Here is a 51,221-nt window from a genome sequence, read left to right as displayed (position 1 = left end):
ACAAATACGACGAACACTCAGACGATCACATTGACCGAGGCAGACACGTTCACCGCTCTTGCGGGCATCGAGAACTACGTTTTGTCTGGTGCTGGAGCGAGCACGATCACGGTTGGTGCACTTAACCAGAACGTGACCGAGGATGGTACTACAGAGCAGGCCAATACGATTGTATTTGGCTCTGGTATCTACACTGGTACATTCACAAACTTTGATGCTGCAGATACATATGAAGTTGTGAACGGCAGTAACCTTGCAGCTGTCGTTGGTTTGGATGCTGGTATTCTTGATTTCCAGGATGGCAACAACGTAGGTGTTACGCTTGATGCTGCCCAGAATGGAACTCTGACGGCGACAAATACGACGAACACTCAGACGATCACATTGACCGAGGCAGACACGTTCACCGCTCTTGCGGGCATCGAGAACTATGTTCTCGCAGCCGGTGCCAACAGCGTGACCACAGGTGCAGCAAACCAGACGATCAACGCAAATAACCTGCTCGACGGTGAGGTGCTAACGATGGCAGGAACCCACGACGTTTCAGTTTCATTGGTAGCTGGTGATCTCACGTCGACTTCCACTGGAAAAGTTATTGTTACTGCTACAACTGGTACTAACATTATCATTACTGGTGCTGGTGATGATACTATCACTGGTGGTGGGGGGATTGATACGCTTACAGGTGGTTCCGGCGCTGACTTATTCAGTCTAACGGGCATAAACTCGAGCGGCGACAGAGATGTAGTGACAGATTTTTCAGTATCGGATGATAAAGTGGGCCTCGATGTTGACTTTACCGGTGCTAACACAGCTGCAAATTCGAATGCTGCTTTCACCTCGCATGCCTATACTCTGAAGACTGGTGGCAATATAAATACACAAGACTACAGAATGGAACTTTCGCAGTCTGCTCAAGACATTATCGAGCTCACCGGGTTGAATGTTGACGATGGAGATCTGTCCTTGGCAAATGATGGTAGCGAGTTGTTGAAAATGTTCAGGACAATCGAAGGGAATACCGTTGGATCTGTGCTCGCTTTGGAATTCTCTGAAGCCAATCCCAATGACCCTGTAAATACCTATCTGGTCGCGTACGATAATGGGAAAGCCTACCAGTACCTGGCATCTTCGGGCGATAAGTGGGTCAATGCTAGCGAAATTTCGTTGGTAGCTACATTCGACTCGATCGCACCTGATACACTGAGCGGTAATAATTTCTTGATGGTTGTGTAAAGCTAATGATGGCGACTGGATTGCCGGAAACAAGTCCAACGGTTTTAAAGTCACAGCTACACGTCGGCTGCGGACCGAAGCGCAAGGGTCAGACGCTTCCCGCCTTTCAGTCAACTGATTGGCGGGAGGTGCGCTTTGACATTGATGAAAGTGTCTCACCGGACATCGTTGGTACCATGACAGACATGTCTGCGGTTGAGTCTGCTTCAATGGATGCGCTGTTTTCGTCTCATAATGTGGAGCACTTATACCCTCATGAAGTTCCGGTAGCTTTTAACGAGTTTAACCGGGTGCTCAAAGATGATGGTTTTGCAATCATCACCTGCCCTGATCTTCAGTCTGTTGCGGCCTTGATCGCGCAGGACAAGTTTCTCGATACAGCCTATGTTTCGCCTGCTGGTCCGATAACGCCTCTGGATATCTTGTTCGGTCATCGTCCATCTATGGCGCGCGGTAATCTTTACATGGCTCATCATGTCGGCTTCACACAGAAGGTGCTTGCCGGAACATTGAAACCTGCCGGATTCGGGTCAGTTTTAACTGTTCGTAGGCCGGAGCAATTCGACCTGTGGGCATTTGCGATGAAACAAGCTGTTTCGGATGATGTTTTGCGCAATAACGCTTCAAGGTATCTGGGCTAATGTGTTCGGGCGGAGTTATTTGGTTTCGCGGATCTAAGCTCGCCGACTGTGTAGAATTCAGCTGATCATGAATATTCTTTTCGTCCATCAAAATTTCCCTGGTCAGTTTAAACATCTTGCACCTGCACTTGCTCAGCTTGGACATCGCGTTATCGCCTTAACCATGCAGAAGTCCGAGCAGACGCGCTGGGAAGGAGTTGAGCTTTTTCCATATGCGGTAAGCCAGGGCTCGACGCCGGGTGTCCATCCTTGGGTTACCGATTTTGAAACCAAGATTATACGCGCTGAGGGCGCTTTCCGTGCATGTGTTCAGCTCAAGGATCAAGGCTTTGCTCCGGACGTAATTGTTGCCCATCCGGGTTGGGGGGAAAGCCTCTTCCTAAAAGAGGTTTGGCCCAGAGCCAAGCTTGGGATCTTTTGTGAATTTTACTACGTGTCCGAGGGCGCAGATACCGGTTTTGATCCCGAATTCCCGGTCGAGGATGTTTCCGGCAACAACTGCCGCCTCAGGCTCAAGAACCTCAACAACCACATGCATTTCGATTTCGCGGACGCTGCCATCGCCCCGACATCCTGGCAGGCAAGCTCGTTTCCTGATTCGTTTCGATCCAAGATTACAGTGGTGCATGACGGGATTGACACCGATGTCATCCGACCCAACCAGAATGTTCAGTTGAACCTTCGCCGAAGTGGCGCTGCAGCTCCCCTGACGTTTACGAGGAATGATGAAGTTATCACCTTCGTCAACCGCAATCTCGAGCCCATGCGTGGCTTTCACATCTTCATGCGAGCTTTGCCCAAAATCCTGACAGAGCGCCGCAATGCACGCGTAATCATCGTTGGTGGTGATGGCGTGAGCTATGGTGCTAAGCCCTCCATCGAAAAGAACGGTGCGGACTCTTGGAAAGAGGTCTTTATTAACGAAGTCCGTGGCCGGATTTCGGATGAAGATTGGGCGCGGGTGCATTTCGTGGGGCAGGTGCCATATGTTAATTTCGTATCGCTCCTGCAGCTTTCGACCGTGCATGTCTATTGGACCTATCCCTTCGTGCTGAGCTGGAGCCTGATCGAAGCGATGAGCGCGGGTACGGCCATTGTGGCCAGTGACACGGCGCCTTTGCGCGAAGTGATCACACATGGCGAAAATGGCCTGCTTGTCGACTTCTTTTCCATTGATAGCCTTGTTCAGGCAGTCTGCTGTCTGCTAGATGATCCTCAAGAACGTCAGCGTCTGGGTACGGCTGCGCGCCATACAGCGGTCGCTGCGTATGACTTGAACACCGTCTGTCTGCCAAAGCAATTGGCATGGGTTGAGGCCCTGGCACAGAGAAACCAAGACAAAGGATGACGACATGGCTAAGGCGAATAAGTCTGAACAAGACATCGAGATGACCGCGATCGTCACTGATGCGGTCACAGATGCCGTTTCAGCAAGCCCGGCGATCTCCGAAGCGTCCAAGACCCCGAAAATTGTCATCGATGGCGTTGAATATGATGCCAAAAACCTGAGCGCACCAGCCAAGGGCGCGATTGCCAGCCTGCAATTTGCAGAGGCCAAACTGATGGCGCTGCACAATGAGCTGGCGATCTGTCAGACCGCGCATTTTGCTTATGTGAAGGGCCTGAAGGCCGAGTTGGAAGGCAAGGCGGACTGATGGCAGATGCAGCTCAAATCCTGCGCCTGGACGGAGAGGAGTATGACCTTTCCAAGGCCTCGGAGGGGGCGAAGACGCTTGTCGCGCGGCTGCAGCACCTCGACCGACTGTTTGAGGAAAAGCGCAACCTGATGGCGCTGCTGACCAAGGCGAAGAACGCCTATATTTCGGACCTCAAGGCGGAAATCATCAAGAATAAAACCGGCGTTGATTTATCAACGCTGTTTGACGCGGAGTAAAAAGACATGCCCAAGTTCACTGTGGATGGCATCGAATACAACACTGAAGATCTGAGTGATAACGGGAAGGCTCAGCTGGCCAGTCTGCAGTTTCTGGAATTCCAGATGCGCAAGATCAAGGATGAAATTGCGATCTATAACACCGCCAAGGCCAGCTATATCGCCGGTTTGAAGTCTGAACTTGAAAAGGCAAAGGCCGCGCCGGCTGACGCCAGCGCGAAGGAGTAAAGCGGATGCGGCGAACGCGACTTCTGGCAGCTTGCGGACTGGTCGTTCTCGCTGGCTGCGCGGCGCAGAGGGATTCCGTCGGAGATATGGACGCCGCAATGGGTGAGAGGCTCGCCCAGGGGCTCGAGGGCGCTGGATCGGGCCGCGCGGAAGCAGGGACTGCAGTGACGATTGCTGCCGGATTTCCGGACGCGCTGCGCAGCGCGGTTTTGGCGAGCGAGGGCTATCAGACGGCGCAGGCCTTTGAAGCTGAGGCATTTGCGGGGATCGGCGTCGCGACCAGCGCGCGACGCGCTCAACTCAGTGCAAATGCCACGCTAGGCGCGCTGCGTGAGGGCGATCCGGTGTCGGAGACGACGACCGGTGCGGCGGGTGATGTTACATTGTCACAACTCCTCTATGACGGTGGTGCCTCAGGGGGCGCGATCAATCGGGCCACGGCCGCGGCGCTTGCGGCTCAGGCAGACAGACTGGATCGCGGCAACATGATCGCGCTTGAGGCCGCGCGCGCCTGGGCAGATTATTGGATGGCTTCGGAGCGATTGGCGCTGCTGCAGCGCAAGACCGGTGATCTCGGTGACCTGATGGATCAGATGGACCGGATGGCTGCCAATGGCATGCTGGATCGTGCAGCTGTAGAAAATGCGCGGCGGCAGTATTTGGATATTCAACTAGAACGGACCGGCCTTGAGGCCGCGCGCGCCGAAGCTGCAGTGCGATTTGAGCAGTATTACAAACAGGCGCCGGGCAAGGTTGGACGTCCCTCTGAGTTGGTCAGTGTGCAAATGGCCCGCGCGCGGGCGGCTGAGTGGAAGAGCGCTCCGGCACTCAAGCGAACGGTCGCCGAGCTTTTTGCCGCGCAGGGGGCTGCGGAGGAGGCGCGCTCGGCTTTCCGTCCGAAGGTGAGCCTGCAAGCAGGTGTGATGTCGCCGATGGATCAGGATGACACCACCGATGTTACGGCCGGGTTGCGGCTGCAGTATGTTTTTGGCGATGGTGGCCGACGGAAGGCGCAGCTTGAGGCGGCCGAAAAGCGTGTAGAGGCGCTTGAGGCGCAGTTGACGGATGCGCAGCGGATCGCCAAGGCGGAAATGGATGGCGCGATCGTGCGCCTGGATGCGCTGGAGCGGTCAATGCCGCTCGTTGCGCAGAAGATCAAGCTGACCAAGTCCGAGGCGGAAACCGCCCGGTCGCAGATTGCGACAGGACAGGCCAACCTGCAGCAGTTGATCTCTGCGGAGATCGAGAATTACCGGGCGTGTGACCAGCAGATCCAGATGCAGGCGGAGAAGCTCACGCTGCTGCTCACGGTTGCAGGGCGAACGGGTTATCTGACCGAGGTGATCGGCCTGACGCCATAATGCGAACAGGCGCTCGCGGCCTCTGCGCCGCATAGGAAACATAAAATATGACGACATCCCTGCCTGAGGGCAAATCTTCGATCGTTCTTGGCGCTTTGGACCTGAACGCAACCTCTCACGTGGAGGATCAAGCTTCGCGCGCTGATGACAAGGGGGCGCATATCGGGCCCGAAGCGGGAGAACACGGCCACGACATGGCCGGGTTCCTTGCCAGAGAGCAGAGCCTGATCCTGGCGGTCCAGCATGTTCTTGCCCTGAATGGCACAGCGTTCTCGGAAGGCGCGATCCGTGATCTGCCAGAGTTGATCCGCGAAGTCTTTGATCCGCAGGCGGCGGTTTCGGCGCTGCGCCATGTGGGGTTTGAGGCGAGCCTTGGCGAGTTCCCAGCGAGCGCGTTGGTTCCCGCGCATTGCCCGCTGATCGCTTTCGCGAAAGAGGGCGAAGCGATTGTCATCGAGAAAATTGAGGAGAACGGGGACGCAGTGATCCGTGGCTTTGCTGAGGCTGATCAGCACACGATCCTGTCCCGATCAGATCTGGATGACGCCTTGCTGCCCTATGTCATCCTGGCGCGCAAGGTGCATGAAGCTGCTCAGCCCAAGGGCAAAAATGATTGGTTCTGGGGCTCGTTTGCACAAAGCAAATGGCTTTACGGGCAAGTGGTTGCGGCCGCCACGATGACCAACTTCCTAGGGCTCGCGACTTCGCTCTTCATCATGGTTGTCTATGACCGCGTAGTGCCGAACGAGGCCATCGAATCTCTGATTGCGCTCACCATCGGGGTGCTGATCGCGCTTGGGTTTGACTTTGCCATCAAGACGCTGCGGGCGCAGTTTGTGGACCGGGCAGGCAAGCGCGCAGACCTTCGCATGTCGCGGCTCATCTTCGACAAGATCCTCAACATGCGCCTCGACAAGCGCAGCCGCAAGGCCGGGGCGATGGCCAGCATTGTGCGTGAGTTCGACACATTGCGGGATTTCTTCACCTCTGCCACCTTGATTGCGGTGGTGGATTTGCCCTTCATCTTCTTTTTCATCTGGGTCATCTATCTGATCTCCGGTCCGCTCGCGCTGGTGCCGCTGATCGCTGTACCGCTGGTGATCGCCACGGGCCTTGTGATCCAGCCCTTCTTGGCGCGCATCGCGGAAGGCTCGATGCAGAGCAACATGTCCAAACAGGCGGTTCTCGTTGAAACCCTGAATGGGCTTGAGACGGTGCAAGCGACGGGGTCAGGTCGGCTGATGCGTCGCCGGTTCGAGGAGGCTTCGGATGCGCAGTCTGAGCTGGGGCTCAAGAACCGCATGTTGTCGCAGTTCGCGATCAACTCCGCCGCGTCGATCCAGCAATTGGCGCAGATTGCGACGATCTTCTACGGCGTGTTCCTGATCCAGGATGGTGTCATCACCATGGGGGCGATGATCGCGGCCGTGATCCTGGGCGGCCGCACGCTTGCCCCACTCTCGCAGCTTGCCTCTGCCATGTCGCGGGCAAACGGGGCTTTGCAGGCCTATCGCTCGCTCTCTTCGGTCATGACGGACGACAGCGACCAAGCTGACGCTTCGCGTCCGCGTCTGAGCCGCCCGCACCTGAAGGGCAGCATCGAGCTCAAGAACCTGAGCTACACCTTCCCCGGTGCCAATGCGCCAATCATCCGCAATTTGTCGCTGAAGATCCCGGCGGGCCAGAAAGTTGCGATCGTCGGCCGGATGGGATCGGGCAAATCGACCCTGTCCCGGCTGATGGCGGGGCTGATTGAGCCCAGCGAAGGGGCCGTGATGATCGATGGTGTCGATATCCGTCAGATCGACAAGTCGGACCTGCGCCGCAATGTGGGGGTGATGCTGCAAGAAACCTGGCTCTTCTCCGGAACGGTCAAAGAAAATCTGCAGATGGGCTTTTACGAATATGACGATGCGCATCTGCTGAACATCGCCAAGATCTCAGGTGTTGATGATTTTGTGGCGAACCACCCGCAGGGCTATGACATGTTGCTCAAGGAGCGGGGCGAAGGGCTCTCGGGCGGCCAGCGTCAATCGATCAACCTTGCGCGAGCGCTGCTGCATGACCCGAACCTGCTGATCCTCGATGAACCGACAAGCTCGATGGATACCGCAACGGAGAAAGCAGTCTTGGAGCGGATCAAGGCCTGGGCTGGGAACCGGACGATGATCATGATCACCCATCGCAACACGCTTCTTGATCTGGCGGATCGGGTGCTGGTGATCGATCAGGGAACGGTTCTGGCGGATACCACGCCCGACAAACTCAGAGCGCAGGGGCGGTGAGGAACAGACATGGCTGAGATGGAATTCAAGCGCCTGGCGCGTGAGATGGCTGGCCGCGAAGGTCTGGCTGGCTCGACCGTTCTCTTCACGATCATCGCGCTGGTCGTGGCACTTCTTGTTTGGGCCAATTATGCCGAACTGGACAATGTCACGCGGGGCGAAGGCCGCATCATCTCCTCGGTGCAAAACCAGATGGTGCAGGCGGCCGAGGGCGGGGTGATTCTGCGCCGCTATGTCTCGGAGAATACGACGGTCCAAGAAGGTGAAGTCCTCTTTGAGATCGACCCGGTGGATGCCAGCAGCGAGCTCAATCGCCTGAGCCAGCGCCTCGCCGCCCTGGACATCAAGGAATTACGGCTGCGCGCTGAAATCGAAGGGGGCGACTTTGTCATTCCCGCAGAGCTGAATGCGCGCTCTCCCATGGTCGCGCTGACGGAGCAGAGCCTGTTTGCGGCGCGTAGGGCAGAGCTTGCGGGTACGCTTGCGGTGCTCGAACAGCGCCTGCAGCAGCGCCAGCAGGATTTGCGGGGCGCAGAGGCCGTCGTAGGCACATCCGAGCGCACTGCAGCGCTGCTTGAGGAAGAGATTGCGGTGGTGGCGCCGCTAGTCAAAGACAATATCGCGCCCGCGACGCGCCTCTTGGAGCTGCAACGTGAGCTGGAGCGCACAAAGGGTGAGGGGGACCGTGCTGCGGTATCTATCGAACAAGCGCGCTCCGGCATCCGCGAGCTTGAAACAGAAATCGCGAATGCAAAGGCCAACTACAGCTTGAAATCGAAAGACGAGATCAACACGGTGGTGGCCGAGCAGAGCGAACTGCGCGAAGCGCTGCCGCAGCTGGAAGAGCGCGTCAGCCGGACGGTTATTCGTGCTCCGATGCAGGGTATCGTCAACAGGCTGAACTTCCGTACGCCCGGTGGTTTTGTGAATACCGGTGATGTTGTTCTGGAACTTGTGCCCACAGGCGAGGCGCTGGTGATTGAGGCGAAGATCGCGCCTCAGGATATCTCGAACATTCTGCCCGATGACGCCGTGCGTATCCGCCTGTCGGCTTATGACTCTGCGAAATACGGAACGGTTGACGGCCGCGTTTTGCGCATTAGCCCTGATGCGGTGGTCGATGAGCAAAACGGCGGGGCCAGCTATTACACAATTGATGTGGCGATCGAAGGTGAGCTTCTGGTGGATGGGGAGCCGGTCACCTTTATTCCCGGCATGACTGCCACTGTTGACGTGCTCTCCGGTAAGCGCACCGTGCTTGAATATATCTGGCAACCCATGGCGAAGGTGCAGGAACTAGCTCTGAGGGACTGAGGGACTGAGGGACTGAGGGACTGAGGGACTGAGGGACTGAGGGACTGAGGGACTGAGGGATCAAAGTCGGGCGTGGGCACATGATGGATCAAAAGCTGCCAATACAGGAGACAGTCGGAGGGGCGGAGGCACCTTCCTCAACCTTTTTGATGCAGACCTTCACGGCGCGCTATGATGCGATCGAAGACCGGATTTGCCTCAACGCAGTTGACGCAAGCGGGGCCAAGCAGGCGATTTATCTCACGCGGCGGCTGATGGATCAGATCATCCCGGTGGTAGTCAAGCATCTTGAGGAAAAGACGCCAGAGGGCGTTCCTGCGGATCTCGTCCAGTCGATGACGCAGGAACGTGTACGGCTGGCGCGCAAATCCGAGCCACCGGCAGAACCAGTGCAGGCCGATTTTGAGACCCCGCGCTGGCTCTGCACCACGATCCAGATGCAAAAACAGCCCGCGGGTCTTGCGGTGACACTCACGGGTGACGCCACTTGCAAGGCGCAGATACCACTCGCCGACCCGCATCTGCGCACCGTCCTCGACATCTTCCGCAACAGCTATGCCAAGGCCGGCTGGGATCTGCGTGTGTTTCCAGATTGGCTCGGGTCAGAGCAGGCCGGCGCGGGGCAGGGGGCACAGAGCAGGCTGAATTAATCATGCGCCGATACTGTCGAAAGCTTCTTGCACTAAGTTCAACAAAAACAGGGGGACTCATCACCGTATGACTTGGGCTGGCAAAAATGTGTTCCAAGCCCCTTGGGGCGAGGCAACAGTCAAGGGAAAATTGCTTCGTCTATGACAAACCGCAATCTTCTCCAATCAGTCGAAGCGTGTAACAAGCCTGCTAAAGCGATGTTGGGCGCAAGCTCCTTTGAATATCCGTGCTTTGATACCAGGATGAGCGGCAGTCCTGTCCTCATTTGTCTTAGCATCATGAGAGCCGTGTGAAGCGTTAGCGGATCATTGAACGCATCAAAATCGAATAGGGCAAGTGCGGCATCTGGTTCAAGGCCTAGAGCCAACATGTCAACTACATCCGAACTCGCGGGAAGCCAGCGGAGTTCAGCTCCTAGGGAGTGTAAACCAGCGGCCGCCTGTTCCAAGCCGCCGCAGGGCGTTCCAACTAGGAGACATTTTAGGTCCAAGGTGGAGCTAGGTGCCGTTTGGAAATCTGATCCAGGATTTATTGCGCTCGATCTAAGTAAAATGTTGCTGAGGTCGATATACCGTTTGCTTAGCTTTCGTGCCATCAACTTCGTTCCAAGAAGCCGAGTGCAGCTGCTTTTTCGCCAAGAAAATTCGAAAAACGGAAACTTTTGCATACATTATTGCTTAATCCAAGGTTCAAGAATAAGCTAAATAGCTTTGGTCTGCGCTTTGTCTCTTTGGATATATTGTCCTAATCTATCTGAGGTATGCAATCGGGTGGGTGTGAGCACGAGAGAGGGTTCGCTACCAGACCCATCCCCTCCGCCACTTGCACATCGCAAACTCGAGATGAGGTCCCGGACGGAGCCTTTTTTCTTTTTTTTCAAAGGGGTTTAGCGAGGCCATCCGACTTTCGGAGACTGGCGTTTCGGCCAGAATTGGTCTCTGAACGCCCTTCGTCTCTTTCCATCCGCCCTTCACCAAAATCGAGACGGTTTAAAAAAGTGATTTTCTTTCAGTGTGTTGACGAAATCGAACTGCGCCGCAGTTGAGGCGGGTTCGTCTGCTCCCGGTGCGAACAGAGGCACCCGAAGGCGGCGTAGTTGAGCGGGGCGGAGCGCATGTCAGCGGCAGTTCGGGCACAGGGGTTCCGCAGGTCTCAACTGAGCGGGAAGCTACGTTCGCTTCGGCAAGCACGAACAACTGTCATGTTGCCTCGGCTCAGATGAGCCTCAGGCGATCAGCGCCAGTCCCACACCGCCGACCGCCGCAACAATGACAACCACCCAAGGCGGGGCCTTCCACGCCATCAGCAGGACGAAGCATGCGAGCGCCAGCGCGAAGTCTCGCATGTCCCCGATGGCGCTGGTGAACACAGGCGAATAGAGGGCCGCACCGAGGATCCCCACAACCGCTGCATTCGCGCCCTGCATCAGCGATTGGGCCGGTGCCATCGCGCGGAACCGATCCCAGAACGGCAACACGCCGATCAAGATCAGAAAACCAGGCAAGAATACAGCCAGCAGGGCCAAGGTCGCACCAAGGATGCCGTTCGGCTCTGGCCCCAGCACTGCGCCAAGATAGGCGGCGAAGGTGAAGAGCGGCCCGGGCACCGCCTGCGCGGCGCCGTAGCCGGCGAGAAACTGGTCCGGTGTGACCCAGCCGGGTGCTACGACTTCAGCTTGCAAGAGCGGCAGGACAACGTGACCGCCACCGAAGACCAGCGCACCGGCGCGGTAAAAGCTGTCGATCACCGCCAGCGACTGGCTCTGGCCAGCAGTCAGCGGAAGCAGGAAAAGCAGCGCGAAGAAAACGATCATCGCTGCGGCCGCGATCCCACGCGACACCGGCATGGTGACATGCCCGCCGACCGGCGTTCCCGAGCCGCGTCCTAAAGCCAGACCTGCGAGCGCGCCGAGCAGGATCGCACCGACCATCCCGAATGCGCCGGGCAAGAACGCCAGCATGATCACGGCACCGACAGCGATTGCGGCGCGCTCCCGGTCTGGGCAGAGGTTCTTCGCCATGCCCCAGACAGCCTGTGCGACAATCGCCACCGCGACAATCTTGAGGCCGTTCAGGGCCCCCGTTCCGACAGGGCCCGAGATTGACGCCGCCGTCATCGCAAAGACTAGCAGCAGCAGCGCCGAGGGCAACGTGAAGGCAGTGAAGGCTGCAAGCGCCCCGAGCCAGCCCGCGCGCATCATGCCAAGCGCAAAACCGACCTGGCTTGAGGCCGGACCGGGCAGGAACTGGCACAGCGCCACCAGATCAGCGTAGGCGTGATCGCTTAGCCACTTCCGCCGAGTGACCAATTCCTCGCGGAAGTAACCCAAGTGCGCAATCGGCCCACCGAAGGATGTCAGGCCAAGTTTGAAAAAGGTGGAGAAGACTTCGCCTGGTGTTCCCTGCGCAGGTTGCGTCTCATGTGCTTGCTTCTGTTCTGTCATTCTTTTCCCGCCTCGCCCTTCAGTTCCCGCAAACGAACCTGCGCCACCGCCAGCCCGTCGCGTCCTTTTTCCGTGATCGTGTAAAACTTTCGCGACGTACGTCCTTCGCGCTCCGTGTTGCTGGTCAGGTAGCCATCCCGCTCCATTTTCGAGAGCATTGGATACAGTGTGCCCGGCGACAGTCGGTAGCCGTGCCGCGCCAACTCGTCGATCATCCACTGGCCATAGACCGGGTGGTGCGCTGCATGGTGCAGGATGTGCAACCGCACCAGTCCTGACAGCAGATCATGATGCTCCATGCGCTCGAGCAAGTCAGTCACCTTTCGCTTTCGTTATCGACATTCGATAAACCATCCCCTATCCTTTCCGTCAATCCCCGCATCCCCGGAGCGCACGGCTTCATGGACATCCTGTTCGTCGCACTTGTCGCTTTCCTCGCCTCGGGGTTGACGCTCTTCTCTGGTTTTGGGCTTGGCACTATCCTGATGCCGGCCTTTGCCCTTATGATGCCGGTCGAGGTGGCAATTGGCGCCACCGCACTGGTTCATCTGGCCAACAACCTGTTCAAACTGGCGCTTGTCGGACGACAGGCAGATGCGCGGGTGCTGTTTCGCTTTGCTGTCCCTGCTGCACTTGCCGCCATGCTTGGTGCGTCACTTCTGGTCCGGTTGTCTGATTTGCCGACGATCACAGCCTGGGCGGCTTTCGGTAACGAATACCGGATCGAAGCGCTGCCGCTGGCCATCGGCACGTTAATCGTGATCTTTGCGCTGCTGGAACTGTCCCCCGCCTTTTCTCGACTGAAATTCCCGGCGCGGTTACTCCCGCTGGGCGGGCTGATCTCCGGGTTCTTCGGTGGCCTGTCGGGCAACCAGGGCGCATTCCGGACCGCCTTCCTGATCAAGGCTGGGTTGACGAAGGAAGCCTTCATCGCCACCGGTGTTGTTGCAGCCGTGATCGTCGACGCTACACGGCTGAGCGTCTATGGCTTGTCGCATCTCACCAGCAATTTTGCGGCCCTGACGCCGGATGTCTGGACGGTGGTTGGCGTCGCCACGCTCTGCGCCTTTCTTGGGGCCTTCATCGGGTCGCGCATCCTTAACAAGGTCACGCTGCGCGGAGTTAAGATCATCGTTGCACTCACGATGATCGCTCTCGGTCTTGGTCTGGCCATGGGGCTGATCTGACAGCACCGATATTCTTCAACCCAACAATCTGGAGAAAGCATGCACATCAACCCACTCGTCAACGACGCCGACCTTGCCGCGCTCGGACCTCTCCGGCTGATCTATGTGCCCGCTGCCGATGAGCGCCCTCAAGGGATGCTCAACGTTCCGATTGAAGAGTGGGTCGAGACCGCGAAACGCAGCCCGTCGGGCCTCGACGATCTCGCGTACTGGCAGCGCGAATTTGAAGCGCTTGGAGTGGCAAAGGATACCGTGAGCGTCGTTCTGGATGACGGCCGAATGACCGAAGCGGCGCGGGTCTGGTTCATGCTGCAATATTTCGGCCTGCCTACGACTGTGTTGAACGGCGGGATTGCGGCGCTGTCCACCTTGCCGCCGCAGGCGGGCCGCGCCACTGTTTCCTTGCAACTATCGCCCGGCAGCGGTGTGGTGGGGCTGGCGGAGCGTACCGGCCTGAAGGCCGATCTGCCCGACGTGCAGGTCTTCGACGCCCGCACGATACAGGAACATGCAGGCGTCGATCTGAAAGGCAATGCGCGCGGTGGCCACCTGCCGGGCGCTGCATTGCTGGCCCATGGTGACCTCCTGGACGGCCGACACCTGAAACCCGCCGGCGAGATTGCGCAAATGATGGACCAAGCCGGCATCGACGGGAGCAAACCCGTCGTCACCCATTGCAACGGCGGCGGCCGGGCCGCTTTGGCAGCTCTTGCGGCGGTTGTCGCAGGACGGGGCGATGTGCGGGTTTATTATCTCAGCTTTGCCGATTGGGCGGCGGACGAAAGCTGCCCGATTCACCTGCCAGATTGAATTCCGTCAGTCCGCGGTATCGCTGCCTGTCCGTGACTAATCGCGGCAGCCCCGTCCAACGTCGGGCAAGTTCCCGATAAAGCGGTTACGGTGCGGTCGATGTTTCACGTTCTCGAGGGCTCGATCCGACGATCTGGCGTCAGCAAGTTGGTTGCAGCAACTGAAACTACGTCCTCGGGGAACTGAAGAACTGGGCATGTCCAGCATTCGGGGATGTCTTGCCAAGGAACCGTTTTGGGCCGTTCATGTCGTTCTGGGCGGTGCCTCCCCGACCGCCCGTCCCACCTGTTCCCCCCAAGCCTCACTCGCCAAGAAGCACAGATCATAGAGGCTGACCGCCGTCGCCTCGCGCCCGCAGGTCAACCGCTTCAGCACTTCGGGCGCCAGATAGGCCAGCCGCAGCTGGCGGCTGACATGGCGTTCCGCCAGTCCCACGGCCTCGGCAAGTTCCTGAATGGTGGCGAACTCACCGGCATCCATGCGCCGCCGCCACCCCCATGCCCGGCCGATGGCCCGCAGGATGTGCGGATCCTGCGCCTGGTCCTCGCTGGGACGGTAGTCGGCGGGCGGCATGATCTTCGGCCGCCCATTCTTCTTGCGCACGTTGAGTGGGATCAGCACTCGGATCGTATCGTCTGGCTTGGTCATTCTGCAGCCTCCATCCTGCGCGGCGCGACCATCTCGCGGACGACCCCCGCGATGCCTTCTCGCCGAATGTCAACCTCGAGCCCGGCCATGGTCACTGTGACACGCCGCACCAGCAACTGGATGATGCGGGCCTGTTCGACCGGGAAGAGTTGCGACCATAGGGCATTGAACTCGTAAAGGGCTGCGATGGCATCCGCCTCAGATGCGCCGCCGCCGTCGCGTTTCAGTGCAGCCAACACTTGCGTGACCACCTCCGGCGTTTGCAGGATGCGCCGAACTTCGGTCACGACCGCGTCCTCGACCATTCCGGCGGCAAGCCGCATCGGCGCGGTCTCCTCGCCGGTCTCGCGGTTCCGGATCACATCCATGGAAACGTAGTAGCGGTAAAGCTTGGTCCCCTTTTTCGTGCTGGTCGGCGTCATGGCGGCGCCATTTTCGCTGAAGATCAGCCCCTTTAGCAGTGCTGGCGTCTGCGCGCGGCTGTTGTTGGCCCGCTTTCGGGGGCTTTCCTGCAGGATGGCATGGACCTGATCCCAAAGGTCCACATCGATGATGGCGTCATGCTCGCCGGGATAGGATTTGCCCTTGTGGAGCGCCTCGCCCCGATACACGCGGTTGTTCAGCAGCCGGTAAAGATAGCCCTTGTCGATCAGCGTGCCCTGCTTGTTACGGAAGCCCTCCCTGCGCAGTTCCCGCGCCAGCACGGTCGCGGACCCCAGATCAATGAACCGCTGGAAGATCCGCCGCAAGTTGGCGGCTTCGGCCTCGTTCACCACCAACTTGCGGTCCTGCACATCGTAGCCAAGCGGCACATAGCCCCCCATCCAGATGCCGCGCTTGCGCGAGGCTGCCACCTTGTCGCGGATGCGTTCGCCGATGACCTCGCGCTCGAACTGGGCGAAGGACAGCAGGATGTTCAGTGTCAACCGCCCCATGGATGTTGTCGTGTTGAAGGACTGCGTCACTGAGACGAAAGTCACGCCGTTGCGGTCGAACACCTCGACCAGCTTAGAAAAATCCATCAACGAGCGCGACAGGCGGTCGATCTTGTAGACCACCACGACGTCGATCAGCCCATCGTCGATGTCGGTCAGTAACTGCTTCAGGCCGGGCCGGTCCAGATTACCCCCCGAGAACCCGCCATCGTCATAGCGTTCGCGCGTGGCGACCCAGCCCTCGGACTTCTGGCTGGCGATGTATGCCTCGCAAGCCTCCCGCTGGGCGTCGAGGCTGTTGAATTCCATGTCGAGGCCTTCCTCGCTCGACTTGCGGGTGTAGATGGCGCAGCGCAGGCGGCGGTTCGGCTTGGTATCCATCTGCATCATGCCTCCTCCCGCTTCCGCTCGCGCAGGCCAAAGAAGCGGTAGCCGTTCCAGCGGGTGCCGGTGATTTCGCGGGCGACGGCGGACAGCGACTTGAACTTGCGACCCTGCCAGTCGAAGCCGTCCTTCAGGACCGTGATCGTGTGCTCTACGCCATCCCACTCGCGAATAAGCCGAGTGCCGATCACCGGATTGCGGGGATCCATGATCTGTTGTTTGCGCCTGCTATGTCCCTCCACCTCGTCGGCTAGGAGGTCCAGCATCCGCCGTGTTTTGCGGTCGGGGCCGCCATAGGCCAATTCTTGGATCCGGTATGCGATCCGGAATTCGAGGAAGGCCCGGCTGTTGTTCGGAGAGGATGTCCCGATGAGTTTTTCCCATTCGGCCTTCAGGTCCTTGACCGACATGGCTTTTAGGGCAGCAAGGCTCGAGAGCACTGTTTGACCTCTTGCCTTGTCAGGGTCAGACTTGCCACTGGTTATCTTATTGGTTCTGCGCATGAATTCCTCCGATGCGGATGCGTTTTGCACGACGACCACCGCTCTTTCGGGGCGAGAAGTCCACGAAACTGTCTCCATCGGCGGCAGATAAAGAACTGGACTTCGCCGCATTCAGGCGAACGACGCCAGCAGCAAGGATGCGGCCGAGTTCTTCAAACCTTGTGCGTGCGGACATCTTGTCGGGACATAGAGGATTGGGCCCCGAAATCGGGGTGGACAGCATGTCAAGCATTGGGGCACCTTTCGAGTTGGTGGCCCATGTGGGCTCCAAGAAGCGCTGATATTCAAGTTAAAACAGAGGCTTGAAGGGGTGCTGCGGGGTGCTGCGTAGATGGTCGTGCTTGCCTGTGGTCCGGGTCAGATTTCCCGCGCAAACCAGCGAATCCGCCCGATGATGTTAATCTCTTCGGCGGTCCGTTCATACTCGGGGTAGTGCTTGTTGTCGGATATGACCCGCACGGCGGGCGGGTCGCTGTTCGGCACATGCTGCAGGCGTTTGGCGACCAGCCCCATGCCGTCGTCGAGTACGAAGATGCCCGGCGGATTGGGCGCGCGCTTCGTCATGTCGACGAGGACCGTATCGCCATTGAGCAGGGTTGGTTCCATGCTGTCGCCTTCGACAGTCATGATCCGCAACTGCGACGGCGACGCCTGGAGGCGGTGTTTGATCCAGGATCGGCGAAAGTGATAGGCGCGACCCGAGGGTTCCTGCTCGTCCAGGACGACGGCGCCGCCGCCCATCGAAGGGCGGACGCCGGCATGTGTGATCGCGACGAAGCTGTCGTCAGGGTTTTCGATGAAGGGCGAGTCCCCTTCGACCCCGCCAATTCCGTGGATCAGCCAATCCAGATCGACCTTCAGGACGCGTGCGACCTCGGCCAGGCGGTCGAGCCCCGGCCGCGTCGAGCGACCGCGCAGGATGTCATAGACAAAGGACCGGTTCACGCCGGCCATTTCGGCGACATGCGCGGGGCTGAGCCCGAGCTGGTTGGCGCGGGCCTGCAGGCGGTCTGCAAGCGTGTGGTGTTCAGTCATCTTATCCCCAGACGAATGTGGATATTATAGGATAGGATTGGATTGATCCGAGAAGGTCAAGGGGCTAGAACGAAGTCAGAACATTTTCGCGGGGGGAATCGGACGAAAATGCAGATCGAGAAGGCATATTTCACGATCCCGGAGATCCTCAGCAGGTGGCACATTACCGAGGATGATCTGGTTTACCTTGCGGAGAATGATGAGCTGCGGCTTTCGATTCGCGTGTTCGGCCTTCCGCTGGAGTTCGGCGATTACGAAGAGGACGGGCAGGGGCGGCCGTTCCGGATCCCGTTCGATCGGCAGTATTTCAGCGGGGTGATCGATCTGCATGCCTGTGATGTCTTTCATCTGTTTCGGTCCGGCGAGGCTCGTCTGAGCGACTTCCGCGCGCCCGATGCGGGATATGTGACGCTCTGGGGCGAGGTGGAGCCGCACTATGTGGTGATCGGGGATCTTCTGATGCGGCGTGCCGAGCGCGACCGCTATGAAATCAAGTCAGGTTTCTCTGCGGGCAGGCAGATCGAAGACCGGACCTTCATCGCTTCGCGCGACTATTCGGAGGTCCGCTGCAACGGCCATCGGTTTCAACTGGGCCCGATCCAGGCCGCGGTCGTGCAGGCTCTGCATCGTGGTGCGCAGGCGGGCCAGCCCTGGCAGAACGGGAAATCCATCCTGTCGGAGGCGCGTTCGAAAAGCCTGCGGATGTCGGATGTGTTCAAGTCCAAGAACAACTGGCGCGATTTGATCCGGTCCGATCGGCGCGGGAACTATCGGCTCAACATCGACTGACCATGCGGCGCCCCCTGTGGAAGGGGACGACAGGGGGATCGGCTGGGGGATGGAGGGGGATGACGATCCCCCTCTTTGCATTTTTCGATATGTTTTCCGCGTGATGTTGATCCCCTCCCGCATCCCCCGGTGATCCTGACGACATCCCACAGTCGAGTTTCGCATTTTGTCTTCAGGCACCGACCTGGAGACGACGATGCAAGAGAAGATCTGCTTCACCCAAAAGGAGCTGGCACGGCGCTGGACCTTGTCCCATCGCACACTGGAGCGCTGGCGGTGGTCAGGCCAAGGCCCGGCCTACATGAAAATCGGCGGCCGGATCGTCTATCGGCTCGATGACGTCCTGGCCTTCGAGAAAGAGCGGCTGCAGCCGGCCGGTGACCACGGCCATGCGACGAGGGTTGCGTGATGGCCGTTGTTGTTTCCGAAATCACGCTGATGGCTTGGGTTGATGTCGCCGAGCCCGGCGCGCGGCTGGCCTATCACACGGGATTTCTGGTTGTCGATACGACAGCCAATGTCTCGAAACTCGCTCGAACCGAACTTGAGGGGCTGCGGGCCACCGCTGACGCGGCTTACCGGCTTTTCGAACTGGGCCGTATCCATCTCGTCCAGGAACGGCTGGGCCCTGATCGGTTCGCCTATCTCGCCATCGCCCGCCCGCAAGAGGGCGCTGCCCGATGCGCCGCCGTGAAGCAACTCGCTGCGGCTGCCTGATCCATTCAACGAAAAAAGGGAAATCCCATGACTTACCCCGACAATGCCCCGCGCGTGGAGGACATGATCAACATGCCCACCGGAGAGATGGCGCAATTGCCCGTGGAGCTGCTGGCCTGCCTGCAGGCTGAACTCGACCACGCGGGCAAGCAGCTAAAGGCTGCGACGGCACGCCTCAATGCCGCCCTTGAGGTGCGCTACGCAACCCGCGCGGCCGAGGCGCGCCGGGCCTGTTGCAAGGACACCGGCACCGTCCGGCTGGTTGATGGCGATTACACGGTGGTGGCAGATTTGCCGAAACGCGTCGACTGGGACCAGGAGAAACTGGCGCAGATCGCCGCCAATATCGCCGCTAGCGGTGAGGATCCGGCCGAGTTCATCGACAGCAGGTTGTCTGTTTCCGAGCGAAAATACGGCTCGCTGCCCGAGGCCTGGCGCAAGGGGTTCGAGCCCGCGCGCACGGTAAGGACGGGCACGCTAAAGGTCACGCTCGAGCCGAACGAGGCCGCGTGATGACAGAGCTTGTATCCATTCCGGCCGGAGCGGCGGACCTGCCAAGCCTGATCGACCGTGCCGCCAGCATGCTTGCCGGTGCAAAGACGGCCGCCGAGGTTCTCGAGGCGCGCGAATTCGCTGGGCTGGCCTATGATGCCGCCAAGCGTGCGTCGCGCTTGCAGCGTGCCAAGTCCGCCCATGACGATCTGATCGCGGCAGCACACCGGGCGCAGGCCGATGCGCTGGAAATCGAAGCCACCGCCAAGCGCCGTCTGGCGGATGAATACGACGCGGCGCAAGCACGGGGCGAAGTCGCCCGACTTGGGTCCAACCAGACAGAATTGGGTGTTCCCAACGGAAACACCCGGCCGGCCACGGCCAGTGAACTGGGCATGTCGCGCAAGTTCATCCACGACGCCCGCCTGATCCGCGACGCGGAGGTGGCGGATCCTGGCATCGTGCGCCGCACCCTTCCTCCCAGCGCCAGCGATCCGATCGCCGATCTCGATCTGCTTGAAGACGCGCGGTGCTACATGGGGCGCAAGGCAATGGAAAGCCTCGCCGAGGCTGACCGGCTCGATGCGCTCTGCGCGGAAGTGACCGCCACACCGGCAAACCGCCCGCAGCCAGATTTCGACGCAAATCCTCACGGAGACCCACACTGATGGCCATTTCTCTCGCATCCCTGCGCATGACCTCGGCGCTGACGCCGCCGCGCATCCTGATCCACGGTGTTGCCGGGGTCGGCAAATCCACCTTCGCGGCCGATGCAGACCGGCCAGTGTTCATCATGACTGAGGACGGGCTCGGCAAGCTGCAGGTCCCGCATTTTCCGCTGGCGACGAGCTACGCGGAAGTGGCCGGGGCACTCGATGCGCTCCTGACCGAGGACCACGACTTCGGCACGGTGGTCATCGACAGCATCGACTGGCTGGAGCCGCTGATCTGGGCCGAGGCCTGCCAGCGCAATGGCTGGCCCTCCATCGAAACCCCCGGCTTCGGGAAGGGCTATGCCGAGGCGCTGAATATCTGGCGCGAATACCTCGACAAGCTGAATGCGCTGCGTGACCAGAAGGGCATGGCGGTCATCCAGATTGCCCATACCGACATCAAGCGCTTCGATAGCCCGGAACACGAGCCCTACGACCGCTACATGATCAAGCTGCAGGCCCGGGCCTCGGCGCTGCTGCAGGAGCATTCCGATGTGGTCCTCTTCGCCAACTATCAGATTTCGGTCGCTAAATCCGATGTCGGCTTCAACAAGAAGGTGACCCGGGCGCTCGGGTCCGGTGCGCGCGTCATGCACACCGAGGAGCGCCCCGCCTTCCTCGCCAAGAACCGTTACGGCCTGCCGGAAACGCTGCCCCTCAGCTGGGCCGAGTTCATGGCGGCCATGCCCCAATCCGAATGATCGCCCCGAAAGGACAAGACCATGGCACGTTTTGATACGTCCTTTGACGCCACCAGCGTCGAGCCCACCACCGCCTACGAGCTGCTGCCTGCCGGAAAATACCGCGCCCAGATCGTCGAGAGCGAGATGCGCGTGACCCGCAACGGCATGGGCCAGTTTCTCTGGTTGATGCTCGATATCCTCGAGGGCGAGCACAAGGGGCGGAAGATCTTCGATCAGCTGAACCTCGTGAACCCGAACCCGACCACCGTGGAGATCGCGCAGCGCACGCTTTCGGCAATCTGTCACGCGACGGGCAAGATGCATGTCAGCGACAGCGAGGAACTGCACCTGATCCCCATGACGATCCAGGTGAAGATCAAGCCGCCGAAGAACGGCTACGGCGAGAGCAATGCCATCGCCTACCTGCCGCCCGAACGCGCCGCAACGGCCCGTGCTGCCAAACCGACGCCCGCTGCGCCCGCGACACCGGCAGCCCCGCCCAAGATGACGTCTGCTCCCTGGAACAAGAAGAGCTGAGACCCCGCGCCGCCCTGATCTGGTGACAGCCGGGGCGGTGCCTCCCGCAATCTGAGGACATTCCCATGACTGACATGAACAACGCGGCCGCCGAGGGAAACCTTGGGGCCGCGATCAGCTCCGGCTTGCCTGATGATCAGCGCCGGTTGATCGAACTCGACGACGCCATCGCCAAGATCCGCACGCAGATCGCGACGGCTGATCTGGCCCGGCAGCGTGGCCACAAACCCATCGACCCGGACTGGTTTCATCGGGCCCGTACGGCACTCCGGCATCTGAGCCGCGAACGGTCAGAACTGCTGGCCCGGGGAGCAGGCCGCCGTCGCCGTGAAAAGCTGAAGGACGCCCTGATCGGCGTGCTGCGCGAGCGCCATGACCCGGAGACGTGGGATGGCATCCTGGCTGAGGCTCAGGCCCGCAGCGAACGGGAGGGGCTGTGATGGCTGAGCTTCCCGAAGCCCCCACGCCGACGCTGACGGCGATCTATGCCGACTACGAGGCCCGTCAGGGCGATGGTTTTCGTGACCACCTTGGTGCCTCGATCATCGGCAAATCCTGCGCCCGGGCGCTCTGGTACGATTTCCGCTGGGTCACGCCCGCACGCCATTCTGGCCGCCTGCTGCGCCTCTTCGAGACCGGACAGTTGGAAGAGGACCGCCTCGTGCGCAACCTGCGCGCCACCGGCGCGACCGTGCTCGAGGTCGATCCCGAAACCGGTCGTCAGTTCCGTGTCGAGACCCATGGTGGCCATTTCGGCGGATCGCTGGATGGCGTGGCCATCGGCATCCTCGAGGCCCCGAAGACCTGGCATGTGCTCGAGTTCAAGACCCACGGGGTCAAGAGCTTCAATGAGTTGACAGCCAAGGGCGTGGTGCTGGCCAAGCCCCAGCACGCCGCCCAGATGCAGATCTACATGCACCTGACTGGCATCACCCGCGCTCTTTATGTGGCGGTCTGCAAGGACACCGACGCGCTGCATATCGAGCGCATCGAGTCCGACAGCGCCATGGCAGAACGTCTGCTGGACAAGGCAGGCCGGATCATCTTCGCCCAGCATCCGCCCGCACGGATCAGCGAGGACCCGGCCTGGTTCGAATGCCGGTTCTGCGACCACCATGCTGCCTGCCACGAGGGCGGTGCGGCGGCTGTGACTTGCCGGTCCTGCCTGCATTCGACGCCGGTGGATGGCGGTTGGCACTGCGCCCGCCACGACCGGGTGCTGGCCCCCGCGGAGCAGCGTGCGGCCTGCAACCGCCATCTCTTCATCCCCGATCTCGTCCCGGGTGAGGTCATCGATGCGGGTGACGATGTCGTCACCTACCGCATGGCCGATGGCTCGACCTGGGCAAACGACGCCCGAACGACGGAGGCCGCGCCATGCTGACCCTGCGCCCCTATCAAGAGGCCGCGATCGCTTCGATCTATGGCTATTTTCAATCCCACAAAGGCAATCCGCTGGTGGTGATCCCGACCGCCGGAGGCAAGTCGCTCGTCATGGCCGCCTTCATCGAGGGCGTGCTGAAGGCCTGGCCTGACCAGCGCATCCTGATCGTGACGCATGTGCGAGAGCTGATTGCCCAGAACCATGCCGAGATGATCGGGCTCTGGCCCGAGGCTCCGGCAGGCATCTACTCGGCGGGCTTGGGCAAGCGCGAGGCACAGGCCCGTATCCTCTTCGCGGGCATCCAGTCGATCCACCGCCGCGCCCAGGAGGTAGGCCACACCGACCTGGTGCTGATCGATGAAGCGCACCTCATTCCCGGCGACACCAGCACCATGTATCGCCGGTTTCTCGATGGGCTGGCGCGGATCAACCCCGCGCTCAAGGTGATCGGGCTGACTGCCACGCCGTTCCGCTTGGACAGCGGCATGCTGCATGAGGGCAAGAACGCGCTCTTCACCGACATCGCCTATGAGGCCCCAGTCCGCGATCTGATCGACGCCGGCTATCTGAGCCCGCTGGTGTCGAAACAGCCCGCCACGCGGCTGGATGTCTCGAAGGTCGGCACCCGCGCAGGCGATTTCATCCAGCGCGATCTGGCAGCGGCGGTCGACAAGGAGGCCATCACCCGGGCAGCGGTCAGCGAGATCATCGAGCACGGCCGCGACCGGAAGTCCTGGCTGGCTTTCTGTTCGGGCGTCGAGCATGCGCGCCATGTGGCTGAGGAGTTCGCCCGCCAGGGCATCACCTGCCGCACGATCTTCGGCGACACGCCGAAGGGGGAGCGCGATGCCATCGTCGCCGCTTTCAAGCGTGGTGAAATCCGCGCGCTGGCCTCGATGGGGGTGCTGACCACCGGCTTCAACGCCCCCGCCGTCGATCTGATCGCACTGCTGCGCCCCACCAAGTCAGCCGGCCTCTATGTGCAGATGGTCGGCCGTGGCACGCGCCTCGCGCCGGGCAAGGAAAACTGCCTGGTGCTCGACTTCGCCGGCAATGTCCGCCGCCATGGGCCGATCGATCTGGTGCGGCCCCGACGGCCCGGCGAGGCCGGTGGCGGCGAGGCCCCGACCAAGGTCTGCCCGATGTGCGAGAGCATCATTGCGCTCTCGGCGACGGAATGCCCGGATTGCGGCCATGTCTTCCCGGCACGTGAGGTGAAGATCGCCCCCACGGCAGCCACGCTGCCCGTCCTTTCACCGAAAGTGCAGTGGTTGACGGTTCACGGCGTGTCCTACAGCCGCCACGACAAGCTCGGCGGGCGGCCCTCGCTCAAGGTGACCTATAGCTGCGGGCTCAAGTCCTACAGCGAATGGGTCTGCATCGAACATCAGGACTATGCGCGCCAGAAGGCCGCCGAATGGTGGCGCAAGCGCGCCCCGGGCTCCCCGGTGCCGCTCACCGTCGATGAGGCAATCGCTCAGGCCAAGCATCTCGCAAGCCCCAGTGCAATCTCGGTCCGCCCCTCGGGCCGCTACGTCGAAGTCTCCGGCCACAGGTTCGACCCATGCCCCAATCCCACCCCGGCCTCTGCGCCGTCTGCCACCGGCAACCTCGTGGGTTTGGCTGGTTCGACCGGGATTTCCGCCTCTTCGACCCGCGCCGCGATGCCAGCCGCAGGCACCTCTGCAGCCGGGCCTGTCAGGACATCTGCCATGGGAGGAAGGGCATGATCGATCCGACCCCGAACGAGGCCGTGGCGATGACCGTCGGCGGCCAGATGGGCGGCGAGTATCTGGAAAGCATCGGGAAATCCGATCTTGCCACCCTGACCGAGACCGAGTGGGACCGCTTCATCGATGCGGTGGTAACCGGATATTGCGACCACCTGCGTGAGCTTGCGGCCAAGGACCGCAAACGCCTCGACGCCATGACCCCCGAGGTGCCCTTCTGATGGCTGACACATCCTTCATGGCGCGCTTCGGCGCGCGGCTCGTCACCAATGGCTATGCCATCCTGCCGATCGGGCCGGGCACCAAGAAGCCTGGCCGCTTCCAGCGCGGGGCATGGGCGGATTACCCGGAATGGAACCGTCATGCCGAGCGCGGCACCACCGAGGTCGAGGTGGCTACTTGGTCGTCTTGGCCGGATTGTGGCGTTGGCATTGTCGGCGGCGCTGTCGCAGCCGTCGATATCGACATTGCCGATAGCGCGGAACTGGCGCTGCAGATCGAGCGCCTAGCCAGAGAGCGTCTCGGTGACACGCCTGCCTTGCGGATCGGCCGGGCCCCGAAGCGGATGTTGGTCTATCGGACCGCCGAGCCCTTCCGAGGCATCAAGCGCCATCCATTGGAGGTGCTCTGCCTCGGACAGCAGTTTCTGGCCTATGCGATCCACCCCGACACGGGTGCTCCCTATGCCTGGCCCGAGGAGGGGCTGGCGGATATCGACATCACTGACTTGCCGGAAATCTCGTCTGAGGCTGCGACCGCTTTCCTCGACGAGGCCTATGCACTTCTGCCGGAAACGCTGCGCCAGCGGGGGCTGGCGGCCATGTCGCCACCACCGGAAATCTCACGCGGTCACAGTCAGATAGGTACCTTGCCGGCCATCGAGGCGGCGCTCGCATGGCTCCCGAATGCGGAACTGGACTACGACAGCTGGATGCGGATCGGCATGGCCCTGAAGGGGGCGCTCGGCGAGGCTGGGGCGGACATCTTCGCCGACTGGTCCGCGCAGGCGGCAAAGGATGTTCCAGCCACCACCATGAAGGCTTGGGCCAGTTTCAAGCCCGACCGGATTGGCGCAGGCACGATCTATCATCTCGCGATGGAGCGCGGCTGGCAGCCCGACCCTGACCTTCGTCTGGATGGAAGCATGCCCGAGGCAGGTAATCATCCGGCGGCCGGGCTGCTGGCCAGGCTGGATGTGGCGGCAGGCGAACCATTCGCGGCCCTGGCTCAGCCGGCGTTCTCGCTGGCAATCCCCGATGGGCTGGTCGGTGATCTGACGGATTACATGCTGACAACCGCCCGGCGCCCACAGCCGCTGCTGTCGCTCGGGGCCAGCCTTTGCGCCATCGGTGCGCTTATGGGGCGGAATTACCGGACGGAGAGCAACCTGCGCTCGAACCTGTATGTTGTGGGCATCGCGGACAGCGGCTCGGGCAAGAACCACGCCCGAGAAATCATCAACGAGACCTTCTTCGAGGCGGGGCTCGCCCATCACCTTGGGGGCAACAAGATCGCCTCGGGTGCTGGGCTTCTGACCGCGCTGCACCGCCAGCCTGCGATCCTGTTCCAGATCGACGAGTTCGGCATGTTCCTGTCGGCGGCAGCGGACCGCAAGCGCAGCCCGCGCCACATCACGGAAATCCTCGACAACATGACCGAGCTTTACACGGCAGCGGGCGGGATCTTCCTCGGCGCGGAATACGCCAACCGGGACGGCACGAACGAAAGGCGCGACATCAACCAGCCCTGCCTTTGCGTCTATGGCACCACGACGCCGCTGCATTTCTGGGGCGCGCTGCAGGGGGCGAACGTGGTGGATGGATCACTGGCCCGTTTCCTGATCCTGCCCAGCGACGAGGACTACCCCGACGAAAACATCGCCGTCGGTATCCGGCAGGCCCCGCCCGCGCTGATCCAGGGGTTGCAGCTGATTGCGGCGGGTGGGGGCGGCGCAAAGGGAAACTTGACCGGCAAGACGGCGGGTCAGAACACGGCCGTAAACCCGATGATCGTGCCGATGACGGAAGAGGCCCGCGCCCGGTTCCACCAACTCAGCGTCGAGCTGACGGAGGAATTGCGGGCCGCGGCTGGCACGGCTTTCACGGCGATCCTCGCTCGCATTGGGGAAAATGCCCTCAAGCTCGCGCTCATAGTGGCAGTAGGGCGCAATCCGGCCCGGCCGGAGATCGAGATCACAGCGGCAGACTGGGCCATCAGCTTTGTGCGGCACTATGCACAGCGGACCATGGAAGCCGTCGAGCGGCACGTCGCGGACACCGAGACCGAGGCCCACCTGAAGCGGCTGAAGGAGATCATCCGTGCGTCCGGAGCAAAGGGGATCACCAAGTCCGAGATCACCCGGGCCTCACAGTGGCTGAAATCGCGTGATCGGGACGAGATCCTGCTCACCCTGATCGAAAGCGGGGATATCACCACCGGCATGCGGGATACCGGCGGTCGGAGGGCCATGGTCTACCGGTTGCTGACGTGATTTGGGGGGCTTCCTTCAAACCCGGGTTTTTTTTCAATTGAAGGAAGTTCGGGAGCAACTGCCTGTAAAGGAACGGGATTTTGACTTCCTTCACTTCTTTCAATCTTTCAAGAGGATCCCTGTATGTGTGTATCCTCGCGCGCGCGGTTAAAATAAGGATGAGGTACCTCATGAAATAATTGAAATATTGAAAGAAGTTATATTATATATAGAGATCAACATCTTAGGGCCAAACTTCTTTCAAGATGGCCCGTTGAAAGAACTGAAGGAAGTGCCGGGCGGTCCACTCGCCCCGCGCCTGACATGACCAGACCACCCTTCGGGGCCTGGCGAGACCGCAGCCTTCACCGGCCAGCCCTCCCGCCATGCTCGTCCAAACGAAGAGGAGGTCGGCATGGCCGAACCCACACAAAACCCGCGCTGCATACTGGCGCTCGACCTCGGCACCACCACCGGCTGGGCCCTGCGCGGCTATAACGGTCTGATCACAACCGGCACGGTCAGCTTCAAGCCCGGCCGCTATGACGGCGGCGGCATGCGCTACCTGCGCTTCACCAACTGGCTGACCGAGATCGACCGGCTGTCGGGGCCCGTCGCCGCGATCTGGTTCGAGGAGGTCCGCCGTCACGCAGGTACGGACGCGGCGCACGTCTACGGCGGGCTCATGGCCACGCTGACCGCTTGGGCGGAGCTGCGCGGTGTGCCTTACGCCGGAACCCCGGTCGGCACCATCAAACGCCACGCCACCGGCAAAGGCAACGCGCCCAAGCAGGCGATGATCGCCGCCGTCCGGGCCCGCGGCTTCAGCCCGGCCGACGACAACGAAGCTGACGCCATCGCGCTCCTGCTCTGGGCGATCGAGACGAAAGGAGGGCTGGCGTGATGGGCATGCGCTTCACCCCCAGGGGCTATGGCGGCAAGCGCCGTGACCCCGAGCAGGTCAAACGGGACGGCTGGCATGAACAGGGCGTTCTGGCGGTCAACGTGGAGGACCAGCGGCTGACCTGGCCCGAGCGGGAACTGGTCGAGCAGTTGGGCGCGAAGCTCTACGGGCCACGAGGAAAGGGCAAGGAGGTGCGCCATGGTTGATCGCAACTGGACCACCGACGACGTGGCGGATCATTTCCAGGAAGCGTTCCGCACCCTGCGCAAGCTGCCTCCGGTAAAGGCACGCGGGTATTTCAGCGCTTGGCCGGCGGTCATGCGCACGCCCCGCGAGATCGCCGCCATGGAACCCGAGCCGATGCGGGTCTGGCCTTCGGCCGCCGCGATCACCCGGCTTGAGCAGACCTTCGATTGGGTGCTCTGGATCGGTGAGGACGAGCGCAAGCTGGTCTGGTCCCGCGCGGCCCGCGTGCCGTGGAAGCAGATCTGCGCGGAGCAGGGCTGCGATCGTACCACCGCATGGCGGCGCTGGCAGCTGGCTCTGACCAAGATCGCGGCAAGACTGAACGCTGGTTGACACGAACGGGCTTGGCGGTCTTGATGGCCGCCAAGCCGTTGTAAGCCGCAAAAAAAATTGTCAGAGACTTCTGGAAATCGGGAGGGGATCGAATGCTCAGAAGCGAATTGGCCACCAAGGTCGCAGCCGAAGCGCCGGGGTTGTCGCGCGCTGATGCGGAAAAGGTCATTGACCGCGTGTTCGATGCGATCACTGAAGCGCTTGCGAATGGCGGTCGGGTGGAGATTCGTGGGTTTGGCACCTTCTCGGTGCGCAAACGTGAGGCGCGCCTGGGACGCAACCCGCGCACGCAGGAAACCGTCCAGGTTGACGAGAAGTGCGTAGCCGCCTTCAGAGCCGGAAAGGCATTGCGGGATCGCCTGAACTCCAAGTGACTCCAAAGTGTTGCAACACTTTTCTTTTCGACATCTGCAACAGATCCGTGCTATGCAGAAGGCATGATGGGGAGAGTGCGTCGGAAGACGCCTCTCCCCGTTCTCATTGGGGTGGATGCCTCGGTGGATTCCGGGGTCCAACCGGGAATCCAGTCGGGGTCCAGCGGTGGGCCGGAACAGTTCGAACGGGTGGTTTTGCGGGGGTCAAATGCCCGCCGCTTGTCCTGCCGAAAACGCGCTCCGAAGGGTGAAAGAGGACGGTTTTTCGGGTGCATATGGTGACCGGATGACCGGAAAACCCTCTCCGTCTTCAGCTAAGGCATTGATTTTACGGTTCCTTTCTGTTCACTTCCTATGCTGGGGGGCGCAGCGCGCAACTTCGCTAGCGTCAGGCCCGTTTTTTTGGGAGTCCACCCCGGTCGGAAGCCACCCCTGAACGCCTGAAATCTTCATAAAATCAGTGGCCTAGCTGGACTCCACAGGTGGATACCTGCTGGACTCCGGAAGCCACTGGAACCCGTGCCGCTGGGATCCACCGCGCGCGACAGAAACCTATCGAACAGGATCATCCTCATGACCCTCGCCTTCGCCCCAGAGCGGATCGAGACTTGGCCGCTTGCGCGCCTGCAGCCCTATGCGAAGAACGCGAAGCAGCATGGGCCTGACCAAGTCGCCAGGATCGCCGCCAGCATGGCCGAGTTCGGCTGGACCGTGCCCTGCCTCGTGGCCGAGGATGGCGAGTTGATCGCGGGCCATGGGCGCGTGCTGGCCGCCACGCAGCTGGGGCTGACCGAGGCGCCGGTGATCGTGCTGGGTCACCTGACCGAGGCGCAGCGGCGGGCCTATCGTCTCGCGGACAACAAGCTGACCGAACTCGGCACCTGGGACGAGGCGCTGCTGTCGGCGGAACTGAACGATTTGCTGGCCGAGGATTTCGACCTGTCGCCGGTCGGCTTTTCCGACGGCGAGTTGGACAAGCTGCTGGCCTACGTCGCGGAAGACGACGGTGAAGAAGGTGGCGCCGGGGGCTCCGTGCCTCCGGTGACCATCCCCGAACCGCCGCGCAACCCGGCCTCGCACACAGGCGATCTGTGGATCCTCGGCGATCACCGGCTGCTCTGCGGCGACAGCACCAGCCATGACGACGTGCGCCGCCTGATGAACGGCGAGCGGGCGGTGCTGTTCGCGACCGACCCGCCGTATCTGGTGGATTACGACGGCTCGAACCACCCGACGCGGAACAAGGACTGGTCGCAGTCCTACGGCGTGACTTGGGACGACAGCAGCCAGGGGGCGGAGCTCTACGACGGCTTCATCGCTGCCGCCGTCGCCGAGGCGATTACCGAGGACGCGGCGTGGTACTGCTGGCACGCCTCGCGCCGTCAGGCGATGCTGGAAGCCTGCTGGGAAAAGGCCGGCGCATTCGTGCATCAGCAGATCATCTGGGTGAAGGACCGCGGGGTCCTGACCCGGTCGCACTACCTCTGGAAGCACGAGCCCTGCTTCATGGGCTGGCGCCGCCCGAACCGCCCGCCCAAGGTGGCCGAGCAGACGCTGCCCTCGACCTGGGAAATGCCGTCCTTCGCCAAGGACGAGCGCCCGGACCACCCGACGCCGAAACCACTCGACGCCTTCGGGATCCCGATGCGCCAGCATGTGGCCCGGGGCGGGCTCTGCTACGAGCCGTTCTCGGGCTCCGGTTCGCAGATCATGGCGGGCGAGGCCAATGGCCGCCGCGTCTTCGCAATGGAAATCAGCCCGGCCTATGTCGACGTCGCCGTCGAACGCTGGCAGGCCGAGACCGGTAAGGACGCGATCCTTGAGGGCGAGGGACGGACCTTCGCGGCGGTGAGGGCCGAGCGGCTTGGGGAGGCCGGATCAGTCGCGATGCAGGCTCAGTCGGCTGACGCCTCGGCGTAGAAACGGATATCTGCGATGGCGAGGTCGGCCTCGAATTCGCGGCCGATGGCGATCAAGCCGATGCGGCGCAGTCGGCTTGTCCGCAGCGGCCGTTCGGTGCGATGCGGAACGAAGCGGTCGAAGGGCAGGCGCAGAGTTTGCCAGGAGGGCTGCGCCTGAAAACTCTGACGATAGGATTCCCAAGGCCGCGACAGATCCGTCGTGCGCAGGTGCAAATTGTAGGACTGGTCATTGCCCAGAACGTCAAGTTGGATGCCGGTCCAGGCAGAGGCATCGACTGGAGCGCCCGCGTCGCCAAGATCGAGTGCGAGTTGCAGAAAGCCACCATTGTTGTCGAGACTGACACCGCCGCGCATGCGAATGGCGGGGCGCCCTGCGACGGTTTCGCGCGACATGCTGCCGGAAGACACGCCGCCCATCACCCGGTCCGAGATCAGGACCCAGCCGTTGCCAGTGATCGCCAACGGGGCGGGACGGCTCAGATCATCAATGATTTCGGTTGCATCGGTCATGCCCGCTTCCTCTTCTTCGCCAGACCTGGATCTAGGCTCGGATGTCCCGCGCACAAGAGCCGTTCTGGAACGGCAGAGCCGGATCATGTCGCTGGTCGAGGCCGCGGCCAATGTGACTGTGGGCTATGCTCTGGCGATCCTGACACAGATCGTCGTGTTTCCCTGGTTCGGGATCGACGTCGGTGCCGGAGTGCACATGACGATCGGGCTCGTCTTTCTCGGCGTGTCCTTGATCCGCAGTTACCTGCTGCGCCGGCTGTTCGAGGGGATTGCCGCGCGACATGGCGCGGCAGATAATGCCGCCCATGACGTCCGGACCAACAGATAATGATGACCTTTGGGCCGCCGCCGCGCGGGGGACGGCTGATGCGCAGCAATCGCCAACTCGGCGGCTGTTGCCACATGATCTCGATCTTGCGCTGACGCATATGACCGCGGGTGAATTGCGGCGCCTTTCGGAGGCGGTGGCTTTCGAGATGCGCCGCAGAAAGCTTGCCAACGTGCGGAATGCGCCAACCGCAGCCCCTGAAAAGGTGGCAGAGCCGGCGGACGACAAAAAGGCAAGATCCGCTGGCAAGACCCCGGAGGAGGGGCCGAAACTGACACTGGCCCAGATCAATCTGATCCGGACTTCGATCAAGGCAGGTGTGACTCCGGCGGTCTTGCAGCGCCAGTTCGGCATCAGCCGCAAGCAGATCACGGCGGTGCTGAAGAGCGATCCGGCGTGAGAAAAAAGGGCCAGCACATGGCTGGCCCAGTGTGACGAAGAGACAGCCGAACGGACAGGGCTGCTCCGGCAGACGTCGCGTCAGGGTGTGTCGCGACGCATCAGGACTGTGCCCATTACGCGACAGGCTTCAATGCCGCGAACCGGATCCGGTCGGTCCTGTCGCTATTTCGCAACAAGGCTGTCGCGCGCGATGTGGTAGACCCGCCCTCTGGCTTCGTCCTTCTCGGACGTTACCTCGAGCCCGAGGCGCTTCTTCAGGGCGCCGGCCATGGCGCCGCGCACGGTGTTCGCGTTCCATTCCGTCGCCGCGGTGAGTTCCTCGATGGTCGCGCCCTCGGGCCTGCGCAGCATGGCGATCAGGACGGCTTGCTTGGTGCCCTCGCGCGGCTTGCGTGCCTTCGGCGCTGTGCTGGCGTTGTTCGCTGCGTCTGCGGCCGGGATTGCGTCCTGGGGTTCGGTACGCTTGTTCATCGGATCGTCTCCTGTGATGGGGCCGCGCCCATCGCAGCCTCCTACGACCCTGAGCCCGCCATGCGGCGGGCTGCCCGGCCAGTGGGGACCGGGGATCACGCGGCGTGCTCGCCTTCCCCGAAAGCGGCGTCGGTGATCTCGCGCAGCCTGGCGCGGTAATGCTCCAGCGTGCCGACATGGCCCCAGGTGATCTCGTCGGGCTGGGCGTTGAAATGCTCGGCGCTAAGGGCGGTGAGGCGTGCCAGCATCGTGTCGATGTCGCGCTTTGCGGCGATGAAGGCGTCGAGGGCCTCTGCGGGTCGGGTGGCACGGCGGGTCATCGGGCGGGCTCCGGGGCTGAGTTGCATCGCTTCGTTGGGATGACGTTCGCTCCGTCGCGGAAACTTATCAACGCAATAAGCACATGATCTAGAACGATAATCGGAGCGCGTCATGCAGGGCCTGAGCGAGCGCCAGTATGCGGCCCGTGTGGGTCTGTCGCGCGGCGCGATCCAGAAGGCGAAGGAAGCGGGGCGGCTGGTGCTGTTTCCCGATGGCAGCATCGATGCCGCCGCTTCCGACCAGCGCCGCGCGGAGATGACGGACCCGGCGAAATCCCGGGCTCCGATCAAATCGGCTGCCCCGGCCGCGCCGAAGCTGAAACCCGTGCCGGAGGCTGCGGTCGCGGCCGTGGGCGACACCCTGCGCGAACAGGGGTTGGCGGCTCCGGCGGCAGGAGGCGGGATGACCTTCCTGCAGGCGCGGACGGCCAACGAGGTGCTGAAGGCGCAGGAACGGCGGATCCGGCTGCAAAAGCTGAAGGGGGATCTGGTCGACCGGGCCCGGGCCGAGACGCTGATGTTCCGGCTCGCGCGCGAGGAGCGCGATGCCTGGGTGACCTGGCCCGCACGGGTGGCCGCGCTCATGGCCTCGGAACTGACCGCGGGCTCGGGCGAGGGGGGCACCGTCGCCGCGGCGCAGATGCAGAAGGTTCTGGAAACCCATGTCCGTGCCCACCTCGACAGCCTTGCCGAGATCCGGGCCCGCGTTGAATGACGATGTCGCGGGCTTCGAGGGCGCCGAACGGTTGCTCCGGGCCTGGGGCGAGGGGCTGCGGCCCGATCCGGATCTGACGGTCTCGCAATGGGCCGATCGGCATCGCTGGCTGTCGTCCCGCGCCTCGGCCGAACCGGGGCGCTATCGCACCGCACGCACGCCCTACATGCGCGAGATCATGGACGCGCTCTCGCCCGCGAGCCCGGTGCAGCGGGTGGTCTTCATGAAAGCCGCGCAGGTGGGCGCGACGGAAGCGGGCAGCTGCTTCATCGGTTTCGTGATGCATCATGCGCCGGGGCCGATGCTGGCGGTGCAGCCGACGGTGGAGCTAGCCAAGCGCAATTCGCGGCAACGGATCGATCCGCTGATCGAGGAAAGCCCGGAGCTGCGGGACAAGGTCAAACCTGCGCGGTCGCGCGATGCCGGCAACACGATGCTCTCGAAGGAATTCGCGGGCGGCATCCTGATCCTGACCGGGGCCAACTCGGCTGTGGGGCTGCGCTCGACGCCGGCGCGTTACATCTTTCTCGATGAGGTCGATGCCTATCCGGCCTCGGCCGACGAGGAGGGCGATCCGGTCAGCCTGGCGGAGGCGCGATCGCTGACGTTCGCGCATCGGCGCAAGGTGTTCCTGGTCTCGACGCCGACGATCCGGGGGATCAGCCGGATCGAGCGCGAGTTCGAGGCCAGCGACCAGCGGCGCTTCTTCGTGCCGTGCCCGCAGTGCGGGGCGATGCAATGGCTGAAGTTCGAGCGGCTTCGCTGGGACAAGGGCAGGCCGGAGACGGCAAGCTATCAGTGTGAGAATTGTGACGCGTCCATCCCGGAGCACCACAAGACCACGATGCTGGAGCGCGGCGCATGGCGGGCGACGGCGGCGGCGTCGGATCCGCTGACGGTGGGCTATCACCTGTCCGCGCTCTATTCGCCGATCGGCTGGCTCAGCTGGGCGCGGATCGCGCGGGCCTGGGAGGCGGCGCAGGGCAATGACGAGGCGATGCGGGCATTTCGCAACACGATCCTCGGCGAGACCTGGTTCGAGACGGGCGAGGCGCCGGATTGGCAGCGGCTTCAGGGCCGGAAGGAAGACTGGACGCTCGGCACGGTCCCTGCGGGCGGGTTGTTCCTGACTGCCGGGGCCGATGTTCAGAAGGACCGGATCGAGGTCGATGTCTGGGCCTGGGGCCGGGGCTTGGAAAGCTGGCTTGTCGATCACGTGGTGATCGAGGGCGGCCCTGCGGATCCGGCCTGCTGGCTGAAGCTGTCGGATCTGCTGGGGCGGACGTGGCTGCATGCCAGCGGCACCGCGATGACCATCGCGCGGGTCGCGATCGACACTGGCTACGAGACGGCGGCGGTTTACGCCTGGGCGCGGCAAGCCGGTTTTGCGCAGGTGGCGCCGGTGAAGGGGCTCGAGGGGTTCAACCGGGCGAGCCCGGTGACGGGCCCGACCTATGTCGATGCTACGGTGGGGGGCAAGCGGCTGCGCCGGGGCGCGCGGCTCTGGTCGGTGGCGACCTCGACCTTCAAGGCCGAGACCTACCGCTTCCTGCGCCAGGACCGGCCCACGCCCGAGGAGATCACCACCGGTGCATCGTTCCTGGCGGGAACGGTGCATCTGCCAACCTGGACGGACAGCGAATGGCTGAAACAGCTGACCGCCGAGCAGCTGGTCACGGTGAAGACAAAACGCGGTTTCACCAAGCTCGAATGGCAAAAGCTGCGCGAGCGCAACGAGGCGCTGGATTGCCGGGTCTATTCCTCCCGCGCCACTACGGCATCAGCGTCGGCCGGTTGTCGCGCGTGGAAATGGGCACATTTGTGCCCATGCTCCTGAAGGGCCTGCTACCAGTCAGCGGAGGCGCAAACAGTATCACAAGTAATGGGATTGCCGTTTGCACCAGCCCCCCGTCCGCGCGGGAGATTCTGGCAGAATGCCGGAGGTTGCGCGAAGCGGGGGGCGCCGGTCTCACCACAATGGGCGTGGCTGGATTGGGACGATGTGGACGCCGGAAGACTGGCGTTCAGCACTGCCGCTCGGGGGCCGGCCACCACCAGCCTTGTCCTATCCCAGCCAGACGTCGAGAAAGAGCATGACGACCAGTCCAAAGGCCAGTCCCAAGGTCGCCTTGTTCTGATGCCCGCTCCGGTGGGTCTCCGGGATGATCTCATGGCTGATGACGTAAATCATCGCACCTGCCGCGAATGACAGCCCCCAGGGCAGAAACGGCTCGGAGAACGAGATCATGGCCGCACCGAGTAGCCCGCCGACCGGTTCGACCAGGCCTGTCAGCGCCGCAATGCCCCACGCGCGCAGACGGCCATACCCTTCGCCGATGAGAGCCACGGCCACGGCCAGGCCCTCGGGCAGGTTCTGCAATCCGATCCCGATTGCGAGCGGCATGCCACCTGAAAGACCATGCGCGCCGAAGCCTACGCCGACGGCAATGCCTTCGGGAAAGTTGTGAATCGTGATGGCGATGATGAAGAGCCATATCTGGCGCAGGGCGGCGCTGTCCGGACCTTCGCGACCTATCGTGAAATGCTCATGCGGGAGGGTTTCGTTGAGCCCGGCCACAAGAGCCATGCCCGCCAGGATTCCGATCACGGCAATCCCAGCCGGGATGGCACCCGAGCCGTAGCTCGCCTCAGCCGCTTCGATTGCCGGAATTATGAGCGAGAAGAAGGATGCTGACAGCATGACGCCCGCGGCAAAGCCGAGAGACATGTCCCTGAAACCACGATTCGGAGTCCGGCCGAACAGCACCGGCATGGCGCCAATGGCGGTCATCACGCCCGCGGCGAGGCTTCCAAGAAATCCCAGCACTAATGGAGACGACATATCCATGAAACAGTCCCGGTTATTTGGCTGTCAGCGATATCACCGGGACGAACCTTGGAGAAGTCGTTGAAAATTCGACCGTTAAATTCGTCACGTCAGGGAGGGGGCTTTGGGCGGACGAGTGTGAGGCGTTGAACCGGATGTTTCGCAAGGCCCCGCGTGCCATCCCTCGGTCGGCCACGGCGCTATACGCTGGGCATCGAGAGGGTGCAGTCCTTTAAGGCGTGTTGAAATGGCGAGTGGGACGGGACCAGAGCCGGTCCCGCCTGCTATCTGGTCCCGCGGTCTCGGTCGTGCGGTGATTGAATGAATTGATGCCGGCACAGGTGCGCGGAGCGAGTAGCTGACAGGCATGAAGGTGCGCGCGATGTCGGGTTGGCTATTACTCGCGTTCGGGGTTCATACACATCGATGTGGGGCCTGCCCCGAGTTGGGGAGAGAAGTTCCCGGCGCGGGTTGTTTGCGCCGGGAACACCGCCGGTGCGGGAAGTCCCGACTGAGAGCCGAACACTACGCAGGGTAGTGGCCGCAAGTGTCGGCGCCTTCGGGGTGGCGAGCATCGAGGTTCCCCAAGATGTGCTCGCATATGCACAACGAAACCGGTGCTGTTGCCAGTACCCACCTCGATAGCCTGCACTGGCTGCTCATTAGCCCTAGCCTAGCGCTGGCAGGATATCTCCGTGGCGATCTGGGCGGCGCATCGCTGACCGGCGAAGGAGCTTGAGATAATTTGTCAAGGTGAGTTTGTGTTACCCTCTGGCAGTCCTTTTCTTCTCCTAACTCGCCATTTGGCGTAGCGAAATCATGCCAAAGAGACAGCGGCACGCGTCCATGCGTCCGGTGTCGCGCCCTTGTAAGCGGTGACTTCCACTTCAACCAGATATTCAGCGGAAGCCAGAGGACAGGCGGTGATCGTGACCACCGGGTCGATGCCCCGGAACCGCTCTCCCCACCAGGTGAGGACCTCGGCATGGTGTTCCAGGTTCGGGATGTAGATGCGGGCGCGCACAATATGATCCAGTTCCGCACCCGCCCCGCGAAGCGCTTTCTCGATGTTCTCCACGGTCTGCTTTATCTGCTCAAGCGCGGTGGCAGGCATTACCTTCGTGGCGTGATTGCGCCCTGCGGTGTTGGCCAACAGAACCCAGTCGCCGATCACGATGGCGCGGGAATAGGAATATTTTTCTTCGTAGACAGAAGAGGATTTGATCTTCGCAAGCATTTCAGCTCCTTGGTTTGAAGTTTTCAGTGGGTGTCGGCGAGGGCGTTGCGGTCCAGTTCTTGAACCGTTCTGGCGCCGGTCAGCGCCATCGCCACGCGCAGTTCTTTTTCGAACAGCGCCAACAGGTCGGCGAGGCCAGCCTGACCGCGCGCCGCAAGGGCATAGACAAAGGCGCGGCCGATCAATACCGCATCAGCCCCAAGCGCTAGCATCCGTGCAACGTCCAGCCCCGAGCGGACGCCGGAATCTGCAAGGATCGACAGGTCGTCGCCGATCGCATCGCGGATCGCGGGCAACGCCCGCGCCGAGGAGAGCGCCCCGTCCAGCTGACGCCCGCCGTGATTTGACACCACGATCCCGTCCGCGCCGAAACTGACCGCATCGCGGGCGTCGGAGGGGTCCAGAATGCCCTTGATGATCATCGGCCCCTGCCAGAAGCTGCGAATCCACTCCAGATCGGACCAAGAAATGGAGGGGTCGAAATTGGCGCCAAGCCATCCGATGTAATCCTCGAGACCCGTTTTCTGGCCGCGATAGCGCGAAATATTTCCCAGATCATGCGGACGCCCACGCAGTCCCACGTCCCAAGCCCAGCACGGATGCAGCGCCGCCTGAAAATAGCGCCGGATCGACGCGAAATCCCCCGACATTCCGGATCGGCGATCGCGGTAGCGCGCGCCCGGCACCGGCATGTCGACGGTGAACACCAGCGTTCTGATGCCCGCAGCTTGGGCGCGCTCCAGCGCATTTCGCATGAAGCCGCGGTCTTTCAGCACGTAAAGTTGGAACCAGATCGGCACGGGCGATGCCGCGGCCACTTCCTCGATCGGGCAGACCGAAACGGTGGACAGCGTGAACGGTATCCCGGCCGCCGCTGCGGCCCGCGCCGCCTGAACCTCGCCGCGGCGGGCAAACATGCCCGTCAACCCGACTGGGGCGAGCGCGAGCGGCATTGACAGCCGTTGCCCCCACAGCGTGGTGCCGCACTCAATGTCGGCCACGTTTCGCAAGACACGCTGCCGAAGCGCAACCTGCGCCAGGTCCGCCACGTTGCGGCCCAACGTGGTTTCGTCATAGGCGCCGCCGTCGATGTAATCGAACAGGAACCGTGGCAACCTGCGCGCGGCAGCCGCGCGGAAATCACCGGGAGAAGAGATAATCATGGGATCCGCTCGCAAGGGCCCGCCCGTTTGGCCAAAGGCCTGCGGGCGGGCGTTGGGATGTCAGCCTTGAATGTAGACGACGTGGGTCTCGGTGAATTCGTAGAGGCCGTGCTTGCCGTCAGCGCCGCCAATGCCAGATTTCCGGCGCCCGGCGTGGAAGCCCTGCATCGCCTCGAAATTTTCGCGATTGATGTAGGTCTCGCCAAACTTCAGTTCGCGCGCGGCCTTCAGCGCCGAGTTCAAGTCCCGAGTGTAAATCGAGGAGGTCAGCCCGTAGTCGGAATCGTTCGCCAGTGCGATGGCCTCATCCAGGCTATCGACCGCCTGGATGGGCAGAACGGGGCCAAACGTCTCGCGGCGCATGATGTCCATGTCGGCGCGGGCGTTGACCAGCAACGTGGGCTTGTAGTGGAAGCCCTGTCCCATGTCCGCGATCGCGCCGCCCGTGACAACAGTGGCGCCTTGAGCTTTTGCGGTTTCGACCGCCGCAGCGACCTTGTCGAGCCCGGCCCTATTCACCAAAGGACCCATGTGCAGGTCGCTCTCGACCGAGGGGTCGCCGTAGCGGGTTGCCTCGAAATGCGTGACCAGCTTTTCGACCAACGCGTCGTGGACCTCGCGTTCGACATAGACCCGCTCGGCGCAGTTGCAGACTTGCCCGGTGTTGATCACGCGCGAATCCCAGATCGCTTTTGCCGCCAGATCGAGATCGGCATCCTTCAGCACGATGGCCGGGGCTTTGCCGCCAAGCTCCAGGTTCACCCGTGTCAGGTTCTTGCCCGCCAGTTGCATGATGTGCGAACCGGTTGCGACAGAACCCGTGAAGGTGATCAGGTCTACGCCCGGATGGGAGGCCAGCGCTTCGCCCACCGTGCGGCCACGGCCACCGACAAGGTTGAACACGCCCTTCGGCAGATCGGTTTCCGCCACCAGCCGTGCAAACAGATACGCGTTCAAGGGCGTTTCTTCAGAGGGTTTGATGACGATCGTGTTTCCGGTCACCAGCGCGGGGGCCATCTTTCGCGCGATCAGGAAGAAGGGAAAGTTCCACGGCAGGATGCCTGCAACCACGCCAACCGGCTTTCGAAGAAGCAGCATGGTTTCGTTCGGTCGGTCCGACGTCAGCACTTCGCCTTCCAGTCGACGTGCCCATTCGGCCATGTAGTCGATGTAATCGGCGGTGAAATCGACTTCCACCTCGGCCAGACCGCGCACCTTGCCCTGTTCCTTGACGATCACATCGGCCAACTCCAGCCTGTGCTGGCGCAGCTTGGCCGAGATCTGGCGAAGATAATCCGCCCGGCGGATCGCGGGCAGTTTTTCCCAGTCGGCCTGGGCTGCGCGGGCTGCCTGCACGGCGGCATCGACCTCGGTCCGGCTGCTTTCCGGGATACGGCCCAGCAACACGCCATTGGCGGGGTTCGTCACGTCGATCAGGTTTGATTGCGCCGGGACGAACGCTCCATCGACGAAGTTCTGCCAGGCCTGCGCTTCCGCGCTAAAGGCGTTCGATGTGGGGCGGGTGGGTGTGGTGGTCATGCTGTTTTCCTCCATGCAGCAAGGATCGGCCAGTGCCGGTGACGGCCTGGCGGCTTTGGGTGATGGTTCTGCTAGCGCCTAGAAACTGGGTTCGAGCGTGCAGTTGACGGCGAGTTCCGCCACAACTGCCTCGTTCGGCAGGTCCAGCAGCAGCGCGATCATCCGGGCAATGTCGGCGGGTTGAGTCATCTGCTCGGGGTCCATTTGCGAAAGGGAGCGGGCCATGTCGGTGGCGACGAATCCCGGGCAGACCACGGTGGCGCGGATGCCCCGGGAAAAGCCCTCCTGGCGAAGCGCATGGCCAAGGGCAACCACGGCGAATTTTGACAGTGCATAGCTGCCCGAGGCCGCCGATTTGACGCGCTTGCCCGAAAGCGAGCCCAGCAGAACGATCCGCCCGCGCCCACAATCGCCAAGCGCGTCCCACGCCGCTTTTGCAAGGCGGCGAGGCGCCAGGACGTTGACTTCCATCAAGTCGCGGATTTCCGCGTCCGAGGCCGCCAGGACGCCTTTCCCCGCCGAAATCCCGGCCGAGGCGACCAGCGCGTCGATCCGCCCGAACCGGTCCAGCGCCGCCGTCACCCAGGCCACTTCGGACCCGGGCTCCTGCGCGTCATAGGCGGCAGCGTGCAGACGGTCTGCGGGAAAGCCCTCGGCCCAGTCGGGAAGGGCGCCATCGCGCAACCCCAGCGATACCTGCCATCCCTGCGCCAACAGAGCCCGTGCCGTGGCAGCGCCAATGCCGCGCCGGCCGCCGGAAATCAGAACGACCCGGCCCCCGTTCATTTCGCTGCTAGCCCGTATTGCTTGCGCAGTCGGCTGATGTCGAATACTGCTGGGTCGACCGTGGGCCGGTCGCCGGTGATCAGGTCGGCCATCAGTTGGCCCGCGCCCGGCCCGATGCCGAAACCGTGGCCCGAAAACCCCGAGGCAACGTAGAAACCCGGCACGGTATGAATGGGGCTTATCACCGGAATTGCATCCGGGGTCGCATCCATCACGCCTGCCCATTCGTTCAGTACCCTGGCCTTTGCAAAGCCGGGGAAATGCCGGCTCAGGTTGCGCAAGGCCTTGCGCGTGAACCCGGGGTAGGGCGCGGGGTCCATTGTGCGGCAGGCCTCGAACGGGGTGGTGTCGGAACTGGACCAACGGCGGCGGATCATCGCCTCGCGGAAGAATTCGCCATTCAGCTGCACGCTGAGTTCGCGCCATGAGGTGAGGAAGGTCGGGAAAAAGTCGGTCAGCAGGCGGAAATGGTCCGGCGTGATCGGTGCCAGGTTCTTGTTTCGCACGGCGATGGTGAAGCTGCCGTCCAGCCGTTTGCGATAGGCGAAGTCGCCCGCGCCGATCGGCATGTCTGTCAACCCTTCGACGTTGTCGATCCGTGCGACGGGGCCGATCACCTTCAGCTGCGGAAAGTCGATCCCCATGTTGCCGGCGAACAGGCGCGACCAGATGCCGCCCGCCAGGACCACCGCCTGACAGCGGATCTCGCCGCGTTCGGTGATCACTCCGCTGACCTTGCCGGCCGCGGTTTCCACCGTGCGGACCGCGCATTGGGTCAGGATGCGTGCCCCCTTTTCACGGGCATATTCCGCCATTGCCGGAACCGCCACCCAAGGTTCTGCCCGGCCGTCCGACCCGGTGTGCAAGACACCCAGGATCCCGCCGTTGTTGCCCGGCAACATGTCCGTGACCTCGCGGGTGCTCAGCATGCGGGCATCGAGGTTGTGGCGCTTGCCGATCTCGGCCCAGGCCAGCCAGCCCTTCAGGTCGCGGCGGGTGTAGGACAGATAGCTGATGCCGGTCCGACGCCAGCCAGTGGGGCGCCCGATGCGGGCATCCATGCCCGCCCATTGCGCGACCGAATGGATGCACAACGGCAATTCGCGTTCGTCGCGCCCCATCTGCCGTGTCCAGCCCCAGTTGCGGGCAGACTGTTCCCCGGCAATGACGCCCTTTTCGCAAAGCGCGACGGAAATGCCGCGCTCGGCCAGTTCCATTGCGGTGGTCACGCCGATGATGCCGCCGCCGATGACGACCACATCCACGGCCTTGGGCAGGGTATCATCACCGATGAAGGGCGCGACGGGGATAGACAGCTGGTTCATGAGAGTTCTCTTTGTCGGGGCCGGGTGCCTAGCCGCGCTCGGCGGCAAGGCGGATCATGTCCATTCGGGGCCGGGTTCCTGTACGAAGTGGCCCTGCGATACCTCGAGGTAGCGCCGGACGGGGTGGCGATAGTCACTTGTGCGCAAGGGGCTGCGCAGTTCCAGTATCGGTGGCGCCGAACGCTGCCCGCGCCGCGCGGGATCGGGTACCGGCACCGCCGAAAGAAGCCGGCGGGTGTAGGGATGGGTCGGGTTCGAGAAGATCGCCGCCCGCGGCCCCATTTCGACGACTTCGCCCAGATACATCACCGCGACCTTGTGGCTGATGCGTTCCACCACGGCCATGTCGTGGCTGATGAAGACGAAGCCCAGGCCCATTTCCTGTTGCAGGTCCATCATCAGGTTGATCACCTGGGTCTTCATCGTCACATCCAGCGCCGAGACCGCCTCGTCGGCCACGATGACCTTGGGCTTCATCACCAGCGCGCGGGCAACGCAGATCCTTTGGCGCTGGCCACCCGAAAATTCGTGCGGGTAGCGGTCTGCCATCTGCGCCTGCAGGCCTACCCGTTCCAGAAGCCTTTCCGCGATCTCCGCCTCGTCCTTGCGAGGTACGAGCTTGTGGATGCGCAGCGGTTCGGTGATCGCTTCGCCGACCCGAAGCCGCGGGTTGAGGCTGGCGTAGGGGTCCTGAAAGATCATCTGGATGTCGCGCGCACGCTCGTTCGCAGGGATTTTGCCAAGTTCGCGCCCGTCCAGCAGGATGCGGCCGCTGTCTGAAGGGTAAAGCCCCGTGAGCAGTCGCCCGGTGGTGGATTTGCCGCAGCCCGACTCCCCGACGATCGACAGCGTCTCTCCGCGGCGCAGCATGAGGCCGACCTGTTCTACCGCGTGGACCCGCGCCACCACCCGCTTGAGGATCTTGCTTTTTACCTCGAAACGCTTGCTGAGGCCCGTCACCTCCAGCAGGGGCTTTGCATCCGATTGGAGCGTATCGCCGCGCAGGGGCAGTTCCGTCATGGTTCCGGTCTGCATGTCGAAGACCGGATAGGGCAGGGGATGGGGCGTTCCCCCCATGGTACCAAGTTTTGGCACCGCCGACAGCAGCGCCCGGGTGTAGGTCTTTTGCGGGGTAGCGAAGATCTGCGCGGTGGTGCCGCTTTCGATCACATCGCCATTGTACATCACCAGGGTGCGGTCTGCGACCTCGGCGACAACGCCCATGTCATGGGTGATGAAGATCACGCCCATGCCGGTGTCGGCCTGAAGCTCCTTGATCAGGTCCAGGACCTGTGCCTGGATCGTCACGTCGAGGGCGGTGGTAGGTTCATCCGCGATCAACAGGTCGGGCTTGCAGGCCAACGCCGCCGCGATCATCACCCGCTGGCGCATCCCGCCTGAAAACTGGTGCGGAAAGTCGTCATAGCGCGACCGGGCTGCCGGGATGTGAACCCGATCCATCATCTCGAGCGCGAGCGCGCGGGCTTCGGCCTTCGAGACCGGGCGGTGGACGCGGATCGCCTCGGCGATCTGGGCGCCAATCGTCATCACCGGGTTCAGGGACGTCATCGGTTCCTGGAAGATCATCGAGATACGGTTGCCGCGCACGGCCTCCATCTCGGGTTCGCCCAGGGCCAGCAGGTCTCGGTCCTGAAACAGCACCTTGCCGGTGATGCGGGTCGAAACCCGCGGCAAAAGCTGCATCACCGCCATCGAGGTGACCGATTTCCCCGACCCCGACTCCCCAACAATCGCCAACGTTTCGCCCGCCGTGACCGAGAAGTTCATGTCGCGCACGACGTTACGCCATTGGCCATCCTTGCGGAAGGATACTGCCAGATCCGAGACTTGCAGCAGGGGCGCGGCGGAAGATTGTGTCATGGTCATTGGTGTCTCCCGCTCAGCTGCCGGCACTGCGGCGCGGATCGAGCAAATGGCGCAGGTGGTCGCAGAAGGCGTTCAGGACCAGGATGAGGACGGAAAGAAGGATGCAGGGCGCCAGCAGCAGCCACGGTTCGGTCAGGAAGGTCGCCCTTGCTGCGCCGATCATCATTCCCAGCGAGGGCTCGGGCGGCAGTACGCCCAGGCCAAGATAGGAGAGCCCCGATTCCAGCACCACCGACATCGCCACGACAAAACTGAACTGCACGAAAAGCGGTCCCGAGACGTTGGGCAGAATGGTTCTGAAAATGATCCGCCGGGACGGCGCCCCCATCAGCTTGACCGCGTCCACGTAGTCCATCGCCCGAACCGTCATCACGCTGGCATGGGCTACGCGGGTGAAGCTGGGCACGAAAACCAGCGCCAGTACCGGCACCAAGGTCTGTGGGCCTGCGCCGTAAAGCGTGGCCGCCAACATCGCCAGAAGCAACGGGGGAAAGCACAGGATCACGTCCATGATCCGCAGCGACAGCATCTCGGAAAAGCCGCGGACATAACCGGCGATAACGCCGATGCTGATGCCGATCACCGCCGCCAGCACCGCCGAACTACCCGAGATCAGGATCGCCCCGCGCAGCGCGTAGACCAGCCGGGATAGCAGGTCGCGGCCATAGTCGTCCTGCCCAAGCCAGTGGTTCGCCGAGGGGCCGGCGAAGCGCCCGCTCATATCCATCGCGAGCGGATCTTGCAGCGGCAGAACCGGCGCTAGCAGTGCACCCAGCACCATGGTCAGGAGAAGGATGCCCGAGGGGGCAGAAAAGATTTTTCTCATTTGCGCACCCGCGGATCGGTCAGGCCATAAAGGATGTCGACCAAAAGGTTCAGGCCGATGTAAAAGGCGGCCACGACCACGATGACGCCGGTCACCACCGGGTAATCCCTAGCATTGACGCCGCTGACCAGCATCCCCGACAGGCCGGGCCAGTTGAACACCGTCTCGACCAGCACCGTGCCGGCCAGAAGCCCGCCCAGCTGCAGGGCGAAAACGGTGATCACCGGCATCAGCGCATTGCGAAGCGCATGTTGCAGGATCACCCGGCGCCGTGGCACGCCCTTGGCGCGGGCGGTACGGATGAAATCCAGCGGCAACACATCCAGCATCGAGGCGCGGGTGATGCGGAAGACGATGGCTGACAGGCCGACAGCGATCGTCGTGGCAGGCATGATCAGAAGCAGCAGATGCTTGGCCGGATCGCGTTCGAAGGCAACGAAGCCTCCGGCCGGCAACCAGCCCAGCAATTGCGCGAAGGTGATCACGAACAGGGTGCCGATCACGAACACCGGGATCGATTGCGCCGTGCCACTTGCTAGGTTGGCCATCCGGCTGAACAGGCTTGCGGGCCGCAGGGCCGCAAGCACACCGGCAGGCAGGCCGATTAGCAGGCTCAGAAGGCCCGCCGCCGCGATCAATTCCAGCGTGCGGGGCAGGCGACGCGCGACCTCCTTGCCGACAGAGCTTTCGTCGACGATGGATTTCCCCAGATCAAAGCGCAGCAGGTCGCCGAGCTTTTTCACGTATTGTTCGTGCAGCGGCCTGTCCAGCCCCAGCTGGCCACGGACGACCTCGACCATCGCAGGGTCGGGCGTCGCGCCATCCTGCGCCAGAAGCAATTCCACCGGGTCGCCGGGAACGAAGTGGATGGACAAGAAAACCAGGGAAATCACCACCCAAAGCATCACGATGCTTTGCGCGATGCGCCGAAGAAACCAACCCATCCTGAAGTCCTTTCATCGCGTCATCTGAGAGTGCGGCCCGGGTCCAATGGCTCCGGGCCGTCTCAGGTTCAGCCGAATTTCAGCTTGTCGAAGCCAGTGGCCGAGAAGACCGAAAGCTGGTCGGGCAGCATCCCGAAGTCCTTTATCGAAGCTCGGGTGGCGTAGCCAGTCGCGCGATAGGCAAGTCCGCACATCGAGGTGCCGTCGAGCACCTTCTGGTCAGCCTGTTGGTAGATCTCGACCCGTTTCGCGGGGTCCAGTTCCTGCCGGCCGGCGGCGTAAAGCGCGCTCAGGCCCTCGATCTCGAAGTTGCGGCTGCGCAGGTAGGTCGGCGATAGCGTCGGGTCGACAAGCGTGTGGGTCGCATCGGGGTCGATGATGTCCAGCGCATTGCCCTGCACCTGGAAATCGCCCGCGCCGTTGTTGCCCATCGACACCCGGGTCGCCCAATCGGGCATCAGCAGGTTCACCTTGATGCCGATTTCGGCCAGCTGGGCCTGCACCAGAACGGCGGTGTCGCGGTGCATGCTGTATTGCGAAGACGACAGCAGCGTCACCTCAAGGCCGTTCTCGTGGCCGGCTTCCTTCAGCAGCGCCTTGGCACGTTCCGGGTCATAGCCCCAGAATTTCGCCTGCTCCTCGCGGTAGTAGGGCGTGGCAGAGGAGCGTGGCAGGCCGGTCATCGGGGCGCCAAAGCCGAAGAAGATGGACTTCACGAATTCCTCGCGGCGCAACCCGAAGGCCACCGCTTGACGCACGCGCGGATCGGCAAAGGGGCCGTTGCCGTTGAATGTGAGGAACATGAAGGCACCCGAGTCGACCTTGTGCAAGGCAAGGTCCTTGTTGGCGCTGATCGCCTCCATCGCCGACCACGGAACATAGTCGATCAGGTCCACATCGCCCGCGGTAAGAGCGGCGACGCGGGCGTTCTCATCGATATAGGGGGTGACCACTACGCCCTTGAGCGGTGGGATACCCTCCTTAAAGTAGTGCTCATTCGGTTCCAGCTCGATCGAAACGCCCTTTTCGGCCGCAACGATGCGATAGGGGCCTGCGCCGATACCGTAATCTTCCTCCGACGTCGACTCCGCCTTGAGGATCGCAAAGAAGGGATAGGCGAGCAATGCCGGGACAATCGCCAGAGGACCGTCTGTTTCCAGTTCAAACGTGCGGTCGTCGATGACATTCACTGCCTTGATCGGCTTGAGGGCATCAAACATGTAGGCGCCCGAACCATCGGTGCGGATCGCGGCGATGGTCCATTCCACATCCGCCGCTGTCACCGGGCTGCCATCATGGAATTTCGCGTCGCGCAGGCGGATCCGCCAGGTCGTGGGGGCCGTGTTTTCCCAGGACTCGGCCAGTTCGCCCACCAGCTTGCCCTCAGGATTGTAGGAAATCAGGTTGCGGTTGATCAGCGAGCTGACCATATGGCCGGACCAGCCAACGTTCACCCAGGGGCGGAAGTGCGGGGGGTAGGTGGACAGGCCAATGCGCAGAACCTGCGATTCCTGTGCGAAGGCAAAACGTCCGCCAAGCAAAGTTGCGGCACCGCTGATCGTTGTCAGCTCGAGAAGGCGACGTCTGGTCAAGTTCATGGTTCTGGCTCCCTTGTGTACGACCTGCGGGGATTGGCAAGACGACAGATGCCCGCCTCTCCCGTCGGTTTCTATGGTTTAACGTTAGGAAGCGCGTCACGAATCCGTCAAGATAATTCCAATTAACAGAAGTAGTTTATTTGCCATTTGCAAATATAGGAAATCAAAGTTCACTCTGTAGGCGGGGCGGTGATCATGGTGACAATTTTTGTGCTACCAATTCCAATAAATAGATCAAAATAAAATGTCAGTTCTGTTATTGAGAATAACATTGACGATTCTGTCCCGTCCCGGCTTGATGAGGGCATCGGCAAACAGCGAGGCCCGGGCGACTTGTCCCGCCAGGCTGTTTGCTTTTCTGAAAACTTCGCCCACAAATACAGGGGTTTATAATGGCTTGGCGCATTGGCGTAGATTCTGGCGGCACCTTCACCGACGTCTGCCTGTTCAACGATACCAGTGGTGAAGTGACGATTTGGAAAGTGTCCTCGACCCCTGATGATCCGTCGCGCGGCATCACCCAAGGTGTGACCGAGGGGTTGTCGAACGTCGGTGCCACAGCAAGCGAGCTGAGCTTTCTGGGGCACGGGACAACGGTTGCTACCAATGCCCTGATCCAGGGGCGCGGGGTGAAAACCGGGTTGATTACCACCGACGGCTTTCGCGACCTTCTGGAAATCGGCCGCCAGAAACGTCCCGATCTGTATGACCTTCTGGCCGACAAGCCCGAAACCCTTGTGACGCGCGATCTGCGCCTGGGCGTTGCCGAGCGGATGAAATCCGATGGCAGCGTGGAGCAGGCGCTGGACGAGGATGCCTTCCGAACCGCGGTGCGTGATCTGAAGTCTGCGGGCGTGAAGTCGGTTGCTGTTTCCTTCCTTTATAGCTTCCTAAATGACGCCCATGAACGCCGCGCCGCCGAAATCATCGCAGAGGAATTTCCGGAAGCCTTCACCGCGATATCCTCTGCCATTGCGCCCGAGTTCCGCGAGTTCGAGCGGCTGTCGACCACGGTTGTCAACGCCTATCTCGGCCCGGTCATGAAGGGCTATGTGCGCGCGCTGAAACAGAAGCTGAGCGACATCGGTCTGGAGGTGCCGCCGCAGCTGACGCAATCGAACGGCGGGGTGATCGCCTTTGACACTGCCGCCGAAAATCCGGTTCGCACCGTGCTGTCTGGCCCTTCGACGGGTGTAGTTGCGGCGCAGGCAATCGGACGGATGACGTGCATCAACAAGCTTATCACCTTCGACATGGGGGGGACCTCTTCCGACGTTGCTTTGCTGACGGACGGAAAGTGTCGCGTCGTGAATGAATCCGTGGTGCATGGCTATCCGCTGAAGGTGCCGATGCTGGACATTCACACCGTGGGGGCAGGGGGCGGATCTATCGCCTATGTCGACAACGGTGGCCTGCTCAAGGTCGGGCCGCGGTCTGCCGGGGCGAATCCGGGGCCCGCCTGCTATGGGCTGGGCAATGACGAACCCACCGTCACCGATGCCAACGTCGTGCTTCAGACCCAGAATCCGGAATACCTACTGAACGGCCGCATGAAGATCGACCGCGACCTTTCGGTGCGCGCGATCCAGAAACTGGCAGACCGTTTGGGCATCGGCACGCTGGAAACTGCAAACGGCATTCTGGACATCGTGATCGCCAACATGGCGAAGGCGATCCGGGTCATCTCGGTGCAGCGGGGCTATGATCCGCGCGACTATACGCTGGTCGCCTTCGGGGGCGCGGGCCCTGTGCAGGCCGCGCGTCTTGCTAGGGAACTGGGCATGAGCCGCGTGTTGATACCACGCACGCCGGGCGTCCTGTGCGCGATGGGCCTTCTGATGACCGATCTGCGGTCGGACTTCTCGGCCACCAGCCTGACCCGGTTCGATGAGGCCACTACCGAGGGTGTCGCCTCGATCTATGACGATCTGGCCGCGCGGGCAGAGGAATGGTTCGACATGGAGCGGATCAACGCCGGCGCCCGTGTGTTGGAGCGCAGCGTCGATGTGCGTTACGTGGGCCAGAACTACGAAATTTCCGTGCCTTTGCCCGAGGGTCCGATCACCGCCGAGACTTTCCGGGCGATCGAGCAGGGCTTTGTCGCCGCGCATCGCCAGCTTTACGGTTTCATTGCCGAGGGCGAGCCTATGCAGCTGGTGACCTTCCGTCTGGCTGCCAGTGGCCTTGTCAACAAGGCCGAGTTCCATCCCCAGCCGCTGGAGGGCGCAGACAGCAGTCATGCCGCGATTGGCAGCCGCCCGGTCTGGATGGCCGAAGCGGGCGATTTCACCGAAACCACGCTGTACGATCGGGCGAATCTGAAGCCCGGCAATGTGGTCAAGGGGCCTGCGATCATCGACCAGATGGACACCACCACTGTCGTTCCGATTGGCATGGCCGCCACTGTCGACGCCTATCTCAACCTCATCCTCGAGGCGCAGGAATGAACATGACCGTCCACACCCCGATCCGACCCAAGCTAAACCCGATTACCGTCGAGGTCATAAGCTCGGCTTTTGCCTCGACCGTCGAGGAAATGGGAGAGGCGCTGGTTCGCGCCTCCTACTCCACGAACATCAAGGAACGCCGCGACTGTTCGACCGCGCTCTTCGACGCTTCGGGGCGGATGCTGTGCCAGGCAGAGCATATCCCGATGCATCTTGGCTCTTTCATCGGGTTCGTTCCCTACATCCTGTCGCATTTCGAAATGGCGACGGTGGTGCCGGGCGACATTTTCATGGGCAATGATGCCTATGAAGGCGGCGGGACTCACCTGCCTGACATCGTTCTGGCGGAACCTATTTTTGTCGATGGCAAGCTGGTGGCATGGGCGATCAACACGGCTCACCATTCGGACTTTGCCGATCGTGGCCATGCACACATCTATCAGGAGGGTCTGCGCATCCCACCAGTCCGGCTTTACCGGGGGGGCGAGTTGCAGGAAGACATCCAGCGTCTGTTCCTGCTGAACTGTCAGGTGCCGCATGAACGCATCTCGGATCTGCGCGCGCAGATCGCGGCCAACCGTCTTGGTGTGCTGCGGATGCAGGAGCTTTGCGCAAAATACGGGGTTGATACGGTTCTTCAGGCCGGTGAGGAACTGATGGATTATGCCGAACGCAAGATGCGTTCCGGTATCAGCCAGATCCCGGATGGCATCTACCGCTTTGCCGATGTGTTTGACAGTGAATCGCTCGACGTGCCGCTGGATCTGTCGGTGACCATCGAGGTGAAGGGCGACGAGATCATCCTGGATTTCGTCAGCCCGCCGCAGGTGCGCGCCGGCCTTAACGTCGTCTATACCGCGCTGCTGGCGACCGTCTATTACGCGGTCAAGACGGTGGTTGACCCTACGGTCCTGCCCAATGCCGGCCTTGCGCGCCCGATCACCGTCAATGCGCAGGAGGGCACCTTGCTCCGCTGCTCCCATCCCGCCGCTGTGGATGGCCGCATCACCGCCTGCCAGCGTGTGGTCGACCTGATCCACGGCGCCC

The 51,221-nt window shown here is 62.0% G+C and carries 54 protein-coding genes and 1 pseudogene; 35 read left to right on the top strand and 20 right to left on the bottom strand.

Annotation, left to right across the window (positions count from 1 at the left end):
• From MXB90_RS13700 to MXB90_RS13655, 10 genes and pseudogenes are all read left to right on the top strand, one after another.
• Positions 1 to 1,236: pseudogene (locus tag MXB90_RS13700) on the top strand (hypothetical protein); the annotation flags it as partial.
• Positions 1,237 to 1,241: 5 nt separating this feature from the next.
• Positions 1,242 to 1,877 (top strand): class I SAM-dependent methyltransferase, encoded by a 636-nt coding sequence (locus MXB90_RS13695; RefSeq protein WP_349665914.1) that lies wholly within the window; start codon positions 1,242 to 1,244, stop codon positions 1,875 to 1,877.
• A 67-nt stretch (positions 1,878 to 1,944) separates the two neighbouring features.
• Positions 1,945 to 3,225, top strand: coding sequence for a glycosyltransferase family 4 protein (locus tag MXB90_RS13690; protein ID WP_250045820.1), 1,281 nt, complete (start codon positions 1,945 to 1,947; stop codon positions 3,223 to 3,225).
• Positions 3,226 to 3,229: 4 nt separating this feature from the next.
• Entirely contained in the window at positions 3,230 to 3,532 is a 303-nt protein-coding gene (locus tag MXB90_RS13685) for a DUF6447 family protein (protein WP_250045819.1), read from the top strand.
• On the top strand, positions 3,532 to 3,771 hold the full coding sequence (locus MXB90_RS13680) for a hypothetical protein (protein ID WP_250045818.1): 240 nt from the start codon (positions 3,532 to 3,534) through the stop codon (positions 3,769 to 3,771). Before MXB90_RS13685 ends, MXB90_RS13680 begins: the two co-directional genes overlap by 1 nt.
• Before the next feature lie 6 nt (positions 3,772 to 3,777).
• Complete coding sequence (locus MXB90_RS13675) at positions 3,778 to 3,999, top strand: DUF6447 family protein (protein WP_250045816.1); 222 nt, start codon at positions 3,778 to 3,780, stop codon at positions 3,997 to 3,999.
• Between the two features lie 164 nt (positions 4,000 to 4,163).
• Complete coding sequence (locus MXB90_RS13670) at positions 4,164 to 5,360, top strand: TolC family protein (protein ID WP_250045810.1); 1,197 nt, start codon at positions 4,164 to 4,166, stop codon at positions 5,358 to 5,360.
• Between the two features lie 47 nt (positions 5,361 to 5,407).
• The gene (locus MXB90_RS13665; protein WP_250045808.1) at positions 5,408 to 7,645 is read left to right on the top strand and encodes a type I secretion system permease/ATPase; all 2,238 of its coding nucleotides are present in this window, start codon (positions 5,408 to 5,410) and stop codon (positions 7,643 to 7,645) included.
• Positions 7,646 to 7,654: 9 nt separating this feature from the next.
• Positions 7,655 to 8,959, top strand: coding sequence for an HlyD family type I secretion periplasmic adaptor subunit (locus tag MXB90_RS13660; protein WP_250045807.1), 1,305 nt, complete (start codon positions 7,655 to 7,657; stop codon positions 8,957 to 8,959).
• Between the two features lie 149 nt (positions 8,960 to 9,108).
• Positions 9,109 to 9,609, top strand: a complete 501-nt coding sequence (locus MXB90_RS13655) for a hypothetical protein (RefSeq protein ID WP_250045805.1) — start codon at positions 9,109 to 9,111, stop codon at positions 9,607 to 9,609.
• A gap of 1,226 nt (positions 9,610 to 10,835) precedes the next feature.
• Here the strand turns inward: MXB90_RS13655 and chrA are convergent.
• Together chrA and MXB90_RS13645 are read right to left on the bottom strand one after the other, a co-directional pair.
• Positions 10,836 to 12,053 carry a chromate efflux transporter gene (gene chrA, locus MXB90_RS13650; RefSeq protein WP_250045804.1) on the bottom strand — a complete coding sequence of 406 codons (1,218 nt, stop codon included), beginning with the start codon at positions 12,051 to 12,053 and terminating at the stop codon, positions 10,836 to 10,838.
• Positions 12,050 to 12,364, bottom strand: a complete 315-nt coding sequence (locus tag MXB90_RS13645) for a PadR family transcriptional regulator (RefSeq protein ID WP_250045803.1) — start codon at positions 12,362 to 12,364, stop codon at positions 12,050 to 12,052. The genes chrA and MXB90_RS13645 overlap by 4 nt, the downstream gene beginning before the upstream one ends.
• Before the next feature lie 90 nt (positions 12,365 to 12,454).
• Between MXB90_RS13645 and MXB90_RS13640 the strand changes: the two genes are divergently transcribed.
• Positions 12,455 to 13,240: a sulfite exporter TauE/SafE family protein gene (locus tag MXB90_RS13640; RefSeq protein ID WP_250045801.1), complete on the top strand. Its 786-nt coding sequence runs from the start codon at positions 12,455 to 12,457 to the stop codon at positions 13,238 to 13,240.
• 39 nt (positions 13,241 to 13,279) lie between these two features.
• Positions 13,280 to 14,050: a sulfurtransferase gene (locus MXB90_RS13635; protein WP_250045799.1), complete on the top strand. Its 771-nt coding sequence runs from the start codon at positions 13,280 to 13,282 to the stop codon at positions 14,048 to 14,050.
• A 243-nt stretch (positions 14,051 to 14,293) separates the two neighbouring features.
• Here MXB90_RS13635 and MXB90_RS13630 read toward each other — a convergent pair whose 3' ends face one another.
• The 5 genes from MXB90_RS13630 to MXB90_RS13610 all read right to left on the bottom strand — a co-directional run bounded on the left by MXB90_RS13630 (position 14,294) and on the right by MXB90_RS13610 (position 17,555).
• Complete coding sequence (locus MXB90_RS13630; protein ID WP_250045797.1) at positions 14,294 to 14,698, bottom strand: hypothetical protein; 405 nt, start codon at positions 14,696 to 14,698, stop codon at positions 14,294 to 14,296.
• Positions 14,695 to 16,014, bottom strand: a complete 1,320-nt coding sequence (locus MXB90_RS13625; RefSeq protein ID WP_462982309.1) for a recombinase family protein — start codon at positions 16,012 to 16,014, stop codon at positions 14,695 to 14,697. Before MXB90_RS13625 ends, MXB90_RS13630 begins: the two co-directional genes overlap by 4 nt.
• 5 nt (positions 16,015 to 16,019) lie before the next feature.
• A complete protein-coding gene (locus MXB90_RS13620; protein WP_284040842.1) occupies positions 16,020 to 16,520 on the bottom strand; it encodes a DUF2924 domain-containing protein in 501 nt (166 codons plus the stop codon).
• Positions 16,504 to 16,752, bottom strand: a complete 249-nt coding sequence (locus tag MXB90_RS13615) for a hypothetical protein (protein WP_250045793.1) — start codon at positions 16,750 to 16,752, stop codon at positions 16,504 to 16,506. Before MXB90_RS13615 ends, MXB90_RS13620 begins: the two co-directional genes overlap by 17 nt.
• A gap of 125 nt (positions 16,753 to 16,877) precedes the next feature.
• The gene (locus tag MXB90_RS13610) at positions 16,878 to 17,555 is read right to left on the bottom strand and encodes an XRE family transcriptional regulator (protein WP_250045792.1); all 678 of its coding nucleotides are present in this window, start codon (positions 17,553 to 17,555) and stop codon (positions 16,878 to 16,880) included.
• Between the two features lie 42 nt (positions 17,556 to 17,597).
• Here MXB90_RS13610 and MXB90_RS13605 point away from each other — a divergent pair, with 42 nt between their 5' ends.
• From MXB90_RS13605 to MXB90_RS13525, 17 genes are all read left to right on the top strand, one after another.
• Complete coding sequence (locus MXB90_RS13605) at positions 17,598 to 18,344, top strand: hypothetical protein (protein WP_250045790.1); 747 nt, start codon at positions 17,598 to 17,600, stop codon at positions 18,342 to 18,344.
• Positions 18,345 to 18,540: 196 nt separating this feature from the next.
• Positions 18,541 to 18,753, top strand: a complete 213-nt coding sequence (locus tag MXB90_RS13600) for a helix-turn-helix transcriptional regulator (RefSeq protein ID WP_250045789.1) — start codon at positions 18,541 to 18,543, stop codon at positions 18,751 to 18,753.
• Positions 18,753 to 19,061, top strand: coding sequence for a hypothetical protein (locus MXB90_RS13595; protein ID WP_250045787.1), 309 nt, complete (start codon positions 18,753 to 18,755; stop codon positions 19,059 to 19,061). Before MXB90_RS13600 ends, MXB90_RS13595 begins: the two co-directional genes overlap by 1 nt.
• A gap of 27 nt (positions 19,062 to 19,088) precedes the next feature.
• Complete coding sequence (locus MXB90_RS13590; protein WP_250045786.1) at positions 19,089 to 19,574, top strand: hypothetical protein; 486 nt, start codon at positions 19,089 to 19,091, stop codon at positions 19,572 to 19,574.
• Between the two features lie 68 nt (positions 19,575 to 19,642).
• Positions 19,643 to 20,221 (top strand): hypothetical protein, encoded by a 579-nt coding sequence (locus MXB90_RS13585; RefSeq protein ID WP_250045784.1) that lies wholly within the window; start codon positions 19,643 to 19,645, stop codon positions 20,219 to 20,221.
• Positions 20,221 to 20,967 (top strand): ATP-binding protein, encoded by a 747-nt coding sequence (locus MXB90_RS13580; protein ID WP_250045782.1) that lies wholly within the window; start codon positions 20,221 to 20,223, stop codon positions 20,965 to 20,967. Before MXB90_RS13585 ends, MXB90_RS13580 begins: the two co-directional genes overlap by 1 nt.
• A gap of 21 nt (positions 20,968 to 20,988) precedes the next feature.
• Positions 20,989 to 21,486: a DUF669 domain-containing protein gene (locus MXB90_RS13575; RefSeq protein ID WP_250045781.1), complete on the top strand. Its 498-nt coding sequence runs from the start codon at positions 20,989 to 20,991 to the stop codon at positions 21,484 to 21,486.
• 65 nt (positions 21,487 to 21,551) lie between these two features.
• Positions 21,552 to 21,926 carry a hypothetical protein gene (locus tag MXB90_RS13570; RefSeq protein WP_250045780.1) on the top strand — a complete coding sequence of 125 codons (375 nt, stop codon included), beginning with the start codon at positions 21,552 to 21,554 and terminating at the stop codon, positions 21,924 to 21,926.
• Positions 21,926 to 22,870, top strand: coding sequence for a PDDEXK family nuclease (locus tag MXB90_RS13565; RefSeq protein ID WP_250045778.1), 945 nt, complete (start codon positions 21,926 to 21,928; stop codon positions 22,868 to 22,870). The genes MXB90_RS13570 and MXB90_RS13565 overlap by 1 nt, the downstream gene beginning before the upstream one ends.
• Complete coding sequence (locus MXB90_RS13560; RefSeq protein ID WP_250045775.1) at positions 22,864 to 24,600, top strand: DEAD/DEAH box helicase; 1,737 nt, start codon at positions 22,864 to 22,866, stop codon at positions 24,598 to 24,600. The genes MXB90_RS13565 and MXB90_RS13560 overlap by 7 nt, the downstream gene beginning before the upstream one ends.
• Positions 24,597 to 24,821, top strand: a complete 225-nt coding sequence (locus tag MXB90_RS13555) for a DUF6511 domain-containing protein (RefSeq protein ID WP_250045773.1) — start codon at positions 24,597 to 24,599, stop codon at positions 24,819 to 24,821. The genes MXB90_RS13560 and MXB90_RS13555 overlap by 4 nt, the downstream gene beginning before the upstream one ends.
• Positions 24,821 to 27,091, top strand: coding sequence for a PriCT-2 domain-containing protein (locus MXB90_RS13550; RefSeq protein ID WP_250045768.1), 2,271 nt, complete (start codon positions 24,821 to 24,823; stop codon positions 27,089 to 27,091). The genes MXB90_RS13555 and MXB90_RS13550 overlap by 1 nt, the downstream gene beginning before the upstream one ends.
• Before the next feature lie 394 nt (positions 27,092 to 27,485).
• Positions 27,486 to 27,974: a crossover junction endodeoxyribonuclease RuvC gene (locus tag MXB90_RS13545; protein ID WP_250045766.1), complete on the top strand. Its 489-nt coding sequence runs from the start codon at positions 27,486 to 27,488 to the stop codon at positions 27,972 to 27,974.
• Entirely contained in the window at positions 27,974 to 28,180 is a 207-nt protein-coding gene (locus MXB90_RS13540; protein ID WP_462982308.1) for a hypothetical protein, read from the top strand. Before MXB90_RS13545 ends, MXB90_RS13540 begins: the two co-directional genes overlap by 1 nt.
• Entirely contained in the window at positions 28,173 to 28,553 is a 381-nt protein-coding gene (locus MXB90_RS13535) for a DUF6362 family protein (RefSeq protein WP_250045765.1), read from the top strand. Before MXB90_RS13540 ends, MXB90_RS13535 begins: the two co-directional genes overlap by 8 nt.
• Positions 28,554 to 28,645: 92 nt before the next feature.
• A complete protein-coding gene (locus tag MXB90_RS13530) occupies positions 28,646 to 28,927 on the top strand; it encodes an integration host factor subunit beta (RefSeq protein WP_250045763.1) in 282 nt (93 codons plus the stop codon).
• 573 nt (positions 28,928 to 29,500) lie between these two features.
• The gene (locus MXB90_RS13525) at positions 29,501 to 30,847 is read left to right on the top strand and encodes a site-specific DNA-methyltransferase (RefSeq protein ID WP_250045762.1); all 1,347 of its coding nucleotides are present in this window, start codon (positions 29,501 to 29,503) and stop codon (positions 30,845 to 30,847) included.
• On the opposite strand, the gene MXB90_RS13520 is transcribed toward MXB90_RS13525, so the two are convergent.
• Entirely contained in the window at positions 30,823 to 31,359 is a 537-nt protein-coding gene (locus tag MXB90_RS13520) for a CIA30 family protein (RefSeq protein WP_250045760.1), read from the bottom strand. The two genes, MXB90_RS13525 and MXB90_RS13520, sit on opposite strands and share 25 nt — an antisense overlap.
• On the opposite strand from MXB90_RS13520, the gene MXB90_RS13515 reads away from it, so the two are divergent.
• Positions 31,358 to 31,687 carry a DUF7220 family protein gene (locus MXB90_RS13515; RefSeq protein ID WP_349665913.1) on the top strand — a complete coding sequence of 110 codons (330 nt, stop codon included), beginning with the start codon at positions 31,358 to 31,360 and terminating at the stop codon, positions 31,685 to 31,687. The genes MXB90_RS13520 and MXB90_RS13515 overlap by 2 nt on opposite strands.
• Positions 31,665 to 32,087, top strand: coding sequence for a helix-turn-helix domain-containing protein (locus MXB90_RS13510; protein ID WP_250045758.1), 423 nt, complete (start codon positions 31,665 to 31,667; stop codon positions 32,085 to 32,087). The genes MXB90_RS13515 and MXB90_RS13510 overlap by 23 nt, the downstream gene beginning before the upstream one ends.
• A gap of 164 nt (positions 32,088 to 32,251) precedes the next feature.
• On the opposite strand, the gene MXB90_RS13505 is transcribed toward MXB90_RS13510, so the two are convergent.
• Both MXB90_RS13505 and MXB90_RS13500 read right to left on the bottom strand, forming a co-directional pair.
• Positions 32,252 to 32,560: a DUF3489 domain-containing protein gene (locus MXB90_RS13505; RefSeq protein WP_462982307.1), complete on the bottom strand. Its 309-nt coding sequence runs from the start codon at positions 32,558 to 32,560 to the stop codon at positions 32,252 to 32,254.
• A gap of 95 nt (positions 32,561 to 32,655) precedes the next feature.
• Positions 32,656 to 32,880, bottom strand: coding sequence for a hypothetical protein (locus MXB90_RS13500; RefSeq protein ID WP_250045757.1), 225 nt, complete (start codon positions 32,878 to 32,880; stop codon positions 32,656 to 32,658).
• A 112-nt stretch (positions 32,881 to 32,992) separates the two neighbouring features.
• On the opposite strand from MXB90_RS13500, the gene MXB90_RS13495 reads away from it, so the two are divergent.
• Positions 32,993 to 33,595 carry a hypothetical protein gene (locus tag MXB90_RS13495; protein WP_250045756.1) on the top strand — a complete coding sequence of 201 codons (603 nt, stop codon included), beginning with the start codon at positions 32,993 to 32,995 and terminating at the stop codon, positions 33,593 to 33,595.
• Positions 33,543 to 35,432 carry a phage terminase large subunit family protein gene (locus MXB90_RS13490; protein ID WP_250045754.1) on the top strand — a complete coding sequence of 630 codons (1,890 nt, stop codon included), beginning with the start codon at positions 33,543 to 33,545 and terminating at the stop codon, positions 35,430 to 35,432. Before MXB90_RS13495 ends, MXB90_RS13490 begins: the two co-directional genes overlap by 53 nt.
• 228 nt (positions 35,433 to 35,660) lie before the next feature.
• On the opposite strand, the gene MXB90_RS13485 is transcribed toward MXB90_RS13490, so the two are convergent.
• The 10 genes from MXB90_RS13485 to MXB90_RS13440 all read right to left on the bottom strand — a co-directional run bounded on the left by MXB90_RS13485 (position 35,661) and on the right by MXB90_RS13440 (position 47,727).
• The gene (locus tag MXB90_RS13485) at positions 35,661 to 36,443 is read right to left on the bottom strand and encodes a ZIP family metal transporter (RefSeq protein ID WP_250045752.1); all 783 of its coding nucleotides are present in this window, start codon (positions 36,441 to 36,443) and stop codon (positions 35,661 to 35,663) included.
• A gap of 796 nt (positions 36,444 to 37,239) precedes the next feature.
• A complete protein-coding gene (locus tag MXB90_RS13480) occupies positions 37,240 to 37,659 on the bottom strand; it encodes a Rid family hydrolase (protein ID WP_250045750.1) in 420 nt (139 codons plus the stop codon).
• 23 nt (positions 37,660 to 37,682) lie between these two features.
• Entirely contained in the window at positions 37,683 to 38,822 is a 1,140-nt protein-coding gene (gene lldD / locus MXB90_RS13475; RefSeq protein ID WP_284040841.1) for an FMN-dependent L-lactate dehydrogenase LldD, read from the bottom strand.
• 60 nt (positions 38,823 to 38,882) lie between these two features.
• Positions 38,883 to 40,361, bottom strand: coding sequence for an aldehyde dehydrogenase (aldA, locus tag MXB90_RS13470; RefSeq protein ID WP_250045746.1), 1,479 nt, complete (start codon positions 40,359 to 40,361; stop codon positions 38,883 to 38,885).
• A 78-nt stretch (positions 40,362 to 40,439) separates the two neighbouring features.
• A complete protein-coding gene (locus MXB90_RS13465) occupies positions 40,440 to 41,147 on the bottom strand; it encodes an SDR family NAD(P)-dependent oxidoreductase (RefSeq protein ID WP_250045744.1) in 708 nt (235 codons plus the stop codon).
• Positions 41,144 to 42,472, bottom strand: coding sequence for an NAD(P)/FAD-dependent oxidoreductase (locus MXB90_RS13460; protein ID WP_250045743.1), 1,329 nt, complete (start codon positions 42,470 to 42,472; stop codon positions 41,144 to 41,146). Before MXB90_RS13460 ends, MXB90_RS13465 begins: the two co-directional genes overlap by 4 nt.
• A gap of 54 nt (positions 42,473 to 42,526) precedes the next feature.
• Complete coding sequence (locus MXB90_RS13455; protein ID WP_250045742.1) at positions 42,527 to 44,353, bottom strand: ABC transporter ATP-binding protein; 1,827 nt, start codon at positions 44,351 to 44,353, stop codon at positions 42,527 to 42,529.
• 19 nt (positions 44,354 to 44,372) lie between these two features.
• Positions 44,373 to 45,185 carry an ABC transporter permease gene (locus MXB90_RS13450; protein ID WP_250045740.1) on the bottom strand — a complete coding sequence of 271 codons (813 nt, stop codon included), beginning with the start codon at positions 45,183 to 45,185 and terminating at the stop codon, positions 44,373 to 44,375.
• Positions 45,182 to 46,129 carry an ABC transporter permease gene (locus tag MXB90_RS13445; protein ID WP_250045738.1) on the bottom strand — a complete coding sequence of 316 codons (948 nt, stop codon included), beginning with the start codon at positions 46,127 to 46,129 and terminating at the stop codon, positions 45,182 to 45,184. The genes MXB90_RS13450 and MXB90_RS13445 overlap by 4 nt, the downstream gene beginning before the upstream one ends.
• A gap of 68 nt (positions 46,130 to 46,197) precedes the next feature.
• Positions 46,198 to 47,727, bottom strand: a complete 1,530-nt coding sequence (locus MXB90_RS13440) for an ABC transporter substrate-binding protein (protein ID WP_250045737.1) — start codon at positions 47,725 to 47,727, stop codon at positions 46,198 to 46,200.
• Between the two features lie 392 nt (positions 47,728 to 48,119).
• On the opposite strand from MXB90_RS13440, the gene MXB90_RS13435 reads away from it, so the two are divergent.
• Positions 48,120 to 50,174, top strand: coding sequence for a hydantoinase/oxoprolinase family protein (locus tag MXB90_RS13435; RefSeq protein WP_250045735.1), 2,055 nt, complete (start codon positions 48,120 to 48,122; stop codon positions 50,172 to 50,174).
• Between the two features lie 2 nt (positions 50,175 to 50,176).
• On the top strand, positions 50,177 to 51,221 hold a 1,045-nt coding region (locus MXB90_RS13430), incomplete at its 3' end, for a hydantoinase B/oxoprolinase family protein (protein ID WP_250045734.1).

Source organism: Phaeovulum molybdatiresistens, from assembly GCF_023544865.1.
Classification (GTDB): Bacteria; Pseudomonadota; Alphaproteobacteria; order Rhodobacterales; family Rhodobacteraceae; genus Pontitalea.
This window is presented reverse-complemented; position numbering and strand designations above follow the sequence as displayed.

Excerpts from the sequence above, each read along its gene's own strand:
- MXB90_RS13655 (WP_250045805.1), top strand. The coding sequence starts at position 9,109 with ATGCAGACCTTCACGGCGCGCTATGATGCGATCGAAGACCGGATTTGC.
- MXB90_RS13490 (WP_250045754.1), top strand. The coding sequence starts at position 33,543 with ATGTCCGTGCCCACCTCGACAGCCTTGCCGAGATCCGGGCCCGCGTTG.
- MXB90_RS13580 (WP_250045782.1), top strand. The coding sequence starts at position 20,221 with ATGGCCATTTCTCTCGCATCCCTGCGCATGACCTCGGCGCTGACGCCG.
- MXB90_RS13535 (WP_250045765.1), top strand. The coding sequence starts at position 28,173 with ATGGTTGATCGCAACTGGACCACCGACGACGTGGCGGATCATTTCCAG.
- MXB90_RS13565 (WP_250045778.1), top strand. The coding sequence starts at position 21,926 with ATGGCTGAGCTTCCCGAAGCCCCCACGCCGACGCTGACGGCGATCTAT.
- lldD (WP_284040841.1), bottom strand. The coding sequence starts at position 38,822 with ATGATTATCTCTTCTCCCGGTGATTTCCGCGCGGCTGCCGCGCGCAGG.
- MXB90_RS13615 (WP_250045793.1), bottom strand. The coding sequence starts at position 16,752 with ATGCTTGACATGCTGTCCACCCCGATTTCGGGGCCCAATCCTCTATGT.
- MXB90_RS13550 (WP_250045768.1), top strand. The coding sequence starts at position 24,821 with ATGGCTGACACATCCTTCATGGCGCGCTTCGGCGCGCGGCTCGTCACC.
- MXB90_RS13680 (WP_250045818.1), top strand. The coding sequence starts at position 3,532 with ATGGCAGATGCAGCTCAAATCCTGCGCCTGGACGGAGAGGAGTATGAC.
- MXB90_RS13485 (WP_250045752.1), bottom strand. The coding sequence starts at position 36,443 with ATGGATATGTCGTCTCCATTAGTGCTGGGATTTCTTGGAAGCCTCGCC.
- MXB90_RS13640 (WP_250045801.1), top strand. The coding sequence starts at position 12,455 with ATGGACATCCTGTTCGTCGCACTTGTCGCTTTCCTCGCCTCGGGGTTG.
- MXB90_RS13510 (WP_250045758.1), top strand. The coding sequence starts at position 31,665 with ATGACGTCCGGACCAACAGATAATGATGACCTTTGGGCCGCCGCCGCG.
- MXB90_RS13665 (WP_250045808.1), top strand. The coding sequence starts at position 5,408 with ATGACGACATCCCTGCCTGAGGGCAAATCTTCGATCGTTCTTGGCGCT.
- MXB90_RS13635 (WP_250045799.1), top strand. The coding sequence starts at position 13,280 with ATGCACATCAACCCACTCGTCAACGACGCCGACCTTGCCGCGCTCGGA.
- MXB90_RS13660 (WP_250045807.1), top strand. The coding sequence starts at position 7,655 with ATGGCTGAGATGGAATTCAAGCGCCTGGCGCGTGAGATGGCTGGCCGC.
- MXB90_RS13595 (WP_250045787.1), top strand. The coding sequence starts at position 18,753 with ATGGCCGTTGTTGTTTCCGAAATCACGCTGATGGCTTGGGTTGATGTC.
- MXB90_RS13460 (WP_250045743.1), bottom strand. The coding sequence starts at position 42,472 with ATGAACCAGCTGTCTATCCCCGTCGCGCCCTTCATCGGTGATGATACC.
- MXB90_RS13540 (WP_462982308.1), top strand. The coding sequence starts at position 27,974 with ATGGGCATGCGCTTCACCCCCAGGGGCTATGGCGGCAAGCGCCGTGAC.
- MXB90_RS13620 (WP_284040842.1), bottom strand. The coding sequence starts at position 16,520 with ATGCGCAGAACCAATAAGATAACCAGTGGCAAGTCTGACCCTGACAAG.
- MXB90_RS13690 (WP_250045820.1), top strand. The coding sequence starts at position 1,945 with ATGAATATTCTTTTCGTCCATCAAAATTTCCCTGGTCAGTTTAAACAT.
- MXB90_RS13515 (WP_349665913.1), top strand. The coding sequence starts at position 31,358 with ATGCCCGCTTCCTCTTCTTCGCCAGACCTGGATCTAGGCTCGGATGTC.
- MXB90_RS13465 (WP_250045744.1), bottom strand. The coding sequence starts at position 41,147 with ATGAACGGGGGCCGGGTCGTTCTGATTTCCGGCGGCCGGCGCGGCATT.
- MXB90_RS13685 (WP_250045819.1), top strand. The coding sequence starts at position 3,230 with ATGGCTAAGGCGAATAAGTCTGAACAAGACATCGAGATGACCGCGATC.
- MXB90_RS13500 (WP_250045757.1), bottom strand. The coding sequence starts at position 32,880 with ATGACCCGCCGTGCCACCCGACCCGCAGAGGCCCTCGACGCCTTCATC.
- MXB90_RS13480 (WP_250045750.1), bottom strand. The coding sequence starts at position 37,659 with ATGCTTGCGAAGATCAAATCCTCTTCTGTCTACGAAGAAAAATATTCC.
- aldA (WP_250045746.1), bottom strand. The coding sequence starts at position 40,361 with ATGACCACCACACCCACCCGCCCCACATCGAACGCCTTTAGCGCGGAA.
- MXB90_RS13450 (WP_250045740.1), bottom strand. The coding sequence starts at position 45,185 with ATGAGAAAAATCTTTTCTGCCCCCTCGGGCATCCTTCTCCTGACCATG.
- MXB90_RS13555 (WP_250045773.1), top strand. The coding sequence starts at position 24,597 with ATGATCGATCCGACCCCGAACGAGGCCGTGGCGATGACCGTCGGCGGC.
- MXB90_RS13455 (WP_250045742.1), bottom strand. The coding sequence starts at position 44,353 with ATGACACAATCTTCCGCCGCGCCCCTGCTGCAAGTCTCGGATCTGGCA.
- MXB90_RS13495 (WP_250045756.1), top strand. The coding sequence starts at position 32,993 with ATGCAGGGCCTGAGCGAGCGCCAGTATGCGGCCCGTGTGGGTCTGTCG.
- MXB90_RS13575 (WP_250045781.1), top strand. The coding sequence starts at position 20,989 with ATGGCACGTTTTGATACGTCCTTTGACGCCACCAGCGTCGAGCCCACC.
- MXB90_RS13560 (WP_250045775.1), top strand. The coding sequence starts at position 22,864 with ATGCTGACCCTGCGCCCCTATCAAGAGGCCGCGATCGCTTCGATCTAT.
- MXB90_RS13525 (WP_250045762.1), top strand. The coding sequence starts at position 29,501 with ATGACCCTCGCCTTCGCCCCAGAGCGGATCGAGACTTGGCCGCTTGCG.
- MXB90_RS13445 (WP_250045738.1), bottom strand. The coding sequence starts at position 46,129 with ATGGGTTGGTTTCTTCGGCGCATCGCGCAAAGCATCGTGATGCTTTGG.
- MXB90_RS13435 (WP_250045735.1), top strand. The coding sequence starts at position 48,120 with ATGGCTTGGCGCATTGGCGTAGATTCTGGCGGCACCTTCACCGACGTC.
- MXB90_RS13570 (WP_250045780.1), top strand. The coding sequence starts at position 21,552 with ATGACTGACATGAACAACGCGGCCGCCGAGGGAAACCTTGGGGCCGCG.
- chrA (WP_250045804.1), bottom strand. The coding sequence starts at position 12,053 with ATGACAGAACAGAAGCAAGCACATGAGACGCAACCTGCGCAGGGAACA.
- MXB90_RS13625 (WP_462982309.1), bottom strand. The coding sequence starts at position 16,014 with ATGGATACCAAGCCGAACCGCCGCCTGCGCTGCGCCATCTACACCCGC.
- MXB90_RS13610 (WP_250045792.1), bottom strand. The coding sequence starts at position 17,555 with ATGACTGAACACCACACGCTTGCAGACCGCCTGCAGGCCCGCGCCAAC.
- MXB90_RS13505 (WP_462982307.1), bottom strand. The coding sequence starts at position 32,560 with ATGAACAAGCGTACCGAACCCCAGGACGCAATCCCGGCCGCAGACGCA.
- MXB90_RS13600 (WP_250045789.1), top strand. The coding sequence starts at position 18,541 with ATGCAAGAGAAGATCTGCTTCACCCAAAAGGAGCTGGCACGGCGCTGG.
- MXB90_RS13695 (WP_349665914.1), top strand. The coding sequence starts at position 1,242 with ATGATGGCGACTGGATTGCCGGAAACAAGTCCAACGGTTTTAAAGTCA.
- MXB90_RS13545 (WP_250045766.1), top strand. The coding sequence starts at position 27,486 with ATGGCCGAACCCACACAAAACCCGCGCTGCATACTGGCGCTCGACCTC.
- MXB90_RS13585 (WP_250045784.1), top strand. The coding sequence starts at position 19,643 with ATGCTTGCCGGTGCAAAGACGGCCGCCGAGGTTCTCGAGGCGCGCGAA.
- MXB90_RS13530 (WP_250045763.1), top strand. The coding sequence starts at position 28,646 with ATGCTCAGAAGCGAATTGGCCACCAAGGTCGCAGCCGAAGCGCCGGGG.
- MXB90_RS13440 (WP_250045737.1), bottom strand. The coding sequence starts at position 47,727 with ATGAACTTGACCAGACGTCGCCTTCTCGAGCTGACAACGATCAGCGGT.
- MXB90_RS13630 (WP_250045797.1), bottom strand. The coding sequence starts at position 14,698 with ATGACCAAGCCAGACGATACGATCCGAGTGCTGATCCCACTCAACGTG.
- MXB90_RS13675 (WP_250045816.1), top strand. The coding sequence starts at position 3,778 with ATGCCCAAGTTCACTGTGGATGGCATCGAATACAACACTGAAGATCTG.
- MXB90_RS13520 (WP_250045760.1), bottom strand. The coding sequence starts at position 31,359 with ATGACCGATGCAACCGAAATCATTGATGATCTGAGCCGTCCCGCCCCG.
- MXB90_RS13590 (WP_250045786.1), top strand. The coding sequence starts at position 19,089 with ATGACTTACCCCGACAATGCCCCGCGCGTGGAGGACATGATCAACATG.